Here is a 55910-nt window from a genome sequence, read left to right as displayed (position 1 = left end):
GGCGGGCGATCCGGGCGTGGTCTTCCAGGGCGGGCCCGTCGCGCTCGACTCGGCGCTCGGGGTGGCCGTCATCCCCGGCGAGGAGGGTCCGCTCGGGTGGCGCCGGGTGCACGGCGCCATAGGGCTGGTGGACCTGGAGGCGCCGCCGGAGCTGCTCGCCTCGGCGCTGGGCTCGCTGCGCATCTTCGCCGGGTACTCGGGCTGGGGCCCGGGCCAGCTGGAGGACGAGCTCGGCACCGGCGCCTGGTACGTGGTGGAGTCGGAGCCCGGTGACGTGTCCTTCCCCGACCCCGAACGGCTCTGGCGGGCGGTGCTGCGCCGCCAGCGCAGCGAACTCGCGATGGTCGCCACCTATCCGGACGACCCGTCGCTCAACTGACCCGTGCGGGGATCGGTACCCTGGCTTTATGAGCACTCTTGAGCCCGAGCGCGGGACTGGTACGGGGACCCTCGTAGAACCGACGCCACAGGTGTCCCACGGCGACGGCGACCACGAGCGCTTCGCCCACTACGTCCAGAAGGACAAGATCATGGCGAGCGCGCTCGACGGCACCCCCGTCGTCGCGCTCTGCGGCAAGGTCTGGGTGCCGGGCCGGGACCCGAAGAAGTACCCGGTCTGCCCCATGTGCAAGGAGATCTACGAGTCCATGGGCCCCGGTGGGGACAAGGACAAGGGCGGCAAGGACAAGTAGTCCGTCCCGCCGAGCAGGGCCGAGGCCCCCGGTCGCACGCGAGTGCGGTCGGGGGCCTTTGCCGTGCACCGGGCGGGGGCTAGGGTCGGCTCGACGAGCACTCTGCGGAACAGGTGTTGCGCACAGTGCAACGAGCTGTCGCGAAGGGTGCCGCCGCATGGACCTGATCCCCGTACCGCAGGTTGCCGACTTCGACGAGGGCGGGCGCCGCCACGCGTTCGGGCCCGAACCGGTCCTCGACGCCGGCCCCGGCACCGAGGGCGTGGCGCGGCTGCTGCGCCGGGAACTGGGCGCCGCCACCGGCTGGAGCCTGCCGGCCGCCGGGCCCGGCGGGGCCGCCGACCTGCGGCTGCGCCTGGACCCGGAGTTCGGGGAGCCGTCGCGGCCGGAGTCGTACGGGATCACCGTCGACGCCACGGGGGTCGAGCTGGTCGGCAGGAGCGCGGCCGGGCTGTTCCGGGGCTACCAGACGCTGCGGCAACTGCTGGGGCCGGACGTCTACCGCAAGGCGCCGCTGCCCGGGCGGGAGTGGAGCCTGCCGTACGTGGTGATCGCCGACAGCCCCCGCTTCGGGTGGCGCGGGCTGATGCTCGACGTGGCGCGGCACTTCATGCCCAAGGACGGCGTGCTGCGCTACATCGACCTGATCGCCGCCCACAAGCTCAACGTGCTGCACCTGCACCTGACGGACGACCAGGGCTGGCGGGTCGAGATCAAGCGCCACCCGCGACTGACCGAGGTCGGCGCCTGGCGGGCGCGCAGCCGGTGGGGGCACCGGGCCTCGCCGCTGTGGAACGAGACCCCGCACGGCGGCTTCTACACCCAGGACGACATCCGCGAGATCGTCGCGTACGCCGCCGAGCGGCACGTACGGGTGGTTCCGGAGATCGACCTTCCGGGGCATTCGCAGGCCGCGATCGCCGCGTACCCGGAGCTGGGCAACACCGACGTCGTGGACACCTCGGCGCTGGGGGTGTGGGACGACTGGGGCATCAACGAGAACGTGCTCGCGCCGACCGAGGCCGTGCTGCGCTTCTACGAGGGCGTTTTCGAGGAGCTGCTGGAGCTCTTTCCGGCGGAGGTCTCGCCCTTCGTGCACGTGGGCGGGGACGAGTGCCCCAAGGCGCAGTGGAAGGCCTCCGCGGTCGCGCAGGAGCGGATCCGCGAGCTGGGGGTGGACGGGGAGGACGGGCTGCAGTCCTGGTTCATCCGGCACTTCGACGGCTGGCTCGCCGAGCGGGGGCGGCGGCTGATCGGCTGGGACGAGATCCTGGAGGGCGGACTCGCGGACGGCGCGGCCGTGTCCTCGTGGCGCGGCTACGCGGGCGGGATCGCCGCCGCCGAGGCCGGGCACGACGTGGTGATGTGCCCCGAGCAGCAGGTGTACCTGGACCACCGTCAGGCGGCGGGCGGGGATGAGCCGATGCCGATCGGATACGTCCGCTCATTGGAGGACGTGTACCGGTTTGAGCCGGTACCGCCGAAGATGAGCGAGGCGGCCGCGGCCCGGGTGTTGGGCGCGCAGGCCAACGTGTGGACCGAGGTGGCGGAGGACCGGGCGCGGGTCGACTACCAGACGTTCCCCCGGCTCGCGGCCTTCGCGGAGGTCGTGTGGTCCTGGCAGCCGGCCCCGGAGGAGCGGGACTTCGCCCGGTTCGAGCGCCGGATGGAGTCGGCGCACTACGCGCGACTGGACGCGCTCGGCGTCGACTACCGGCCGCCGGGGGGCCCGTTGCCGTGGCAGCGGCGTCCGGGGGTGCTCGGGCGTCCGATCGAGGGGGAGCCCCCGATCGCGTGACGATCGTGTGACGTCGGGCGGGGCGGACGGCGGTGCCGCGGTGGGCGCACCGCCCCTGCCTGGAATCGGAACTCTGTCTTGTTTTCCTCCTATACGGGGAAAAACGGCCCGTCCGGGAGGAAGCCCGGAAACGGCCGTGAGGAAGCCCGGAGGTGGCCCGTGACGGCCCGACCGCCCGACGACCCCCGCCCCGGCCCACCCTCGCGCGGAGCGGCCCGGAAGATGTGCCAGAGTTGCCACGTCCCGGCGGTGAGCACGTACCGTACGGCGGACAGGCGTGAGCGCCGGGACCGGGACATCGGGAAGGGGCAGCTGGGTTGACCACGCACGCACCGCAAGCACCGCACGCGTCGGATGCGCCTCATGGCGCGCAGGGCCAGCATTCGGCGCAGGCCCCGCACGCGGCGCAGTCCGTGACGTTGCCGACCTCGCTCGACGAGGCCGTGGCGGCGCTCACCGCCATGCCCGCCGCCGTGCCCGTCGCCGGCGGCACCGACCTCATGGCCGCCGTCAACGCCGGGCAACTGCGGCCCGCCGCGCTGGTCGGCCTGGGCCGGATCAACGAGATCCGCGGCTGGCAGTACCAGGACGGCCACGCACTCCTCGGCGCCGGACTCACCCACGCGCGCATGGGACGGCCCGACTTCGCGGCCCTGATCCCCGCGCTGGCGGCCGCCGCACGCGCCGCCGGACCGCCGCAGATCCGCAACGCGGGCACCCTCGGCGGGAACATCGCCACGGCCGCGCCCACGGGCGACGCACTGCCCGTGCTGGCCGCGCTGGAGGCCGTGCTCCTCGTCGCCGGGCCGCTCGGTCAGCGCGAGATCCCGGTCTCGCACCTGCTGGCGGGCCGCGAGATGCTCCGGCCCGGAGAACTGATCGGCTTCGTACGGGTGCCGCTGCTGCACGCGCCGCAGGTGTTCCTCAAGGCCACGGGTCGTACGGGGCCGGGCCGCGCGGTGGCGTCCGTGGGACTCGTACTGGATCCCGCGCGCAGGGGGGTGCGGTGCGCCATCGGAGCGGTGGCCCCGATGCCGCTGCGTCCGCTGGAGGCCGAGCAGTGGGTGGCCTCGCTGATCGACTGGGACGGGGACCGGAGCCTGGCCCCCGAGGCGCTGGAGGCCTTCGGCGAGTACGTCGGCGCCGCCTGCGTGCCCGACCAGGGCGACCCGGTGGCTCCCGGTGTGCTGCACCTGCGGCGCACGGTGGCCGTGCTGGCACGGAGGGCCCTGGGGAGGGCGCTGACCTCATGAGCGGGAACGAGAACGAGAACGTGACCCAGGGGAACGCCGGAAACGGCGCGAACGGCGCAAACGGCGCGAACGGCACGGCGGGCTGGGGCTGGGAACCCGTCCCGCAGGGCGGCGAGTACGACTCGGACGCCACGGCCTTCGTGAAACTGCCGCAGGACATGCTGGACGCGCTCGGCACGGGGGAGCCCCTCGCGGCGCCCGGGCACGGGTACGTGCCGCCGCCGATGATCGTGCCGCTGGGCTCGGCCACCACGGACCCGAGCGCCACCGGCACCTGGACGATCCCGGTGCAGTGGCCCGAGGCGGGGGGCTCCGCCCCGGGCGACCCGGGTCCCGCTCCCGCGCCCACGCCCGCCCCGGTGGGCGGGCCGATCCCGGCGTCGATCCCGATCCCGGCCGCGGTGGCGGCGGCGTTCGCCGAAGCCGAGCCGGAGCAGGCGCAGGCGCAGCCGCCGGTGCACGACCCCGGGGCGACGGCGGAGTGGCGGTTCCAGGACGAGGCCTCGACGGGGCAGTGGGCGGTGCCGGCGTACTCGGAGTACGCGGAGTACGGGGAGTACGGCGGGACGCCGGAGGCACCCGGAACCGCCGGACTCTCCGGAGCCCCCGGACTTTCCGATCAGCAGGGTGACTTCCGGCCGTCGGCGGAGCCGAGCGCGCCGGCCGCCGACTGGAGCCAGGCCCCCGCGACGCTGCCGGGCGGCGCCCCGGCGCCGTGGGCGTACCCGACGCAGGACACGGGCGCGCTGCCCGGCACGCTCCCGGGCACCGACGCGGCCGCGGCCGCGTCGGCCGCCGCTGCCGCCGCCACCGCGGCGACCTCCGGACGGCTGCTCGGCGGCCCCGGCGTGGGCACCGCGCCGCGCGGCCCGAGGGTGCTGGGCGGCCCGGGCGTGGGCACCCCGCTCCCGGAGGACGAGCCGGCGCACCCGACCCCGCACGACATCGACGCCGCCCACGGCGCGGCGCAGGCCCCGGCCGAGGGGGCGCGGGCGTCGGAGCACGCGGAGTTCGGGGGGCACGCCGGGTTCGGCGGGCCCGGCGGGCACGCGGGGTTCGACGGGCACGCGGAGTACGGCGGGCACGCGGAGCAGGCGGTCCACGCGGAGCACGGGGACGGTGCGGAGTACGCGGACGGCACGGACGGAGCCGGGCACACCGGGCACGCGGGTCACTCGGAGCACGTGGGTCACACCGGCCACATCGACCTCACCGGCCATGCGGAAGCCGCCGGGCACGCGGGTCAGCCCGGGCAGGCCCAGTACACCGGCCAGACCGGGCACGGCAGCCACACCGCACACACCGCACACACCGGACACACCGGGCACGCCGAGTTCGCGCCGTCCGGAGGCACCGACGGACGCGGCTTCGACGCCTTCGGGAACGGGCCGGCCCCGGCTGAGCCCGAGCCGGTACCGGTCGGCGCCCCGGCCGCCGCACCCGCGGCGGACCCCGCCGACGCCGGCCCGCACGCTCACGCGGAGGGGTCCCGGCCCGAGGCCGCCGAGCCCGCTGCCGAGGCCGACGAAGCCGGCCCGGTCGACCCCGCCCAGGCCCCGACGGACGCCGCCGCCGTGCCCGCGCCGGACGGGGACGCCGCCGACAGTGCCCTGTCACCCCCGGCCGAGGACCCCACCGCAGGTGTCCCGGCCGAGGGGCCGACGTACGAAGAAGAGAATGAACACCCCCAGGCCTCCTACGTCCTGCGCGTGAACGGCGCCGATCGTCCCGTCACCGGAGCCTGGATCGGCGAATCCCTGCTCTACGTGCTGCGCGAGCGCCTCGGCCTCGCCGGGGCCAAGGACGGCTGCTCGCAGGGCGAATGCGGGGCATGCGCCGTGCAGGTCGACGGCCGGCTCGTCGCCTCGTGCCTGGTCCCTGCGGCGACGGCCGCCGGCAGCGAGGTCCGTACCGTCGAAGGTCTCGCGACGGACGGGGAACTCTCGGACGTGCAGCAGGCGTTGTGCAGGTCGGGCGCGGTGCAGTGCGGGTTCTGCGTGCCCGGCATGGCGATGACCATCCACGACCTGCTGGAGGGCAACCACGCTCCCAGCGAGCTGGAGACCCGTCAGGCGCTCTGCGGCAACCTCTGCCGCTGCTCCGGCTACTCGGGGGTCGTCGACGCCGTGCGCGAGGTCGTGGCCGAGCGCGAGGCGGCTGCGGCGGCCACGGCGGCCGCCGAGTCGGCGGCTTCGCCGGAGCCGCTCATTCCGCACCAGGCAGCGCCCGGCGAGGGCGGCATCCACCACGGAGGCACGGCGTGAGCGGGCAGGACGCGGCGACGGCGACGACGACGCTGAACACGATGGTGACCGCCCTGGCGGCGCCCACCGACCCCGCCGACCGGCAGGTCGCCCGCGGAATCGGTGCCTCCGTGCCCTCCGCCGACACCCGGGCCAAGACCGAGGGCACCTTCCCCTACGCCGCCGACCTGTGGGCCGAGGGCCTCCTGTGGGCCGCCGTGCTCCGCTCCCCGCACGCCCACGCCCGGATCCTCTCCATCGACACCACGGCCGCCGCCGCCATGCCCGGCGTCCGCGCCGTCGTCACCCACGCCGACCTCCCCGGCGCCACCACGCACGGCCGCCGCATCGCCGACCGGCCCGTCTTCGCGCACGACGTGGTCCGCCACCACGGCGAGCCCATCGCCGCCGTCGCCGCCGACCACCCCGACACCGCGCGCCTCGCCGCCGCCGCCATCGCCGTCGAGTACGAGCTCCTCGACGCGGTCACCGACCCGGAGCAGTCCTTCGGCGCCGCCCCGCTGCACCCCGACGGCAACCTCATCCGGCACATCCCGCTCCGCTACGGAGACCCGGAGGTCACCGGCGAGGTCGTCGTCGAGGGCCTCTACCGGATCGGCCGCCAGGACCCCGCCCCCATCGGCGCCGAGGCCGGGCTGGCCGTGCCGCGCCCCGACGGCGGCGTCGAGCTGTACACCGCCTCCACCGACCCGCACACCGACCGCGACCTGGCCGCCGCCTGCTTCGGCCTCGAACCGGACCGGGTGCGCGTCGTCGTCACCGGCGTGCCGGGCGCGACGGCCGACCGCGAGGACGCCGCCTTCCAGCTCCCGCTCGGCCTCCTGGCCCTGCGCACGGGCTGCCCGGTCAAGCTGGCCGCGACCCGCGAGGAGTCCTTCCTCGGCCACACCCACCGCCACCCGACCCTGCTGCGCTACCGCCACCACGCGGACGCGGAGGGGCGGTTGGTCAAGGTCGAGGCGCAGATCCTGATGGACGGCGGAGCGTACGCCGACTCGTCCTCCGAATCCCTGGCAGCGGCGGTGGCGTTCGCCTGTGGCCCGTACGTCGTCCCGCACGCCTTCGTCGAGGGCTGGGCGGTCCGTACGAACAACCCGCCCTCCGGTCACGTCCGGGGCGAGGGCGCGATGCAGGTCTGCGCCGCGTACGAAGGCCAGATGGACAAACTCGCCGCGGCCCTCGGCATCGACGGCGCGGAACTGCGCATGCGCAACGTCCTCGCCACGGGCGACCTCCTCCCGACCGGCCAGACGGTCACCTGCCCGGCCCCCGTCGCCGAACTCCTCCGCGCGGTGCGCGACTTCGAGCTCCCCTCCCTCCCGAAGGACACCCCGGAGGACGAGTGGCTGCTGCCGGGCGGCCCGGAGGGCGCGGGCGAGCCGGGCGCGGTGCGGCGGGGCGTCGGCTACGGGGTCGGCATGGTGCACATGCTCGGCGCCGAGGGCACCGACGAGGTTTCCACCGCCACGGTGAAGGTGGTGAACGGTGCGGCGACGGTCATCTGCGCGGCCGTCGACACCGGCCAGGGCTTCGCGACCCTCGCCCGCCAGATCGTCCAGGAGGTCCTGGGCGTCGACGAGGTGACCACGGCCCCCGTCGACACGGACCAGCCGCCGGCCGGCCCGGCGGCGCACGGCCGCCACACGTGGGTGTCGGGTGGCGCCGTCGAACGCGCCGCGAAGATGGTCCGCACGCAACTCCTCCAGCCGATGGCCCACAAACTCGGCATGTCCACGGAACTCCTGCAGATCGCGGATGGCCGGATCACGTCGTACGACGGCGCCTTCTCGATGACGGTCGCGGAGGCCATGGAAGGCAAGGAACTCTGGGCGACGGCCCAGTGCCGCCCCCACCCCACGGAGCCCCTGGACGCCGACGGCCAGGGCGACGCCTTCGTCGGCCTCGCCTTCTGCGCGATCCGCGCGGTGGTGGACGTGGACATCGAACTCGGCTCGGTCCGCGTCGTGGAACTCGCCGTGGCCCAGGACGTGGGCCGCATCCTCAACCCCCGCCAGTTGGAAGCCCGTATCGAAGCGGGAGTCACGCAGGGCGTGGGCGCGGCGCTGACGGAAAACCTCCGCACGGTCTCGGGCCTGGTCCGCCACCCCGACCTGACGGGCTACGCCCTGCCGACGGCGCTGGACGCGCCGGTGGTCCGCATCGTCAAACTGGTCGAGGAGCGTGACGTGGTGGCCCCGTTCGGCGCGAAGGCGGCGAGCGCGGTCCCTGTGGTGACGGCCCCGGCGGCGGTAGCCTCGGCAGTACGCGCGGCCACGGGCCGCCCGGTGAACAGGCTCCCGATCCGGCCATCGGCGGCGGTCGCAGTGCCCAACTCGTGACCGTGTGACCCGCATTGCACGTGCAACCCGGACTTGGGGCTGTCGGTACCGATGGCTAGAGTGATCGGTCAGAGTGATTCCGCGCGCGTGTGAATACGAGTGAACGCGAGTGAACGCGCGCGAACGGGGACGGGGAGCGGCGCTGACGAGCGCCGCGACCACGGGGAGACGGGGAGTCGGGGAGACCAACGTGGCAGAGGACAACGGGCTGGATCTGTTCGGCGTGGGCGTTGCGGCGAGCCTGGCGGGCAACATCGCCGCGCAGGCCGCCGCCCAGGGCGCGGCGGCGGCGCTGCGGATCCAGTACGACGACCTGAAGAATTACCAGAAGCTGGTGAACGACCTTCTGACGAAGCTCGACGGGTCCTCGGCACAGCACGGGAGGCTGGCCGACGGCAAGCTGCCGGCGGCAGCCCTGGGCGACTTCACCGAGGCCAAGAAGCTCTACAGCTCCTACAACACCGTCCACACGGAGCTGGAGAAGCTGTCGAAGGGGCTGGCCGTGCTGATCGAGGCCATGGGCATCGCCGTACAGTCCGCGGGCAAGGGCATTGCCGAGGCGGACGAGGAGACCAAGCGGCGCATGGCGGTCCTGGCCAAGCAGGCCCATGATCAGTACGTCCGCGAACGTGACCCGTACGCGGACAAGACGGCCGTAGGAGCACCGGCCACGCCGAACAGTCCGCAGCCGAACGGGACGAAGAAGGGCGGCGTTCTCGGATGACGAATTATGAGGTCTACACGCATGCACAGCTGCATGCGATGGTGGCTGCGATCCACCCGGAAGGCGTGACCGCGCTGGGGACGCTACTCACCGATGCCGCCACGACGATCGAGGAGATCGGGAACAAGCTCAAGGACCACAAGGTCAACGGCTGGGAGGGCGAAGCGGCCGAGGCCTACCGGAACTGGGTGAGTCAGGCGGGGAGTGCCACGCTGGTGCTGGCTGAGTTCAGTGCCGCAGGCGGCCAGGCCATGACGGAGACGGCCCAGGTCATGCGCGAGGTCAAGGGGGCCGACGGTAAGGAGGGGAACATGCCTCCTTACAGCGCAGGTACCGAGGCGAGCCTCAAGGAAAACCTCGAGCTCTCCCGCAAGTACCACAACGATCCGGATGCGGTGCAGCTCGGCCAGGACGCGTGGCGGAGGTTGAACGGAGACCACGCGCGGGCCGTCGACGCGATGAACAAGCTGGCTGGGGCGTACGACCACTCCACCGTGCAGATGAACAAGGCTCAGGCGACGGCCCCGACGTTTCCTCCGCCGCCGGATGTGTTGGTGCCGGTCGGTTATGGCGGCGATCAGGATATGGCGAGGTCCGGGGGAGGGTCCGGTGGGGGATCCGGCTCGGCCGGATACTCGTACGGGCCGTCAAACTCAGGTACTGGGACGTCTTCGAACGAGCCCGGGTGGGTTCCCGGGCACCCACCGCAGCCGGACAGCCAGGTCCCGTCCGTGCCCGTGCCGGAAATCCCTGACCACAAAGTGGACGTGGGCCTCGACTCCCTCGGCACGCTCCCGGACCGGACTGTGCCGCCGGTGACGACCACGCCCGGTGGGCCGCTGCCCACCGGGCCGGGCCCCATCGGTCCCGCTCCCGGCCCCTTCGTTCCGCCCGTGAGTCTCCCCCCGGTCGGCGGCCTGAAGGGAACCGGCCCGGGCACAGGGCCGGGACTCGGCCCGTACCCGCGCCTGACGGGTCCCAACAGTCAGGTTGGCAGGGCCGGTGGTATGCCCCCGCGTGACGCCGGCATCATGGGCGGTCGTCCAGTGACGTCCAACGGTCCCGGCTCGGGTATCCCGAGAGGGACGGTCATCGGCGAAGGAGCTCAGGCCGGCCGCGGCATGGGCGGTCCGATGGGTGGCGGTGCTCACGGTGGTGGCGCGGGCGGAGTTTCGGCGGGCCGTCGACTGGCTTCCGAGCCGGGAGGCATCGTTGGTGGGCGCCAGTCCGCGGCGGGTCGTCCGATCGCGGGCGGTAAGCCGTTCACCCAGGGCGGCTCGGGCTTGGTGCGGAATGGCGCTGTCGGCGCGGGTACGCACACTCCGGGTAAGCGACGGGACGACCAGGGGGGCGAACGCCCCGACTACCTGGTCGAAGACGAAGAGACCTGGCAGGGCAACCGTCGTGTTGCTCCGCCGGTGATCGACTGAGCGGAACGGACATTGCACGGGATGCGCATGCGTAAGGCGACCTCGGCCCTGGTGGGCCTTCTGCTGGCCGGGGTCGCCGCGACTCCGGCCCACGCGGAGACCATTCGATCGCAGCAATGGCATCTCGACGCCATGAAGGCCGACGAGATCTGGAAGATCAGCACTGGTAAGGGGATCACCGTCGCGGTGATCGATACCGGTGTCAATCAGATCCCGGAACTTGAAGGCCAGGTTCTCCCGGGCAAGACATTCGCTGTTGACGGTGCCGAGGTCGGCAGGGACAACGACTACTACGGCCACGGCACCACCATGGCTGGAGTGATCGCCGGTACCGGGAAGCATCCGAGCGGTGATGGCGCGTACGGCCTTGCACCTGGAGTCAAGATCCTCCCGATCCGCGTGCCCGACACGCTTGAAGATGCGGATACCCCGGCGATGGTCGCGGCCATTCGATATGCAGCGGACTCGGACGCCAAGGTCATCAACATTTCCATGGGGCGTCCAAGCAAGCCAGAGCAGGACGAGGGGCGGGCCGCCGCCGTGAAGTATGCGCTCTCGAAAGGAAAGTTGCTCTTTGCCGCCGTCGGCAACTACGGGGATTCGACCAACGAGCTCGCCTACCCAGCCGGGACTCCCGGAGTAGTGGGTGTCGGAGCTGTGGACGCCAAGGGCGAGCCGACCAAGGAGTCGATGCACGGCCCCCAAGTGGATGTGGCTGCGCCGGGCATTGACATCGTTACCTCCTGCAAGGGCAAGACGGGGCTCTGTAAGAGCCACGGCACTAGTGACGCCTCCGCCCTCGCCTCCGCCTCCGCCGCCCTCCTCTGGTCCGCCCACCCCGACTGGACCAACAACCAGGTCCTCCGCGTCCTGCTGAACAACGCCGGCAAGCCCGTCGACGGCAGCCAGCGCAACGACTACATCGGCTACGGCATCGTCCGGCCCCGCGTAGCCCTGCAGAACCCCGGCGACCCCGGCCCGGCCGACGTCTACCCCCTGCCCGACCTGGCGGCAGCGACCTCCGGATCCAAGACCCCCTCCGGCTCGCCGGACGCCAAGGCCCCCAGCTCGACCGCGTCCGCCCCCGCCGCCCAGGCGGACGAGAAGAAGGACGGCAGTCTCCTTCCTTGGATCGGCCTCGGTCTGGGAGCCTGCCTGCTCATCGGCGGTGCCGTCACCGCGGTCGTCGTACGCCGGAACCGCTGAGTCCGACCGCCCCTCCCCCCACACAGGAGTTCACGCGATGTCGTTCGACGAGGAATGGTCGGCGGCGCGCGCCACGGCCGCGGCCAATGTCTCCATGCGGTTGAACCACGTGCCGATGGACCCCGGCGGCAGTGGCGGTGGTGGCGACCTGGAGCTCAACCAGGACCACATCGGCGCGATCGGTTCCGAGGCCTTCAAGCTGCACAGTCGGCTCCAGACCGACGGCAAGCATGCCGCGACCGCCACCACGGAGGCGGCGGGTGCGCTCACGAAGGAGAACTTCGCGAGTGGGGCGGCGCTGGCGAAGGTCAACAGCACCTGGGAGAGCCAGGTGAAGACACTTGTCGCCGCCTGCGCGAACATCTCCAACGGTCTGAACTACTCGCTCAAGTCCCACGCCCGGGACGAGCAGCAGCTCCAGGCCGACTTCACCGCATCCGCCATCGACAAATACCTCAAGTAGGCGGAGTCCGCATGCTGACGTACGAGAACGTGATGAACGCGCCCGTCGAGAAGCTGCAGACGGCGGTCACCGACTGGAAGGCCATGGTCGGCAAGCTGGACGAGATGGCCGAGGCCGCTCGCAACGGCATGAAGGCGAAGTCCGACAAGGCGGAGTGGAGCGGGGTCACGGCCGGGGTCGGCCGGGCGTTCGTCGACAAGACGGCCAAGGAGTTGGAAGACGCCGCCAAGGAGGCCAAGGGCATCCATACGGCCCTGACCGAGGGCCTCGCCGTCTTCAAGCAGTCCAGGGAACAGCTGAAGAAGATCGCCACAGAGGACGCCCCGGCGGCGGGTTTCCAGGTCGACGCCACGGGACGGGTCACGGCCATCCTGCCGGCGACCGAAGGGGAACGGAACGCGGCCCGGCACGACCCGGACTACCAGCGGTCCTTGAGCGAGAACCGCGGCCTGTGGCAGCAGAAGATCGACGCGATCATCGACAACTGCGACGACGTCGACCAGTCGCTGGCCCGCATGCTCGGCGCCAACGTCACCGACGGGCACGACTTCAGCGGCCCGAAGTACGCCACCCTCGACGCCGAACAGGCCGGCCGCGCCGCCGATCTCGCGAAGAAGGGCCGCGAGATCAGCCACGACGAGCTCGTGGAGCTCAACGAACTGCTGGCGGACAACGCCAAGGTGCCGGAGTTCTCGAAGAACTTCTACGAGACCCTCGGCCCCAAGGGAGCGCTCGAGTTCTTCGGGTACCTGTCGACCGACACCTACGACTACTCCAAGCTCGACGAGCAGCGCCTGAAGGACGTCCAGGAGCTCCAGAAGAACCTGGGCCTCAACCTGGCCACCGCCACCAACTCCAAGAACGATCCGCATCTGCCTGACAGCTACGCCCAGGAGCTGCGCAAGCTGGGCACCCAGCACATTCCGCTCGGGAAGTACGACCAGAATCCGCCGTACGGTTACCAGTTGCTCGGCGGCATCATGCGCTACGGGAACTACGACCCCAAGTTCCTGGTCCCCATCGCCGAGCACGCCACGCAGATCCACGCCAAGGACCCGGACTTCTTCAACTCGACGCGGCACATCAACGGGTACGGCAAGAACCTGTTCAACCCGTCGGGGGTCAACGGCGCGGGCTACGACCCGGTGGTCAGCTTCCTGGAGGCGATGGGTCACAGTCCGGACGCGGCGAAAGAGTTCTTCGACCCGGACCGTACGCCGCACGCGTACAACCAGGACGGCACGGATAAGTCGGGCGCGGCCGATCTTGGCAAGGGCGCGGACAAGAAGCCGGTCACGAGCTACCTCGACTTCTTCGGAAACGAGAAGTACGACTACACCATCGACATGGAGGGCACGAACTTCGACGACCTGAAAAAGGTCCAGCAGTACATGCCGGACGCGCTGGGGCATGCTCTGGAGGCGGCGACGCTCGGCCACGCGTGGGACGACCCGTCACCGCAATTGGTGCGGGACGACACGTCAGCGAGCATCATGAAGGAAGTCGTCACCAAGTACGGCGGAGACGCGGGCCTGCTCAAGGCTCACGAGTCGCTCGCGGACAGCGTCGGGAACATGACCGCCGGATACATCGACGACGTCAACCGCGCCCTGACCGAGAACGACCCCCACACCCCGTTCGAGGCGAAGAATTCGACCGGTCACATGACCCTGGAGCGGGATGAGGCCCGCAAGCTCCTCAGCGCTCTGGGTCAGCACCCCGACGCCTACGCCACCGTGTCCACCGCCGAGCGCGTCTACTCGACGTCCGTCCTGGAGTCACAGGTCGGTCCCGATGGGCACATCGACAAGGGGGCCGCCCGGGAGACCGTTCGGGTGGGCGCGGAAGTCCAGGGGATGCTCGACAAATCCCGCGCGGACCAGGTGCAGGAAAACCACGTGGCGAAGGACGAGGAGTACAACAAGGCGCTGGAGAAGCGCAGCGCCTGGATCGAGTTCGGCACCGGAGCGGCGATCGCGGCGGGAGTGGCCTTCCTCCCGGCGACGGCCGCCGTGGGGGCTGCCGCCATTCTCGTGCCCCTGGCCGTGGACACCGGCAGTGGAGCGCTGGAGCAGATGGCGGGCCAGGTGGTGGGCGACTGGTCGGAGGCGGAACAGAAGCGGCACGAGGACGACTCCAAGAAGGAGCTCCGCGAGCAGAAGAACGAGATCTATCGGGCCGGTGAGGAGACGATGCAGGCGCCCTCCAGGCGCTTCATCAATCAGCACGACCTGCGTGTCACCGACTCCGGGTTCGCCGAGGACCTACGCCAGGCCGCTCTGATCGGCTACGGCACGGGCGCCGACCGAGAGGACCAGCAGGGCCATGATCCGGAGTGAGAGGACCGGCCGGGTGCGGCGCGGAGCAGTGGCGGCCGGTTCGGCGGCGGCTCTGATGCTCACCGCGTGCGGGGGCGGAGGCGCGGACGGCGGCGAGGAGGAGTCCGAGCCGGGTGTCGTCGCGGGCCGGGTCTGCCACGGGCTGTTCGCCGGAGACGAGGGCAAGGCGCTCAGGACGACGCTCGGTGCGGAGACGTTCGCGCAGTCGGCGGACGACGAAAGCGCAGGTGACGCGGCGCGGAGGCTGGCCGCGGAACCCATGGACGACGGTGCTTGGCGCGAGCAGCGGATCTGCTCCGTCCACAAGGGCCCGCAGGCGGGCATCGCCGACCTGACCGTGACGGTCGAGCGGGTACGGCCAGCGGTAGCGGACGCCACCCACAGCGGCCCCGGGGTCGCACGGTACGTGGTGGGACACGGTGCCTGGGCCGATGTGAACAAGGCCGTCGTGTACGTCGACTGTCTCAGTCCGAAGGTGGCCGGCGCCGATGGCACGTCCCCGGCGGTGCTGGCCGTCAGCGCGTGGAACCGCACCTTCCCCCAAGGAGATGTCGTCAAGTACCAGGAGGCCAACCTGGTTCTCGCCCACGCCGGTGCCGTCGCGCTGGCCAAGGAGTTGAGCTGCAAGGACAACGGCGGACTGACCGACAAACCGACCATGCAACAGGCTCCCGCGGGCTAGCCGCAGGCCCACGGCAAAGACGTGACCGGATTTCGAACAAGCGTTACAGTGCCTGGTGATCGCCGGTGCCCCGCCACCGCGGTCGTCGTACGCCGTAGCCGCTGACACTTCCCCACCCCCCACGACCTGACACACAGGAGTTCACGCGATGTCGTTCGACGAGGAATGGTCGGCGGCGCGCGCCACGGCCGCGGCCAATGTCTCCATGCGGTTGAACCACGTGCCGATGGACCCCGGCGGCAGTGGCGGTGGTGGCGACCTGGAGCTCAACCAGGACCACATCGGCGCGATCGGTTCCGAGGCCTTCAAGCTGCACAGTCGGCTCCAGACCGACGGCAAGCATGCCGCGACCGCCACCACGGAGGCGGCGGGTGCGCTCACGAAGGAGAACTTCGCGAGTGGGGCGGCGCTGGCGAAGGTCAACAGCACCTGGGAGAGCCAGGTGAAGACCCTCGTCGCCGCCTGCGCGAACATCTCCAACGGTCTGAACTACTCGCTCAAGTCCCACGCCCAGGACGAGCAGCAGCTCCAGGCCGACTTCACCGCATCCGCCATCGACAAGTACCTGAAGTAGGCCTTCCCCATGCTGACGTACGAGAACGTGATGCACGCCCCGCTGGACAAGCTCCAGACGGCGGCCACCGACTGGAAGGCCATGGCCGACAAGCTGGACGAGATGGCCGAGGCCGCTCGCAACGGCATGAAGGCGAAGGCAGACAAGGCGGAGTGGAGCGGGGTCACGGCCGGGGTCGGCCGGGCGTTCGTCGACAAGACGGCCAAGGAGTTCGAGGACGCGGCCAAGGAGGCCAGAGGCGTCCAGCAGCTCCTCAGCGACGGTCACACCACCATCAAGACGGCTCGGGACGCCTTGAAGAAGGCCGTCGAGGAGGAGGCACCCGCCGCCGGGTTCCGCGTGGACGGTGCCGGCAAGGTCACGGCCATCCCGATGGACCCCAAGACCGAGTACGCGGCGCGGCACGACCCGGACTACGCGGAGTTCAAGCGCAAGGAGGAGGAGAACCGGAAGGCCTGGCAGGCGAAGGTGGACCGGCTCGTCGAGGACGTCGCGGACGCCGACGACTCCCTCACCCGTGCGCTGCGCGCCAACGTCTCGGACGACCACGACTTCAGCGGGCCGAAGTACACCACCCTGGACGGCGAACAGGCCGACCGAGCCGCCGACCTGATGAAGAAGCTCAGCAAGGAGCCGGGCGGGGTGGCCCGCAATCCCGAGGCGCTGCGCGAGCTGGAGGACCTGCTCGACGACAACCGCAACGACCCGGAGTTCGCGCCGGACTTCTACCGCAAGCTCGGCCCCGAGGGCACTCTCGAGGCGTACGCGAAGCTGTCGATCGACGCGTCGACGCTGGGCGAGGCCGGCAAGGACCGGCTGGCGATGGTCGGCAACATCCAGAACGACATGGGCGCGATGCTGGGGCTCGCCACGCAGAAGGACTCGCCGAACCACCTGGATGCGGCCTGGACGAACGACCTGATGAAGGCGGGCCGCAAGGAGATCCAGGTCACCGGCGATCTGACCAGCAAGATCTACGGTTACCAGGCGCTGGGCGCGCTGCTCCACGAGGGCAAGTACGACAAGGAGTTCCTGACCTCGGTCGGCCGGGACATGGTCGCGTTCGACCGGGAGCACGCGAAGGACTGGGAGCACGGGGCCCCGTACGACCCGAAGGTCGTGCTCAGCCAGGCCAAGGACGGCAGCCGGGGCTTCTACCCGCTGACGGGCCTGATGGACGCGATGTCCCACAACCCGGACGCGGCGACGGCCTTCTTCAACGAGCCGGTCCGCCAGGACAGCAACGGCGACGGCATCGTGACGACGGCCGACAAGGCCGTGGACGGGCAGCACGGCAAGGCGCGGGGCATGGTCGACTACATGCTCGACAAGGAGTCGTGGGCGGACGCCTTCGACCGCACGCCGAGCCACCCCTACGGCGAAGCCGGCCCGGCCCAGGACGCGCTGGGCTCCGCCCTGGAAGCGGCGGTCAGCGGGCGCGCGGCGGGCGACGAGGACGCGAAGCCGGTGCCGCACACCAAGGAGATGGCTTCGATCATGGAGCGCGTCGTCGAGAAGGTGGGCGACGACCCGTCCCTGGTGGCGCAGGACCCGGACGACGAGGACAAGAAGCCCCGGCTGGGCCCCCTGGCGGGGCACTTCGGCAACATGGCGGCGGAGTACATCCCGGACCTCCAGGCGTCCGCCGAGAACGGCGGCAACCAGATCAAGGTCAGCGGCACCATGGCCGAATTCGACGAGGCGACGGTGTCTCGCTTCCTAGGGGCGGTCGCTCAGGATCCCGGGGCCTACGGTGCGATCACCAACGCCAACCAGGCGTTCACGGCGGTGCTGGTCAACGATGTCGTCCAGCACCACGGCCAGTACACCCAGCTGTCCGAGGCGGTGGAACTCGCCGTGCAGCCCGGTGGGCAGATCGCGGGCATGATGACGGAGGCCCGTGCCCAGGGCATGCACGGCGAGACCGCCCACGCGAACGAGGAGTACGTGAAGGGCGTCGAGGACGGGGCCAAGTGGATCAACCGCGGTATCTCGGCCGCCGGCGGCAAGTACCTGGAAATGGTGCCCTTGGCCGGTGACATCGTGGAGTGGGTCCAGGAGGACGTCACCGAGTACTTCGTCGACGGGGCGAAGGAAGAGGGCAAGGAGAAGACCGCGGAGACCGAAAAGGCGGTGGCCGAGATGTACTCGAAGGCGGACCGCGGTGTCAGCAAGTCGGCCGAGGAAGCGGTCCGCAGCGCTGCCATCGGCTCGGGTCTGTCCCAGCGGGACATCGACACGCTCGCCGGTGCGGCCTCCAAGGAGTCCTCGGTCGCCCACACGGTCGGTCGCGGCCTGGTGGACAGCTCGAAGGGTGGTTCCTGATGGGCATGGCGAGTTCGTTGCGAGCCGTCGCCGTCGTGGCGGCGGCCGGTGCTTTGCTGGCGGGCTGCTCGGAAAAGAAGGAGAAGGCCACGGCTCCGGAGGCGCCGGCGAGGGTGTGCTGGGACGCGTTCGACGGCAAGACGGTCCTTCCCCTGCTGGGCAGTGGAAAGAAGGTGACGGAGGACACCCGGGACGCCTTCGCGCTGCCCGCCGATCTCAAGACGGTCACCTGCCGGGTCGGGGTGGACGGGGCAACGACGCTGACCGGACAGGTCAGCCGTAAGCCGCTGGGATCCGACGCGTTCTGGCAGGCCTTCGACCCCCTCCATCCCGCCAAGCTCGACTTCGGGCGCAAGGGCCTGGTGTGGGACTTCGGTGCGACGCTCCTCTACACCTGTCGCACCCCCACGGAGTCCTTCGAGCTGGAGTTGGAGCTCAGCCACAATCCGACGGACATGAAGAGCGCGGAGGTGAGGGCGCTGAACACACGGCTCATGAAGGACTTCCAGGAGTTCACCCGCAAGCAGCTGAACTGCGCCTCCTGACGACGACAACCACGGCCAACGGCGTAGCCGGCTTCGCAGGTTCGTGCCGGCCAGGTGGCGCTGAGGGCGCGCGCCACGCCGTGGCGACCGTGCCACTGATCCTCGGTGTCCCCTGGCGGGCTGCCGTGGGCCGCGTGGATGGGGGCCGCCCTGGCCGTCCGGTAGGGGCACACCGTGAAGTGCGGGCCGACGTTGTCGCAGAGGCAGTGAGGCAACCTCACGACCTCACTGCCTGCGGAGCCGTGCGCCAAAATGCGCCCATTTGCGGGAATTGTTAGTTTGGAATAGCGAGGACAGGTCCACTGATCCAGGCCTGTCCGACGGGCCGCGTGATCGACCCCGCGCTCGCACCTGACAGCACTGCAACCCGAATGGGGCAACGTGACGTGCCGTCGACATGGGTGCGGATCGAGCTGACCAGTGCCCCAACCGAGTCAATCCGTGAAAGGGAAACCGAATGCGCATTCGACGAATCTTCGCCGCCGTCATCGCCGCGGCAGCCCTCGCCGGACTCGGCCTCTCAGGCGTCGCCACCGCCGCCGCCACCGCACGGGGTGCCCCATCCGTCGTCACCCCTTCCGAGTGCAAGCAGGGCGGAGGAACGGCCGATCTGACGGCCAACGTCTGCAAGGGCGGTATGTACGACGGGGAGCAGGTCGACTGAAGCCCGCAACGCGCTCGCTGTCCGAGACGCAAGGCCAAGAGGGCGGCACCCCCTCCAGGGGTACCGCCCTCTTGGTCCGCCTGGTCGGGCGGTCTTTCGTCGAAGCCGTGACCGGAATCGAACCGGCGTAACTCGCTTTGCAGGCGAGTCCCTCAACCACTCGGGCACACGGCTGTGTGGTGGTGATGGACATGACCGTATGGGGGTCCGCGGCGGTCGGGAAGGGTTTCCGGTGGGGTGCAATGTGACTGCCATACGGCGTTCACAGTCCGGGGAGGCCCAGGGCCCGAGACGGAGGTCGGGATCCGTCTAATTGACAGGGTCGAAAAGTGGGCACGCACCTTACTCTGGGGCGATGAGTGCCCTTGAACGCCCCGTGCCCCGGATATCCCCGCCCGCCCCGGCCCCGTCGCCGGGCGGGGTTCTCGGGCCCGCGTACCGGACGCTCAGTGTCGGGATCATCTCCGTCGTCTTCCTGATCGCCTTCGAGGCCACCGCCGTCGGGACGGCCATGCCCGTCGCCGCGCGAGAGCTGGACGGGATCGGGCTGTACGCCTTCGGGTTCTCCGCCTACTTCACCACCAGCCTCTTCGGGATGGTCCTGTCCGGGCAGTGGGCCGACCGGCAGGGGCCGCTGCGGCCGCTGACCGTCGGGATCGGGGCCTTCGCCGCCGGGCTGGTGTGTTCCGGGACGGCCCAGGTCATGGGCGTGTTCGTGCTCGGGCGGGCCGTGCAGGGCTTCGGGGGCGGGCTGGTCATCGTCGCGCTGTACGTGGTGGTGAGCAGGGCGTACGAGGAACGGCTGCGGCCCGCGATCATGGCGGCCTTCGCCGCGAGTTGGGTGGTGCCGTCGATCGTCGGTCCGCTGGCGTCCGGGACCGTCACCGAGCACCTCGGGTGGCGGTGGGTGTTCCTCGGGATACCGGTCCTGGTGGTGGTGCCGCTGTGCGTGGCGCTGCCGGCGATCCGGCGGACCGCCTCCGGGCCCGTGGGCGGGGAGCCCGTGGCCTTCGACCGGCGGCGGATCCGGCTGGCACTGGGGATTTCGGTGGGCGCGGGGTTGTTGCAGTACGCCGCCCAGGACCTGGAGTGGTGGTCCCTGGTGCCGGGTGCGGTCGGCGCGGCCCTGCTCGTGCCCGCCGTGCTGGGGCTGCTGCCGCGCGGGACGTACCGGGCGCGGCGCGGGCTGCCGTCGGTGGTGCTGCTGCGCGGGGTGGCGGCGGGGTCGTTCATCGCGGCGGAGAGCTTCGTACCGCTGATGCTGGTGACCCAGCGCGGCCTGAGCCCGACCATGGCCGGGTTCTCGCTCGCGTTGGGCGGGGTGACCTGGGCGGGCGGCTCGTGGGTGCAGTCGAAGGGCCGGATGGCTCCGTACCGGGAGCGGCTGATGGTGGCCGGGATGGTGATGGTCGCGCTGGCCATCGCCACGGCGCCGGCCGTGCTGATCGCGTCCGTTCCGGTGTGGACGGTGGCGGTGTCCTGGGCGGTCGGCTGCCTGGGCATGGGGCTGGTGATCGGCTCCACGAGCGTGCTGCTGCTGAAGCTGTCGGCGCCGCAGGAGGCCGGGGCGAATTCGGCGGCCCTGCAGATCTCCGACGCGCTGGCCAACGTGGTGCTGCTGGCGGCCGGCGGCGCTGCCTTCGCCGCGCTGGGCGGGGGAGCGGTGGGCGCCGGCCACGATCCGGCCGCGGGCGCCGGCGCCGCGCACCCGGCGGCGTTCCTGGTGGTGTTCCTGCCGATGGCGTGCGTGGCGCTGGTGGGGGCGTGGGTCTCGACCCGGCTGGACGGGGACGGGGAGAAGGCGGCCGTTCCCGCCTAGGTCGCCGCTTGCCGTGGCCGGAAAGGATTGCCGTGGAGGGCGGCGCGGCCCGGTGAGCGTTCCCGGTCACGGCAGCGGGAAAGACCGTGGCACCGAGTGGTACCGCGCGGTACCGTTGATGTCATGGCCGGTCTCAACGTCAGATTCACCGAAGAAGAGCTGGACGCCCTGCGCGAGCGCGCCGAGGCGGAGGGGCGCAGTATGCAGTCCTTCGCGCACGACGCCGTCATGGCGGCCGTGAACGAGCACTCCCGGCTGTTCGACGAGGCGGCGGAACACGTCCTGAAGGCGAGTGCCGAGCTCAACCGGCGGCTCGCCTGATGCCGATGCGCTACGTCACGCTCCCCGAGCTGCTGAATCTCGCGGAGCGTCTCGGGGCGGACGAGGTGCGGGACTACGGTCTGCTCGACTCGGCCCTCGCCCGCCCGCAGGCGAGCGTGTTCGGTCAGGACGCCTACCCGGACGTCTGGCAGAAGGCGGCGGCGCTGATGGAGTCGCTCGCCCGGAACCACGGGCTCGTGGACGGGAACAAGCGCATCGCCTGGTACGCGACCTGGGTCTTCCTGCACGTGAACGGCCATCCGCTCGATCCCGCGTTCGACGTCGACGAGGCGGAGCGGTTCGTCCTGGACGTCTGCCAAGGCGCGCTCGACGTCCCCAAGATCGCGGCGCAGCTGCCGCGGTTCGCCCGCTGAGTCGTGCCGGGCGTCGCCGTGCCCCGGTGGGGCACCGCCGAGCAGCGGGGCCTGCGGGCCGCGGCCGGGCGGCCGTGCCCGGCCGCCCGTTGAGACGCCGGTGTGACCCTCACCGCACCCGCCGAGGTCACGGGCCTGTCCCTCCGCGAGGGGCGGTCCCGGCCCGGTAGGGTGGCCCGGTTGTCCTACGTACGACTGTTGAAATGCCGAGAGCGACGAACCGGGGACCGTGACTACTACCGCCTCCCACCACCTCTCACCCGCCTTCCCCGGCCGTGCGCCGTGGGGTACCGCCAGCAAGCTGCGTGCCTGGCAGGAGGGTGCCCTGACCCGGTACATCGAGACGCAGCCGCGTGACTTCCTCGCGGTCGCGACCCCCGGCGCAGGCAAGACCACCTTCGCGCTGACCCTCGCCTCGTGGCTGCTGCACCACCACGTCGTGCAGCAGGTCACCGTGGTCGCGCCGACCGAGCACCTGAAGAAGCAGTGGGCGGAGGCGGCGGCCCGGATAGGCATCCGGCTGGACCCCGAGTACTCGGCGGGACCGCTCAGCAAGGACTACCACGGCGTCGCCGTCACCTACGCCGGTGTCGGCGTGCGGCCGATGCTGCACCGCAACCGGTGCGAGCAGCGCAAGACCCTCGTGATCCTCGACGAGATCCACCACGCAGGCGACTCGAAGTCCTGGGGCGAGGCCTGCCTGGAGGCCTTCGACCCGGCGACCCGGCGGCTCGCGCTGACCGGTACGCCCTTCCGCTCCGACACCAACCCCATTCCGTTCGTGACCTACGAAGAGGGCAACGACGGGATCCGGCGGTCTTCCGCCGACTACACCTACGGCTACGGCAACGCGCTCGGCGACGGCGTCGTCCGGCCCGTGATCTTCCTGTCCTACAGCGGCAACATGCGCTGGCGCACCAAGGCCGGAGACGAGATCGCCGCCCGGCTCGGCGAGCCGATGACCAAGGACGCCATCTCCCAGGCCTGGCGCACGGCCCTCGACCCGCGCGGCGACTGGATGCCGAACGTGCTGCGCGCCGCCGACCAGCGCCTGACGGAGGTCAGGAAGGGCATCCCGGACGCGGGCGGCCTCGTCATCGCCTCCGACCAGGACTCGGCGCGCGCCTACGCCAAGCTGATCCGCGAGATCACCGGCACGAAGGCGACCCTCGTCCTCTCCGACGACACCGGAGCCTCGAAGAACATCGACACCTTCAGCGGGAACACCGACCGCTGGATGGTCGCGGTCCGCATGGTGTCCGAGGGCGTCGACGTACCGCGCCTCGCGGTGGGCGTGTACGCGACGACGATCTCGACCCCGCTGTTCTTCGCGCAGGCGGTCGGCCGCTTCGTGCGATCGCGCAGGCGCGGCGAGACCGCATCCGTGTTCCTTCCGACCATTCCTTATCTCCTCGGTTTCGCCAATGAGATGGAAGTCGAGCGCGACCACGTCCTCGACAAGCCCAAGAAGCAGGGCGAGGAGGATCCGTACGCCGAGTCCGAGAAGGAGATGGACGAGGCGAACAAGCAGGAGGACGAGGACACCGGCGAGGACGAGCAGATGTCCTTCGAGGCGCTGGAGTCCGACGCGGTCTTCGACCGGGTGCTGTACGACGGCGCCGAATTCGGCATGCAGGCGCACCCGGGCAGCGAGGAGGAGCAGGACTACCTCGGCATCCCCGGGCTGCTGGAGCCGGACCAGGTCCAGATGTTGCTCCAGAAGCGGCAGTCGCGGCAGATCGCGCACAGCCGCCGCAAGCCGGACACCGAGGCGGACCTGCTGGAGCTGCCCGCCGACCGGCGGCCGGTGGTCTCGCACAAGGAGCTGCTGGAGCTGCGCAAATCGCTGAACACGATGGTCGGCGCGTACGTCCACCAGAGCGGCAAGCCGCACGGCGTGATCCACACCGAGCTGCGCCGGGTCTGCGGCGGGCCGCCGAGCGCGGAGGCGACGGCGGGGCAGATCAGGGAGCGGATCAAGAAGGTGCAGGAGTGGGCCACCCGGATGCGGTGAGCGCCGCCGCGGGCCGGGTGGGGTGAGCGGGCCGCGGCCTCGGATGAGGCTGCCGCGGCCGCTGCCGCAGCGGGTGCGTCGGGCGCGCCGAGCACGCGCCGGACGTCACGGAGCGTGATGGCTTTCGGTGCGGAGCATCGCACGGACGGCGGCCGCTGCGAGCCCCCGGGCCGCCTGTGCGGTCCTACAGGAGAGGTTCGGCGAGCGAGCGGCGAAACGGTCCGGCGGGCCTTCAGGAACCGGCATAAACGGGTTGTAGGCGCCCGGATTCTGGACGAGGCCTTCCGCTGAGCGGACCTGCTCGCTAATGTCCCCGCATCAACGCACCGTGGCAGCGCCGCCGCGGGAGCGCAGCCGGTGCAATGGCCGCTACCGGCGGCCTCTCCGTGCGTCGCCGCGGGACCGGCGACGTGCGTCACCCGAGAGTCACCGCCGCTCACCGAAAGAGGGAGAGGCGTCGTGACCGCGGAAACCTCCCAGACTCTCGACAGAGGGCTCAGAGTCCTCAAACTGCTCGCCGACACCGACCACGGTCTGACTGTCACCGAGCTCTCCAACCGCCTCGGTGTCAACCGCACCGTGGTCTACCGACTCCTCGCCACGCTCGAACAGCACGCCCTGGTCCGCCGTGACCTCGGCGGCCGGGCCCGTGTCGGGCTCGGGGTGCTGCGGCTGGGGCGGCAGGTGCACCCGTTGGTGCGCGAAGCCGCGCTGCCCGCGCTGCGCTCCCTCGCCGAGGACATCGGGGCCACCGCGCACCTGACCCTCGTCGACGGGTCCGAGGCGCTCGCCGTGGCCGTCGTGGAGCCGACCTGGACGGACTACCACGTGGCCTACCGGGCCGGCTTCCGCCACCCGCTGGACCGCGGGGCCGCGGGTCGGGCCATCCTGGCCGCCCGTCAGGGCTCCCTGATCGAACCGGGGTACACGCTGACCCACGGGGAGCTCGAAGCGGGCGCCAGTGGCGCCGCCGCGCCGCTGGTGGGCATCACCGGGCTGGAGGGCAGCGTGGGCGTCGTCATGCTCGCCGACGCGGTGCCGGAGCGGGTCGGGCCGCGGGTGGTCGACGCGGCGCGGGAAGTCGCCGACGCCCTTCGCTAGGCCGCGGGCCCGGCAGGTTCGCGTGCGGCCCGTCCGCTGCCGGGTGCGACGCCGTTGCCGGGGGCGCTGCCCCCGGACCCCCGCGCCTCAAACGCCGGCGGGGCCGGATTTCCCCGGAGGCACGGGTTCGCCTCCGGCGGCGCCGGATTTCCCCCGGCGGGATGTGCCCCTGGCCGGGCCGGCGGGGCCGGCCGATAGATTGGGCGGGTGCTCTCTCGTCTCATGCGTCTGTCGCGTCCCGCCGCACTGGCCGTCTGTGCCGTGCCCGTGGTCGGCCTGTTCGCCGTCGCGGCCCTCGCGCCCCTGCCGTTCGTGATCGCCCAGCCCGGGCTCACGGCCGACGTGCTGGGCGAGCGGGACGGCAAGTCCGTCATCTCCGTCTCCGGCGCTCCCACCCGGGACACCAAGGGGCAGCTGCGGATGACGACCATCCAGGCCACCGGGCCCTCCACCACGGTGAACCTGCCCGATCTCGTCGGCGACTGGTTCGACCCCACCCGGGCGGTCATGCCCAGGGAGGTCGTCTACTCCTCGGGCGGAAGCGACAAGGAGATCGAAGAGCACAATCTGGAGGAAATGGCCAAGTCGCAGTCGGCCGCTTCCGACGCCGCCCTCGGCTACCTCCACAAGAACCCCCAGGACGTGAAGGTCGACCTCAACCTCGCCGACGTCGGCGGCCCCAGCGCCGGTCTCCTCTTCTCCCTCGGCATCGTCGACAAGCTCGACGGCGACGGCAGCGGTGGCGACCTCACCGGCGGGCGCACCATCGCCGGTACGGGCACCATCACCCCGGACGGGAAGGTCGGAGCCGTCGGAGGCGTGGCGCTGAAGACCCAGGCCGCGCGGCGCGACGGGGCGACCGTGTTCCTCGTACCGAAGGCCGAGTGCTCGGACGCGCTCTCCGAACTCCCCGAGGGGCTTCGGCTGGTCCCCGTCACCTCGCTGACGGATGCGGTGAACTCTCTTCGCGCGTTGAACCGGGGAGAGGACTCCGTTCCGTCCTGCTGAGCGCGTCCCCGCGCTCCATCGCGCGCCACGCCGGGAAGACCAGCGGGGCCAGCGTCGTCAGCAGGTAGACACCGCCGAACACCAGCAGCGCGTGCGCCACCCCGAAACCGTCGACCAGCAGACCGGCGGCGAGTCCGCCCACCGGCATGGCCAGCTCGCAGCCCGCGGTGGTCACCCCGGAGACGCGGCTGCGCAGCCGTTCCGGCACCTGCTCGTACATGACCGTGGACAGGATCGGGTTGAGCATGCCCGCGCCCAGCCCGGCCAGGGCCATCGTCACCGCGAGCGGGAGCGTGGTGTCGGTGACCGCGGCCACCGCGTAGCGGGTGCCCCCGGAGGCGAGGAAGGCGGCCGCGAAGACGATCCTGCGGGGGAAGCGTTCGCCCCACACCCCGTACAGCAGGGCGCCCAGCAGGGCGCAGCCGCCGAAGAGGGCGACCAGCAGGCCCATGGAGGTGGCCCCGCCGAGGGCGTCGCGCGCGTGCACGGGCAGCAGCACGGAGGACCAGCCCTGGTCCAGGCCGTTGGTCGTCATCACCATCAGGGTGATGCCCAGCAGCAGCCGGGAACGCGTCAGGAAGGTCCACCCCTCGACGAGTTCGGCCCGGTAGACCGCGAACGACACCTTCTCGCCGCCGCGTTGGGGCTCGGCGGCGGGCACCCCGCGCAGGAGGGCGAAGACCAGCAGCGCCGACGCCCCGAAGGTCACCGCGTCCAGCAGCAGTACGGTCTCGGCGCCGAAGGCCGCGATCAGTACGCCGGCCAGCGCGGCCCCGATCATCCGAGCCCCGCGCGAGACGGCGTCGTACAGGCTCGCCGCCCGGGCGACGGTGGTGCCGGCGTGCTCGGCGAGGTTGGGCAGGAGGACGCTGCGGGCGGTGAGACCGGGGGTGTGCACGAGGCCGCCGAGGGCCATCAGCGCGCACAGCATCCAGAACTCCAGCACGCCCGCGTGGTGCAGGAGCGGGATCGCGCCGACCGCCAGCCCGCAGATCACGTCGGAGGCGACGGAGACCCGGCGGCGGCCGAGCCGGTCGATGACCGGTCCGCCGACCAGGGCCGCCACGATGATGGGCAGGGTCGCGCAGAAGGCGACGACACCGGCCCGGCCGGCGCTGCCCGTGGTCTGGAGCACGAACCACGGGACGCCGATCAGGGTGAGCGAACTTCCGGCTATGGAGATCGTGTTGGCGGCCAGGACCGCTGTGAACGGCCGCCTGCTCATGCCGCGTGCGCGTGTCGGAGGCGGTTGTGGATGTGGGCCGGCCGCAGCAGCCGGATCCCGGCGGCGATCAGCGCCTCGCCGAGCCGGTCGCGCAGGGCGGGGGCGGTGTGCACCCCGGCGGCGAGGTGCCAGGCGGCGGCTTCGGCGGCGAGTTCGGCGGTGCGGGCGGCGTGGTCGGCGGTGTGGGTGAAGGCGTGCACGGCAGTACTCCTTCTGGGAACGGTGGGTGTGGCGGTGTGGCCGGGGGGTGCGGCTACTTGCCGCTGCGGCGGGGGAACGCGTGCGAGTGGACGCGGACCGTCTCCATGCCCTCGACGGGGGGCAGGTCCCGGTAGCTGTTGACCAGGTCGTGCATCCGGTGGATCAGCTCGAGGGCCTGCTCCGGCGTCAGGCGCAGGGTGTAGTCGCTGACCTCCGAGGAACGCTGCCATTCCTTGGACCAGTTGGTGGCGTCCCCGAGCCAGGTGCTCAGCTCCTGCGTGTGGATCGTCGCGATCTCGTGCAGGAAGGTGTCCGCGGCGCCGCGGGTTTCCGGGTCGCCGTCGTACATGAGCGACTCGTCGAACCGGGTGCCGTCGTGCGCCGCCCGCCACCAGCGCTCGCGGCCCTTGCCGTGCTCGGGTGCGTCCTCGACGAACCCGTGCGCGGCGAGCTGGCGCAGGTGGTAGCTGGTGGCTCCGCTGGATTCGCCGAGCCGCTCGGCCAGTTGGGAAGCGGTGGCCGGTCCGTCCTGGCGCAAGGCGGCGAGCATGCGCATGCGCAGGGGGTGGGCGAGGCCGCGCAGGGAGCGGGCGTCGAGCGTACGGACGTTGGGCTGGGGGGACTGGTCCGGCTGGTCCGGCTCGGCGGGCAGGTCGGGCAGGTTCGGCTCGGGCTTCTCGGGCATGGCATGACAGTAGAGTTGCAAAGACTCCTATGCAAGGGTTTCTTTGCAACGTCTTCTTTGGAACTCCTCCTTCCGGAGGTGCGGATCAGCGGTCGTCGTCCTCCGCCGCCTGCTCGACCAGCGGGATGATCCGCAGCGGCACCGGGTTCTCCATCACGATCGCCGTCGAAGCCCGGACGATCCCCTCGAAGCCGACGACCCGGTCGATCACCCGTTGCAGATCGGCGTTGGACCGGGCCACGAGCCGGCACAGCATGTCCCCCTGCCCCGTGGTCGTGTGCAGCTCCAGTACCTCGGGCACCCCGGCCAGATGGGCCCGTACGTCGGAACCCTGGCCCTGCTTGATCTCCAGGGTGGCGAAGGCCGTCACCGGATACCCCAGCGCCGCCGGATCGACCTGCGGGCCGAAGCCGCGGATGACCCCGTTCGACTGGAGCCGGTCGAGCCGGGCCTGCACCGTCCCGCGGGCCACCCCCAGCCGGCGCGAGGCCTCCAGCACCCCGATCCGCGGCTCGCGGGCGAGCAGGACGATGAGACGGCCGTCGAGATCGTCGATGCCCATGGGTGGCCTCCGCAGGTGGTCATAGTGCACAGATCTTTCAGTCAGTCTGCTCCTGAGCTGGTCAATCTGTACAGCAGAAATGGAAACTATTGCGCAGCTTGTGGATCGGCGGGACTCTGCGCTCATGACTGAGACCCTGGACACCACCCCCCACACCGCGCGTGAGGCAGACCCCTTCCCGGTGAAGGGCATGGACGCGGTCGTCTTCGCCGTCGGCAACGCCAAGCAGGCCGCGCACTTCTACTCGACCGCCTTCGGCATGAAGCTCGTGGCGTACTCCGGACCGGAGAACGGCGTGCGCGAGACGGCCAGCTACGTCCTGACCAACGGCGGCGCGCGCTTCGTCCTGACGTCGGTCATCAAGGCGACGACGGACCACGGCCGCTTCCTCGAAGAGCACGTCGCGGCCCACGGCGACGGCGTGATCGACCTCGCCATCGAGGTCCCGGACGTGCGCGCGGCGTACGCGTACGCCGTCGAGCACGGCGCGCGCGGCCTGGACGAGCCGTACGAGGTCAAGGACGAGCACGGCACCGTGACGATGGCCGCCATCGCCACCTACGGCCAGACCCGCCACACCCTCGTGCAGCGCGACGGCTACACCGGCGTCTACCTGCCCGGCTTCGTCGCCGTCGACCCGATGGTCGAGCCCCCGGCCAAGCGCACCTTCCAGGCCATCGACCACTGCGTGGGCAACGTCGAACTCGGCCGCATGAACGAGTGGGTCGCGTTCTACAACAAGGTCATGGGCTTCACGAACATGAAGGAGTTCGTGGGCGACGACATCGCGACCGAGTACTCGGCGCTGATGTCGAAGGTGGTCGCGGACGGCACCCTGAAGGTGAAGTTCCCGATCAACGAGCCGGCGATCGCGAAGAAGAAGTCGCAGATCGACGAGTACCTGGAGTTCTACGGCGGCGCGGGCGTCCAGCACATCGCCCTGGCCACCAACGACATCGTGGCGACCGTGCGGTCGATGCGGGCGGCGGGCGTGCAGTTCCTGGACACGCCGGACTCGTACTACGACACGCTCGGCGAGTGGGCGGGCGAGACGCGGGTTCCCGTGGAGATCCTGCGCGAGCTGAAGATCCTCGTCGACCGCGACGAGGACGGCTACCTGCTGCAGATCTTCACCAAGCCGGTCCAGGACCGGCCGACGGTCTTCTTCGAGATGATCGAGCGGCACGGGTCGATGGGCTTCGGCAAGGGCAACTTCAAGGCCCTGTTCGAGGCGATCGAGCGGGAGCAGGCGAAGCGGGGCAACCTGTAGGTTGCGCCGACCGGGCCCCCTGGCTGCCGCCGCCGATCGGCCGCCGGGGGGCCCGCCCCTGCGCGTGCCGCACCACTCCCGGGGCTCCGCTCCGGACCCCGCGCCACGCCGGCGAGGCTGATCGTGCCCGGCGCCGCTGCCGGAGGCTCCGCCCCCGGACCCCCGCGCCTCAAACGCCGACGGGGCTGGATTCGCCTCAAACGCCGGCGGGGCTGGGTTCGCCGCGCCTGGCGGACGGCAGCAGCGAGATCCAGCCCCGCCGGCGTTTGAGGCGCCGCCGGAGGCGAACAAGCCCCGCGCAGCGGTTCTGCCGCCGTGTGACACCCCTTGGGGTCGCGACCCCGCGAGGGGAGGGTCGCGGCCCCGTCAGGGGGCGGTGGGGGACGGCTTCGGCTTCGGCGCGGGCTTGGACGCCGGCTTCGCCACCGGCTTCGGCTTCGGGAGTTCCGGGGCCACCCACGGCTTCGTCGGCAGGATGTTCTCCGGACCGCCCGGCGGCGGCGCGGCGATCGCCGCCAGGGCCTCCTTCGCCAGCGGGGCCCGCAGCGGCGAGAAGCCCGGGTTCGTGCGCAGGGCCTCCTGCAAGTGGCGGCGGGTCGCGGCCTCGTCGCCGAGGCCGCGTTCGATCATCGCCCGGTGGTACGAGAACTCCGCGTTCCGCAGCCCCGTCTCCGTCGCCTTCGTCGCGTACTCCAGCGCCGCCGCGTCCTCGCCCGCCTTGTGCAGGGCCCACCCCAGCGCGTCCGCCACCTGCACGCTCTTGTGCCGCGACCACTCCTCCGAGAGCCGCCGCACCGCCGCCGACGGATCGCCGTGGTCCGCCTCGTACAGGCCCAGCACCACGTCGTCGTCGACCCCGTTCGTGCCGTCCCGGGCCGCCAGCCCGCCCAGCATGTCGTACGCCGCCCGCGCCTCGTCCCCGCGCCCCAGCGACTCCAGCAGTTCGCCCAGCTCCCGCGCCACTTGCGGCACCGGGGCCCGCCCCAGCGCCAGCCGGTAGTCGCGGACCGCCTCGCCGCCCCGCCCCAGCGCGCCCAGCGCCCGGGCCCGGCCGGCGAGCGCCTGGGCCTGCGCCGGGTCGGCCCGCAGGGCGCCCTCGTAGTGGTCAAGCGCCTGCTGGGTCTCGCCCCGCTCCCAGAACAGTTCCCCGAGCCGGAACAGCGCGTACGCCTTCTCCGCCGGGCTCTTCGCGTCACCGGCCGCCTGCTCCATCGCCAGCGCCGCGTCCTCGCGCCAGCCGCGGTCCCGGTACACCTGCGAGGCCCGTACGAACGCCACCAGACCCGGCCGCAGTTCCTGCAGCCGCTCCATCGCCTTCTGCGCGCCCTTGTAGTCGCCGAGCCCCGAGTACGCGTCCACCAGCACCGGGTACGCCGACCACTGTTTCGGCGCCTGCGCCCGTACGAGCTCGCCCCACTTCTTCGCCGTCCCGAAGTCCCGGCGGGCGTTGGCGAGGGTGCCCATGCCCGTCATCGCCTCGAAGTTGCCCTTCTCGGCCGGGCGGAGCTCCAGCGACCGCTTCAGCGACTTCTCCGCCTTCGGGTACCAGCCCGAATCGGCCGTGCGCCGCGCCTGCTCCAGGTAGGCGGCGCCGAGCACGGCCCACGAAGCCTCGTCGTCCGCGTGCTTCTCCAGCCACTTCTCCCGGTCCGCGACCAGAGCCGTCAGGTCCACCGCGGCCACGGGCGCGCCCATGCCGACCGCCGACGCGGCCCGTTCGCTCGGCCCCGGCGGGCGGGCGTCGTCAGCGGCCTTGGTCGGCCTGATCAGCAGGGCCCCGGCGATCAGGACCACCGCGACCGCGGCCGGCACGAGCGTCTTGCGACCGGTGAAGGTCACGGGCGGCGCAGGCTGCTGGGCTTCCTCGACGATGTCCATACGCTCCATGGAGTCACTGTGCGTCAATATGAAGAGTTCGCCGCGGTGTCCGAAGGGCGTCGCGGCCGTGTTCACACCGATGGCCCCGACTGCCACTCTGGTCACATGGATGACGATGTGGACAACGGATCGGCCCGTCTGCGCGCGAGCCTGCTGGAGGGACTCCCCGCCGAGGCGGTGATCACCGACCCGGGGGTGACCGCCTCCTACGCCACCGACATGGCGAGCTTCTGCGCCGCCGGCACCCCCGCCGTCGTCGTCCTGCCCAGGACCGTGGAACAGGTCCGGCACGTGATGCGCACGGCCACCGCGCTACGGATCCCCGTCGTCCCGCAGGGCGCCCGTACGGGCCTGTCGGGCGGAGCCAACGCCTCCGACGGATGCATCGTGCTCTCGCTCGTCAAGATGGACCGCATCCTGGAGATCAACACCGTCGACCGCACCGCCGTCGTCGAACCCGGCGTCGTCAACGCCGTCCTCTCCCGCGCCGTCGCCGCACAGGGCCTGTACTACCCTCCCGACCCCTCCAGCTGGGAGCAGTGCACCATCGGCGGCAACATCGGCACCGCCGCCGGGGGCCTGTGCTGCGTCAAGTACGGGGTCACCGCCGAGTACGTGATCGGCCTCGACGTGGTCCTGGCCGACGGGCGGCTGCTGCGCACCGGCCGGAGCACCGCCAAGGGAGTCGCCGGCTACGACCTCACCCGGCTCTTCGTGGGCTCCGAGGGCAGCCTCGGCATCGTCGTCCGGGCCGTCCTCGCGCTGCGCCCCGCCCCGCCCCGGCAGCTCGTGCTGGCCGCCGAGTTCCCCTCCGTCGCCGCCGCCTGCGAAGCCGTCTGCGCCGTCATGGAGGCCGGCCTGACCCCCTCGCTGCTGGAGCTGATGGACCGTACGACCGTCCGCGCCGTCAACGCGCTCGGGAAGATGGGCCTGCCCGAGGCCACCGAAGCGCTGCTGCTGGCCGCCTTCGACACCCCGCACGCCCCCGAGGACCTCGCCGCGGTGGGGGAGTTGTGCACGGCCGCCGGGGCCACCGCCGTCGTGCCCGCCGAGGACGAGGCGGAGTCCGAACTGCTGCTCCAGGCCCGCCGGATGGCCTTTCCGGGACTGGAGGCCCTGAAGCCCGCGACGATGATCGACGACGTGTGCGTGCCGCGCTCGCGGCTCGGCGAGATGCTCGACGGGACGGCCGCCATCGCCCGCGCGCACGACCTGCTCATCGGGGTCTGCGCGCACGCGGGCGACGGCAACACCCACCCGATCGTCTGCTTCGACCCCGCCGACGAGGACGAGACGCGGCGGGCCCGCGAGTCCTTCGGGGAGATCATGGCCCTCGGTCTCTCGCTCGGCGGCACCATCACCGGCGAGCACGGCGTGGGAGTGCTGAAGAAGGAATGGCTGGCCCGTGAACTGGGGCCGGTGGGGCTGGAGATGCAGCAGGCGGTCAAGGCCGCCTTCGACCCGCAGGGCCTGCTCAACCCCGGCAAGCTCTTCTGACCGCACCACGCCTCACGCGTCCCCGTCGCCCGACTCGTCCGAGGGCCACGGATCGCGCAGCCACAGCTCGTCGGCCGGGGTCGGGGCGAGCAGCTCGGCCAGGGCGTCGTCCAGGCCCAGCCGCTCCGCCTCGGTACCCGGCGGGACGACGCGCAGGGTGCGCTCCAGCCACGCCGACACGGACGCGGCCGGGGCCTCCAGGAGGGCGTCGCCGTCGGGCGAGCTGAGCGCCATGCAGAGCACGGCCTTCTCGTCGACCTTGGTGGGCCAGATCCGTACGTCTCCCTGCCCGCACGGCCGGAACACCCCCTCGACCAGCAGCTCACGGGCGAAGGTCCAGTTCACGGGGGTGTTGGAGCCGGTGTGGAAGGTGATGTGCACGGCGTACGGGTCGTCCGTGAGGTAGAGCAGCCGTGCGGGGACGGGGACGCTGCGCTCGGGGGACAGGACCAGCTTGAGTTCCAGCTCGCGCTCGATGACGGGGTGGTGGTGCATGACGGCCTCGCTTCGGGGTGTCGCGGTGAGACCGGGATCTGGCCCCACATCCGGAGAGAGCGCCGATGTGCCGGGCTATGACGCGACTTCGCGAGATTGGCCGAATTCTGTCGGCTGACCGAAAGTCGCCGTACGAAACATTCGCCCGAAGGTTTGGATTCTCCCGTTACCACCCCTACCGCACAGGGGTTCTTGGCTATGGTCCTCCCTTGCGCAAGCCTCAAGCCACGATCGGAGTTGGGGACATTGACGGCCTCCCCTGGTGACGGAGAGCACGTGGCCCCCGAGGGCTACTACCCGGATCCGTCCATCCCCGGGTACGTCCGCTACTGGAACGGCCTGTCCTGGGTGCCGGGTACGAGTCGCCCCGCGGCGGCGGTCCCGGCCGCGGCGGTCCCGGCCGCGCGCTCCGAGGAGACGGGGCCGGTGTTCCTCGACGAACCGGCGGTGTGGCAGGCCGATCCGCTCCACCAGGCGGGCTTCGGCGGCCCGCGCGACCGCCGCGTCTCCTGGGGGGCCCAGGAACCCCGGCCGGGCGTCTCCCTGGCCCGCCCCCCGGCCGAACCCCACCGGGGGACCACCGACTCGTCCCCGCACCCCCCGGCCCCCCAACTCCCGTCCCACCGCGCCGGGGAGGGCGCGGCCCCCGGCCTCGGGGGCCGGGTGGACACGGAGCCGGCGTCCCGCCGCGGCCGGGAAGGTACGGGGTCGTCCCCGCAGCCCCCGGGATTCGATCCCGGGCGTCCGGCGGACGCGGAAGCCCCGCTCCGCCGGGGCGGCCCGGAGCCGCGGGGCACGGGATTCGTCCCCGCGCCCCCGGCGGGCTCGGAGCCGGCGCCCCGCCGGGGCGGGCAGGCGCAGGGCTCGCCGTTCGACTTCGGGGGGCCCCTGGACGCCGAGGTACCGCCGAGCCGGGGCGGCCCGGAGCCGCGGGACAAGGGATTCGACTCCTGGGGCCCCGCGGGCGCCGACGTCCCGCCCCGCCGGGGACGGGAGGACGCCGGGGCGTCCCCGCAGGGCGCCGAACACGACCACGCCCTCCCCTCCGACCCCTGGAACCGCTCGGCGCCCGAGGAGGCGCCCCGACGCCCGCCCGGCCCCGACGGAACCCCTCCGGCCCCGGCCGCCCCGGCCCACGCGTGGCCCGAAGCCGCCGGGGCCTCCATGTCCGGCATGACGTCGTCCTGGCCCGAGGCGGAACCCCGCCGCGAGCCCGGACCGCCCCGCGCGGACGAGCCGTGGCCACCCCGTGCGGCCGGCACCCGCCCGGTGCTCCCGCAGCCCGCGGACTCCCCGCCCCGCGAGGCGACGAGACGCCCCGCGGAACCCGCCCCGCTCCGTGAGGACGAGGCCTGGTCGCCGCGCCCCGAGGGCACCCGCCCGGCGCGGCCACGGCCCACGGAAACCGACCCGTCCCGCGAGACAACGGCCCACCCCGAGCCGTGGCCGCCCCGCGAGGGGGCCGGGCACCCCGCGGAACCCGCCCCGTCCCGCCAGGCTCGGCCCCGCGCGGACGAGGCCTGGCCACCGCGCCCCGAGGGCACCCGCCCGGTGCTTCCGCGTCCCGCCGGCGACTCCGCGCCGCCCCGCGCGGCAGAGGCTGCGCCGCGGGCGGACACGGGCAGGGCCGTCTTCGAGCGGATGGCCGAGCACGCCGTCCGCCCCGCCGGACTCGGCCGGCGGTTCACCGCCCGCGTGCTGGACTCCCTCGTGTACGCCGCCGCCGCGTACGCCGCCGCCCGGCCCCTGATCCCCGGGGCCACCGCCCACCTCCAGGCGAAGGTGGACGCCGCCCGCGCGAGCGGCCGCCCCACCACCGTCTGGCTCCTCGACGCCACCATCACCGGCCAACTCGCCCTGGTCCTCGGGGCCGTCCTCCTCTTCGGGATCCTCTACGAGGTGCTGCCCACCGCCCGCTGGGGCCGCACCGCGGGCAAGCGGCTCCTCGGGGTCAGGGTGCTGGCCACCGCCACCCTGCGCCCGCCCCGCTTCGGCGCGGCCCTGCGCCGCTGGCTCGTGTACGCCTTCCTCGGCCTCCCCGGCAGCCTCGCCTGCCTCGCGAACCGCCCGCGCCGCCAGGCCTGGCACGACAAGGCGGCCAAGACCTACGTGTCCCGCTGAACCGGAGGGAGCGGACCCCATCGCCCGTCCCCCGCACGGCCCGTCCCCCGAACGGACGCGGTCCCGTTGCGGGGGTGGCGGAGCCGGGTTCGACTCGGGCCATGAGCACCGACCAGCCGCCGCCGGGCGAGCCGCCAGAGGACGACCCGTTCCTCAAGAAGCCCCAGGAACCGACGCCTCCGTCGGGTGGTTCGCCGTACGACTCGCCGCCCCCCGGAGGCGGCGGCTATCCGCCCCCGCCCACCGGAGGCCCCGGCGCGGGCGGGGGATACCCGCCCCCACCGCCCCCGTACGGCGGTGGCCCGTACGGCGGGAGCGGCGGCTACGGCATGCCCGACCCGCTCGCCGGCATGCCCCCGCTCGCCGACTTCGGGAAGCGGCTCGGCGCGCGCGTCATCGACGTGATCATCGTCGCCGTACCGCTGTTCCTCATCCAGCTGGCCATCGGCGACCGCAACCGCTACACCGTCGAGACGAACAAGGGCGAGGACGTCACGGAGATCGTCACCAAGTCCTACAGCGGCAGCGGCCTGTTGATGACCCTGATCTCGATCGTCGCCTACGTCGGCTACGACTGGTGGTTCACCAAGAAGAACGGCCAGACCGTCGGCAAGAAGGCGCTGGGCCTGCGCGTCGCGATGCTCAACGACGGCAGCGTCCCGCAGAACGGCCCGGCCCTGTCGCGCGCCGCGGTGCTCTGGCTGCCGACGCTGATCTGCTGCTTCTGCCTGTGGCCGCTCGCGCTGATCGTCTCGATCCTCGTCGACAAGCCGTACCGGCAGGGCCTGCACGACAAGGTCGGCAAGACCGTGGTGGTCCAGGTCACCACCTAGCCGCCGGGCGGCAGGCGCCGGCTCCGGCACAGCGGCACACAGGCACAGGCGCGCACCACGCTGCGGGCGGTCGTCCCTCCGGGGAGGCCGCCCGTTCCGCGTCGTACGGGTCAGTGGTGCACGGGCTGTTCGGCGACGCTCTCGGCGACGACGCCGGCCGGGGCGGCGCCCGTACCGGCCGCGTGGCGCCCGCGCCGACCGGGCGAGGGCACGGTGACGGCGACGAGCAGACCGAGGGCGAGGGCGGCCGCGGAGATGACCGCGACTCCGAGCCCCGTGCTCGTCTGCGAGAGCAGCAGCATGGCGATCGTCGACACGATGACGGTGGCGGACCCGTAGGCGAGCTGTGCGGCAGTCGGACGCGGCATGGCGATATCCGTCCTCAGGGAGGGGAGGGGGAGTCGGCTCAACTAAGGTCGCGCGTCAAGTGACTCTACGACGGGAGATGCCCGAGTGGAACGCCCGGTAAGCGTGACCTAACCCACGGTGCCGGAGCACGGGGGGCGCACGGGGGTCATTTTTCTCACCACATCCCCACCGCATCCCCCGTTCGCGGGGCCGGTCGGGCCCGGAAGACACCAAATGCCCGGCCGGGAAGCGACCTTCGCCCCGGATGGGAGCGGAACGTCCGGATAGCGGAACTCGCTGACCGCATAGTGCAGTTGTAAGGAACAAGTCAAGGTCTGTCTTTTCTCCCGCCCGTCCGGTCAAATGTCGTCACTTGAGACGCGCGCCGCGCGGAACCCCCCTGCTCCGATGGAGACGTTCCGACCGTCCATGCGGCCGCGGGAGGGGAACACATCAAGTGACCAGCAACTCCGCCCGGAAGCGCGCCCTGCGCGTCGTGGCCATCGGCGTCACCATGGCTGCTTGTGCGACGAGCGCCACCTTCTTCGCCGTCACCGCGGCTCAGGCCGTCGAGCACGCCCCGAACGTCTCGGCCGCCGAGCGCCAGGACCCGACGGCCCCGTCGAAGGTCGTCGAGCACGACCTCAAGGGCCCGTTCAGCGAGCAGCGTGCCGCGCAGCGCAAGGCCGCCCTGGACCAGGTCCTCACGGGCAAGAAGAACGTCGAGCAGCGCGGCGCCTCCAAGGTCGTCAAGCTCGACGACAAGAAGTACGTCGAGCTCGGCCGCGAGAAGACCGACAAGATCTTCACGATCCTCGTCGAGTTCGGCGACCAGGTCGACAACACCACCATGTTCGACCCGGACGGCCCCGGCCCCAAGCCGGCCGTCCCGAAGTACGGCGGCACCCCCGGTCCGCTGCACAACACGATCGCCCAGCCCGACCGTGCCAGCAACAACAGCACGGCCTGGCGCAAGGACTTCAGCCGCCAGTACTTCCAGGACCTGTACTTCGCGTCCGGTTCGGGCAAGGACTCGCTGAAGACCTACTACGAGAAGACCTCCTCGGGTCGCTACTCGGTCGACGGCGAGGTCGCCGACTGGGTCAAGGTCCCGTACAACGAGGCCCGTTACGGCTCGAACTACTGCGGCCAGAGCAACTGCGGCAACGTGTGGGACACCGTCCGCGACGGCGTCACCGCGTGGGTCGAGGCCCAGAAGAAGGCCGGCAAGACCGACGAGCAGATCAAGGCCCAGCTGGCGCAGTACGACCAGTGGGACCGCAACGACTACGACGGCGACGGCAACTTCAACGAGCCCGACGGCTACATCGACCACTTCCAGATCGTCCACGCGGGCGAGGACGAGTCGGCCGGCGGCGGTGTCCAGGGCAAGGACGCGCTGTGGGCGCACCGCTGGTACGCCTACGGCACCGACGCGGGCAAGACCGGCCCGGCCAACAACAAGGCCGGTGGCACCCAGATCGGCAACACGGGCATCTGGGTCGGCGACTACACGATGCAGCCGGAGAACGGCGGCCTCGGCGTCTTCGCGCACGAGTACGGCCACGACCTCGGCCTGCCCGACCTCTACGACACCTCCGGTGGCGGCGAGAACTCGGTCGGCTTCTGGTCCCTGATGTCGGCCGGCTCCTGGCTCGGCACCGGCAAGGACTCCATAGGCGACATGCCGGGCGACATGACCGCCTGGGACAAGCTCCAGCTGGGCTGGCTGAACTACGACAAGGCCAAGGCCGCGACGAAGTCCACCCACAAGCTGGGCGTTTCGGAGTTCAACACCAAGGACAAGCAGGCCCTGGTCGTCGAGCTGCCGAAGAAGCAGGTCAAGACCGAGGTCACCGCTCCCGCCGAGGGCGCCACCCAGTGGTGGAGCAACATGGGGGACGACCTCAAGAACACCCTCACCCGCTCGGTCGACCTGACGGGCAAGAAGTCCGCCGCCCTGTCCCTCAAGGGCTGGTGGGACATCGAGGCCGACTACGACTTCCTCTACACCGAGGTGTCCACGGACGGCGGCGCCACCTGGACCGCCCTCGCGGGTACCGCCGACGGCACGGCCATCCCGGCCGACGCCTCCGGCAGCCCGTCGCTGACCGGTGTCTCGGGCGCCTGGAAGAACCTCAACTTCCCGCTCGACGCCTACGCGGGCAAGAAGGTCGACCTGCGCTTCCGCTACCAGACGGACGGCGGCGCGGGCGGCAAGGGCTTCACCGCCGACGCCATGACCCTCACCGCGGACGGCGCCGCGCTGTTCACCGACGGCGCCGAGAACGGCGACAACGGCTGGACCGGCAAGGGCTTCTCCCGCATCGGCAACGGCTTCACCAAGGAGTACGACCAGTACTACCTGGCGGAGAACCGCCGTTACGTCTCGTACGACTCCACCCTCAAGGTGGGCCCGTACAACTTCGGCTTCGCCAACACCAAGCCGAACTGGGTCGAGCACTACGCCTACCAGGACGGCCTGCTGATCTGGCTCTGGGACACCTCCCAGAAGGACAACAACACCAGCCAGCACCCGGGCTCCGGTCTGATCCTCCCGATCGACGCCAACGCCAAGCCCATGAAGTGGGCCGACGGCACCCTGCTGCGCAACAAGATCCAGCCGTACGACGCGGCCTTCAGCGCCTACTCGACGGACGCGATCACGCTGCACAAGAACGGCGAGGAGCTCTTCCTCAAGCCGAAGCCCGCGCAGCTGGTCTTCGACGACCACAAGGGCAAGTACTGGTACGAGGAGAACCCGACCGGCTCGGTGAAGACCACTGACACCAACACCAAGATCAAGATCGTCAAGGAGACCTACGACGGTCAGGTCATGACGGTCGAGGTCGGCCCCGCCGCGAAGTGATTCGGTAAAGCCGCAGGTCAAAGCATGATCGGCCGTCGCCCTCTAGCGGGCGGCGGCCGATCGCGTTTAGATGCGCGGTACGAGTTTCTTATTGACGGGGGAGATGACAGCCGTGCCCGGTGGAGGTTTCGTCAGATTGCCAGGCGGCAGCGTCGTGGTCGCGCTCACACTGCCGAGGCCGTCCGGAGAGGGCGGAGACGTCCGTGTGCTCGTGCACGCCGCGAACCGGGCCCGCGCCCTGACCAGGCTGCGGAACCTCGGCATGCGGGCCGTGTACCTGAGGGGCAACGCGCACCCGCCGACCCCGGACGAGGTCACGGCCGTCCTGCACCACCCGGACGGCCTCCTGTGGCGCGGGGCCCCCGACCGGGCCCAGGAGCTCTGGCACCCCATCCGGGCCCTGCTGGGCACCTAGGAGGTCGTGAGCCGCTCCCCGCCCACGAGGTCCACCCCGGCCGCCCGGAGCTCCTCCAGCGCCCGCTCCGTGGTGTGGGGGGCGACGGCGGCCGTCAGGTCCAGCAGCACGCGGGTGGCGAAGCCGGCGCGGGCGGCGTCTACGGCGGTGGCCTTCACGCAGTGGTCGGTGGCGATGCCGACCACGTCCACCTCGGTGACCTGGCGGGCGCGCAGCCACTCGGCGAGCGTGTCCCCGTTCTCGTCGGCACCCTCGAACCCGCTGTACGCGGCCTCGTACGCACCCTTGTCGAACACGGCGGCCACGGCGCCCGACGCCACGGCGGGGGCGAAGTTCGGGTGGAAGCCGACGCCCTCGGTCCCGGCGACGCAGTGCACGGGCCAGGAGGTCTCGTAGTCCGGCTGCGCCGGGGGGTGCGCGAAGTGCGACCCGGGGTCGACGTGGTGGTCGCGGGTGGCGACGACGTGCCGGTAGGCGGGGGTGGCCTGGCCGATGTACTCGGTGACGGCGGCGGCCACGTCGGCGCCGCCGGCCACCGCGAGGCTGCCGCCTTCGCAGAAGTCGTTCTGTACGTCGACGACGATCAGTGCGCGGTGCATTGCGTTGCCCTTCGGCTCGGTGTGTCTGTGCGGCGGGGCCCTGCGGGGGCTCTTCCCCCACCCCGCCCCTTCCCGAAACTGGGGCTCGGCCCCAGACCCCGCCGGGGCTCCGCCCCGAACCCCGTGGGGGCTCCGCCCCCCTACCCCCGTGCCTCAATCGCCGGCGGGGCCGGATGTGCCGCTGCGCGGCAACCAGGCGTCCGGGCCCAGCGTTGCGCTCCGCGCACTTCCGGGCCCGTGCAGGCCGATACACCAGCCTCGCCGGCGTTTTGAGGCGCGGGGGGTCCGGGGCGGAGCCCCGGGAGGCGGCCCGCAGGGGCTACACGTACTCCGTGGGGAGCACGGCCTCGCCGCGGGAGAGCTGCGTGGCGGACAGGGGGAGACCGGCGCGAGCGGCCCGGTGCCGGTCCCGCGCGGCCTCCAGCGGCTCGCGGGCCACGACCTCGCCGGACTTGACCAGCTGGGTCAGCAGCTGGTGGTCGGCCAGGGCCGACGGGACCGGCCCGGTCCCCACGACCTCCGCCTCGGCGACACCCTCCGCGTCACGACGCCGCGCCGCCCACTTGCGGCCCCCGATGGACGTCTTGCCGCCCGTGGACCTCTTCGCCACCGGCGCCAGCGCCGCCTTCGGGTCCGCCGAGGCGGCCCGCGCGACCAGCTTGTAGACCATCGAGCACGTCGGGTGCCCGCTGCCCGTCACCAGCTGCGTGCCCACCCCGTACGCGTCCACCGGCGCGGCCGCCAGCGAGGCGATGGCGTACTCGTCCAGGTCCGAGGTGACCACGATCCTCGTCGAGGTCGCCCCCAGCTCGTCCAGCTGCTGCCGCACCCGGTGCGCCACCAGCAGCAGGTCGCCCGAGTCGATGCGGACCGCGCCCAGCTCCGTACCGGCCACGTCGACGGCCGTACGGACCGCCTCGGCCACGTCGTAGGTGTCCACCAGCAGGGTGGTCCCGCGGCCCAGCGAGGCGACCTGCGCCGTGAAGGCGTCCCGCTCGCTGTCGTGCACCAGCGTGAAGGCGTGCGCGCTCGTGCCCAGGGTCGGGATCCCGTACCGGAAGCCGGCCGCCAGGTCCGAGGTGGAGGCGAAGCCGCCCACGTACGCGGCCCGCGAGGCGGCGACAGCGGCCAGCTCGTGCGTGCGCCGCGCGCCCATCTCGATCAGCGGCCGGTCACCCGCCGCCGAGGACATCCGGGAGGCGGCCGCCGCGATCGCCGAGTCGTGGTTGAGGATCGACAGGATCACCGTCTCCAGCAGCACGCACTCGGCGAAGCTGCCCTCGACCCGCAGGATCGGCGAACCGGGGAAGTAGACCTCCCCCTCCGGATAGCCCCAGATGTCGCCCGAGAAGCGGTACGAGGCCAGCCAGTCCAGCGTCCGCATGTCGACGACGGCCCGCTCGCGCAGGAATTCCAGCACCGCGCCGTCGAAGCGGAAGTTCTCCACCGCGTCGAGCACCCGGCCGGTGCCTGCGACGACGCCGTAGCGCCGTCCCTCGGGCAGCCGCCGGGTGAATACCTCGAAGACCGAGCGGCGGTCGGCGGTGCCGTTCGCCAGGGCGGCCTGCAGCATCGTCAGCTCGTAATGGTCCGTGAAGAGCGCTGTCGACGGGACGTCCACCGGCAGGCCCAGGTCCGCAGGGTTCATGCCCCGGATGCTAGCGCACATTTCGTCAAAGTGACGAGATGTAGGACCCGTTTGTGCGACGACCCCGTTACGGTGGCAGCATGGGACGAGTGAGTGTTGCTCCCATTGAGATCGAACGCACCGAGTCGGCCGAAGAGACCTTCGCGGTCCCGGAACCCGACGTCCCCTGGGTGACCCTGGTGCACAACGACCCGGTCAACCTCATGAGCTACGTGGCGTACGTGTTCCAGGCGTACTTCGGCTATTCGAAGGACGTCGCGCACAAGCTGATGCTCGACGTCCATCACAAGGGGCGGGCGGTCGTGTCCAGCGGCACCCGCGAGGAAATGGAGCGCGACGTGCAGGCCATGCACGGCTACGGCCTGTGGGCGACCCTTTCGCAGGACCGCGTCTGATGGGCGGCGGAACCTTCGAGGCACTCAAGGGCGGCGGAGCCGCCATCGCACTGGACGAGATCGAGATCTCCATCCTGCGCTCCCTGGCCGTCCAGCTGCTGGAGCTCATCGGACCGGGCGAGCCCGAGCCGGCCGAGGACGCCGACCCGCTGGCCGCCCTCTTCGCAGAGGGCCCCTCCGAGCCCCCGTCCGACCCCGCGCTGGCCCGGCTCTTCCCCGACGCCTACGGCTCCCCGGACGGGAGCGGCGACGAGGGCGTCGACGCGGCCGAGCTGAAGGCCCGGTCGGCCGAGTTCCGCCGGTTCACCGAGAACGATCTGCGCAGCCGCAAGCGCGACGACGCCCTCTCCGTGGTGCGCAGCCTGGACGGTCTCACCCCGGCCGGTGACGGGGCGGCGGTGCTGGAACTGACCGGCGAGCTGCCGCTGCGCTGGCTCGGCGCCCTCAACGACCTGCGCCTGACCATCGCGTCCCGCCTCGACATCACGGAGGACGACGAGAGCGCGGCGCTCTTCCGGCTGCCGGACGACGATCCGCGCAAGCCGATGGTGATGGCGTACCTCTGGCTGGGCGGCCTCCAGGAGACCCTCATCGAGACCCTCTGACGGGGGCGGCGCCCCGGGAGCGCCCACGGGTCCTCCCGGGACTCTCAGGAGAGGCTCAAAACCTCGACCCGTTCGCTCAGCGGACGCTCAAATCCGGATAACGATCAGATCACCGCGCTGCGGTGATCTGATGCATTTCTGCCCCCTTGTCCCGGATTTCCGGTGTCCTGCATCACATTCCACCCCCTCGGCCGCCCGTAATGGCGTGATAAATCTTCACGACCGCCGGGACACCACCCCTGTTCCGCGGCCCGCTTGAACCGGCTGATCGCCGGCGTGCAACTCCATCCGTATCCGGGGGGATCGAGGACCCGATCCGCAGCCAATGAAGGCGCGGGTCGGCGTGGAGAAAGGCGCACCAAGACATGACCTCTGTGCAGGTCGAGCAGAACGACAGGACGCCCGGCGAGGGCGCACCGGCCGAGGGTGGCGAGGGATACCACCGCGCACTCGGCGCCCGCCAGATCCAGATGATCGCGATCGGCGGAGCCATCGGCACCGGCCTCTTCCTGGGAGCCGGCAAGGCCATCTCCAAGGCCGGACCGAGCCTGATCCTGGCCTACGCCATCGTCGGCGTGATCATCTTCTTCATCATGCGGGCCCTGGGCGAACTGCTCATGTACCGCCCGGTCGCGGGGTCCTTCTCCGACTACGCACGCGAGTTCCTCGGCCCCTTCTGGGGCTACGCCACCGGCTGGACGTACTGGCTGTTCTGGGTGGTCACCGGCATCACCGAGGTGACGGCCGCGGCCAAGTACATGGCCTACTGGACCGGCGACAGCTTCCCGCAGTGGGCGTGCGCGCTGATCTTCACGGTCGTCCTCTACGCGGCGAACCTCATCTCCGTGAAGCTCTTCGGCGAGCTCGAGTTCTGGTTCTCGATGGTCAAGGTCACCGCCATCGTCGGCATGATCCTCATCTGCGCGGGCATCCTCACGATCGGCTTCTCCGACGCCGCCGCCACCGCCTCCGTCTCCAACCTGTGGAACGACGGCGGGTTCTTCCCCAAGGGCATCGGCGGCACCCTGATGACCCTGCAGATCGTGGTCTTCGCCTTCCTCGCGGTCGAACTGGTCGGCGTCACCGCCGGCGAGTCCAAGGACCCCGAGAAGACCCTGCCCAAGGCCATCAACACCGTGCCGTGGCGCATCGCCGTCTTCTACGTCGGCGCCCTGATCATGATCCTGTCGGTCGTCCCGTGGCACGAGTTCCAGCCGGGCGTCAGCCCCTTCGTCGCCGCCTTCGAGAAGATGGGCCTCGGCATCGGCGCCGCCATCGTCAACTTCGTCGTGCTGACCGCCGCCCTCTCCTCCTGCAACTCGGGCATGTACTCCACCGGCCGCATGCTGCGCGACCTCGCGCTCAACGGCCAGGGCCCCAAGGTCTTCACCAAGCTGACGAAGAACGGCACCCCGCTCATCGGCACCACCTTCTCGGCCTCGCTGATGCTCGTCGGCGTCTGGATCAACTACGTCGCCCCCGGCAAGGCCTTCGACTACGTCGTCTCCTTCGCCACCATCTCCGGCATGTGGGCCTGGATCGTGATCCTGGTCTGCCAGATCCGCTACCGCGCCAAGGCCGACCGCGGCGAGCTGCCCGCCTCCCCCTTCAAGACCCCCGGCTCCCCGTACACGAGCTACGTCTCCCTCGCCTTCATCGCCATGGTCGTCGTCATGATGGGCATGGACAAGGACTCCCGGGTCTCGCTGTACTGCGCCCCGCTGTGGGGCCTGATCCTGGGCCTGTCCTACCTGGCCCTCAAGGCCCGCAACCCGCGCGCCGACGCCTTCACCAAGGCCTCGTAGCAGCACCCTGTCCACCATTCGGGCCCTTCCGTACCACACCTCGGTACGGAAGGGCCCGTCTGCTTATCCTGTCGCTCATGCTGACCCTCACCCAGGCCCTGTACGACCGGATCGTCGAGCACGCCCGCCAGGACCACCCCGACGAGGCGTGCGGCGTCGTGGCCGGCCCGGCGGGCACCGGCCGCCCCGAGCGGTTCATCCCGATGCTCAACGCCGCCCGGTCGCCCACGTTCTACGAGTTCGACTCGAAGGACCTGCTGAAGCTCTACCGCGAGCTGGACGACCGCGACGAGGAGCCGGTGATCGTCTACCACTCGCACACCGCGACCGAGGCCTACCCCTCGCGCACCGACGTCACCTACGCGAACGAGCCCGGCGCGCACTACGTCCTCGTCTCCACGGCGGACGAGGACGGCCTCGGCGAGTTCCAGTTCCGCTCGTACCGGATCGTCGACGGCGTGATCACGGAGGAAGAAGTGCAGGTCGTGGCGGCCTACTGACCACCATGTGAGCAGTGCGCGTCCACGATGCGGGATCACACTCCAAACGGGGGACCGGGAATCGTTAACATGACCGCATGGTTTCCCACGACGTGAGCATCGAGACGCCCGGCAGGCTGCTGCTCGTGGCGCGGCTGCACGTCGACCTGTGCCGCCTCGCCAGCGCCATCTGTCCTGCCGCCTGAGCACCGGGCCCCTTCCGCGCGGGGGCCGCACGAACGCGCGCCCACACACTTCCTCGCCCCTTTTCACGACACTGGAGCCTGCCATGGCCATCGAGGTCCGCATCCCGACCATCCTCCGCACCTACACCGACGGCGAGAAGGCCGTGACCGGTGAAGGCGCCACCCTCGCCGACCTCTTCGCCGACCTGGAGACCCGCCACAAGGGCATCGAGGAGCGCATCGTCGACGGCGGCCAGCTGCGCCGCTTCGTGAACGTCTACCTCAACGACGAGGACGTCCGCTTCCTCGAGGGCATCTCCACCGCGCTCAAGGACGGCGACAACGTCACCATCCTCCCGGCCGTGGCCGGCGGCGCTGTCTGATGCGTTACGACTCCCCGCTGGCCGCGGTGGGCAACACGCCCCTGGTCCGGCTGCCCCGGCTGTCGCCGTCCGAGGACGTCCGCATCTGGGCCAAGCTGGAGGACCGCAACCCGACCGGCTCGATCAAGGACCGCCCCGCGCTCCACATGGTCGAGCAGGCCGAGAAGTCCGGCCGCCTGTACCCCGGCTGCACCATCCTGGAACCGACCTCGGGCAACACCGGCATCTCCCTGGCGATGGCGGCCAAGCTCAAGGGCTACCGCATCGTCTGCGTGATGCCGGAGAACACCTCCCAGGAACGCCGGGACCTGCTGGCCATGTGGGGAGCCGAGATCATCTCTTCGCCCGCGGCGGGCGGCTCGAACACCGCGGTGCGGGTCGCCAAGGAACTGGCGGCCGAGCACCCGGACTGGGTGATGCTCTACCAGTACGGCAACCCGGACAACGCGGGCGCGCACTACGCGACCACGGGCCCGGAGATCCTCGCCGACCTGCCCTCGATCACCCACTTCGTGGCGGGCCTGGGCACGACCGGCACCCTGATGGGCGTCGGCCGCTACCTGCGGGAGCACGTCGAGGGCGTGAAGATCGTCGCGGCGGAACCCCGCTACGACGACCTCGTCTACGGCCTGCGCAACCTCGACGAGGGCTTCGTACCGGAGCTCTACGATGCGTCGGTGCTCACCACCCGCTTCTCCGTGGGCTCCGCCGACGCGGTCACCCGCACCCGCGAACTCCTCCAGCTGGAGGGCATCTTCGCGGGCGTCTCGACCGGCGCCGCCCTGCACGCGGCGATCGGCGTGGGCCGCAAGGCGGTCGCCGCCGGCGAATCGGCGGACATCGTCTTCGTCGTGGCCGACGGCGGCTGGAAGTACCTGTCGACGGGCGTGTACACGGCGGCGACGACGGAGGAAGCCATCGAAGTCCTCCAGGGCCAACTCTGGGCATAACCGCCCAACCCCCCTCACCGGTGCTCGGCCCCGGCCCCCGCGGTGCACCCCCGGGGCCCGGGGCCGATCCGCGTCCGCGGCCGTGCCAGGGCCGGGTCCGCGGGTGCGGCGCCGCTACCGGGGCTCCGCCCCGGACCCCGCGCCTCAATCGCCGGCGGGGCTTCATTCGCCTCCGGCGGCGCCTCAATCGCCGCAGCGGGGCTGAAATTGCCCTGCGGGCAATCCAGCCGCCCTCGGCGGACGGCAGGGGCCGAATCCGGCTCATCCGGCAGGACCTGGAGGACGGCAGGGGCCAAATCCAGCCCCTCCGGCGTTTGAGGAGCGGGGTCTGGGGCGGAGCCCCAGGGCTTGGGGCGTGCCGATATGCAGCCCGGCCGGCGAGTGAGGCGCGGGGGACCGGGGCCGCGCCCCGGGGGCCGGCGGCGCGGGGTCAGGTCAGGTGCTCCGCCAGGATCGCGGCGTGGCTCACCGCGGGGTCCTGGACGGCGGTCAGCAGCGTCAGCGGCCCCTCATCCGCGAGCCGCCGCAGGCGCGCCAGCTCCGCCACCGCCCCCGGCTCCGCCAACTCCGCTTCGTACCGCCGCCTGAACCCCTCCACCGAGCCACCCCCGTGGAACCACTTCCGCAGCTCCGCCGACGGCGTCACCGCCTTCGGCCACTCGTCCACGTCCGCCGCCTCCTTCGACAGCCCCCGCGGCCACAGCCGGTCCACGAGCACCCGCACGCCGTCCGCCCCCGGCTCCGGGGTCTCGTACACCCGCCGCAACCTGATCACCCGTTCCCGCGTCACCGGCCGTCTCCCAGCCCCTTGATCTCGTCCCAGATCGCCGGATCCAGCACGCCCACCCGCTCGGCGAACTCCCACACCGACACCTCCGCCGGCCGGTCCGCCTCCAGGAAGCTCGCCCGCCCCTGCGCCCGCAGCGTCCCCGGGGGCAACGGGATCACCCCGGCCCGCCGGTCGTCGTACTTCCCGGTGATCCACGCGACCCGCGCACGATGGCCCCGTACCGACTCCGCCGCCAGGACCAGACACGTACGGCCGTCCACCAGCCTCCACAGCTCGCCCGAACGCGGCTGCGGCGCCGGGCCCGACCCGTGCGCCGGGGCAGACCGGCGGGGGCCGCCCGGCCGGCGGCGCCCGGCGACCAGCACCACCAGCGCGACGGCCACGACCGCGGCCACCGCGGGCCACCAGGACGTGTCCATGGTTAGACCGTAGCCGCGCCACCCGCACCCGGCACGGCAACGGCACGGCAACCCCATGGCAACGCCCGTGCCCCGCGTCGCTCCCCCGGGTGACAGCGCAGGTGATTCCCCCCACAACGGCCCGCCGCGGAGGAGCGACCGGCCGATTCGCGCCTTACGCTCGACCCACGCACGGCCCGCATTCCGTCCACGGACCGTCCTCGGAGGTTCACGCTCCATGAAGCTCACCGTCGTCGGCTGTTCGGGGTCGTTCCCGTCCGCGGAATCGGCCTGTTCGAGCTACCTCGTAGAGGCCGACGGCTTCCGGCTGCTCCTCGACATGGGCAACGGCGCCCTCGGCGAGCTCCAGCGCCACATCGGTCTCTACGACCTCGACGCGATCTTCCTGAGCCATCTGCACGCCGACCACTGCATCGACATGTGCGCGTACTTCGTCGCCCGCTTCTACCGGCACGAGGGCGGCCGCTGCGGCACCATCCCCGTCTACGGCCCCGAGGGCACCGAGAAGCGCCTGACGACGGCGTACGACGACGTTCCCGACGAGCGCTCGATGAGCGAGGTCTTCGACTTCCGCACCCTGAAGCCCGGCACCTTCGAGATCGGCCCGTTCCAGGTCCGCACCGAGCGGGTGAGCCACCCCGTGGAGGCGTACGGGATCCGCGTCGAGCACGGCGGCCGCTCGCTGACGTACTCCGGGGACACCGGCGCCTGCCCCGAGCTGGCCCGGCTCGCCGAGGGCACCGACCTCTTCCTCTGCGAGGCCTCCTTCACGCACGGCAAGGAGGACATCCCGGACCTGCACCTCAACGGCCGGGAGGCCGGCGAGTACGCGCACGCCGGCGGTGTCGGACGGCTCGTCCTCACCCACATCCCGCCGTGGACGGACCCCGAGCAGAACATGGCCGACGCCCGCGCGGCCTTCGACGGCCGGGTCGACCTGGCGTACGCCGGCGCGGTGTACGAGGTCTGAGCCGCGGTTTCCCCCCGCGTACGACGAAGCCCCCGCCCTCCCTTCCGGGAGAGCGGGGGCTTCGTCGTACGGGCGGCGGAGCCTACTTGGCCTCGGCCTTCGCCAGCTCGGCGAGCTCCTCGTCCGACTCGCGGCCGGGGGTGGGGAGGTTCCACTTGGTGATCGCGAAGCGGAAGACGAAGTAGTACACCGCCGCGAAGCAGAGGCCGACGAGGGCCAGGCCCCACGGGTTGTCGGCGATGCCCAGGTTCAGCAGGAAGTCGACCGCACCGGCGGAGAAGCCGAATCCGTCGCGCATGCCGAGGGCCCAGGTCAGCGCCATGGAGACACCGGTGAGGACCGCGTGGATCGCGTAGAGCACCGGGGCGATGAACATGAAGGTGAACTCGATCGGCTCGGTCACACCGGTCACGAAGGCGGTGAGCGCGAGGGAGAACATCATGCCGCCGACGACCTTGCGGCGCTCGGGGCGGGCGCAGTGGACGATCGCGAGGCAGGCCGCCGGGAGGGCGAACATCATGATCGGGAAGAAGCCGGTCATGAACTGTCCGGCGGTCGGGTCACCCGCGAGGAAGCGGCCGATGTCACCGTGGACGGCACCGGTCGGGGTGTCGAAGGAGCCGGCCTGGAACCACGGGAAGGAGTTCAGGAGGTGGTGCATGCCGATCGGGATCAGCGCACGGTTGGCGACGCCGAAGAGACCCGCGCCGACCGCGCCCGAGCCGGTCAGCCAGGTGCCGAAGCCGTGCAGGGCGGAGCCGAGGACCGGCCAGATGAGACCGAAGACGATACCGGTGACCAGACCCGCGAAGGCGGAGAGGATCGGGACCAGGCGGCGGCCGCCGAAGAAGCCCGCCCAGTCCGGCAGCTTGGTCCGGTAGAACTTCTGGTACAGCAGGGCGGTGATGATGCCCATCACGACGCCGCCGAGCACACCGGCGTTGACCGGGGCGTCCACCTCGACGATCTTGCCGGCGACGACCTTCGCGACCTTCGGCAGGTTGCTGTCGGTGAAGGTGGCGAGCACCTTCTGGAAGACCAGGTAACCGGTGACGGCGGCCAAGGCGGTGGAGCCGTCCGACTTCTTCGCGAAGCCGATCGCGATGCCGACGGCGAACAGCAGCGCCATGTTGTCGAGGATCGCGCCGCCACCGGCGGCCATGTAGCCGGCGATCTTGTTGACGAACGTCGGGAAGGTGTCCTTCCCGAGCATGTCGTCCGCGCCCAGGCGGAGCAGGAGCGCGCCGGCAGGCAGCACGGCAACGGGGAGCATGAGGCTCCGGCCGATGCGCTGCATGACGGCCATCACGCCAGCGCCCTTCTTCTTTTCCGCAGCCGTCGCTGTGGACATGTGCTTCCTCCATTGGGCAAGGCGTCGCCCGGGGCAAAGAAGGGGGATGGCGACGTCTTTGAAAGGTGGTCCCGGGGCCGGTCTCCGGCCCGCGTGGTCTACACCAATCCGTGGTGTAGACCAGTTGTAGCACGGTGAGGGATAGATAAGGAACCTTCGATTTCCTGTGGTCTACACCACACTCGGCGTGTCGTCGCCCCACGCCCGGCCGGCCGGTCCTCCGGACATGACGAAGGCCCCCGGAACCGATGGTCCGAGGGCCTCCAACGCGGGCCGAAGGGCCCGCTCACCACGGCAAGGCGACTACGCCTTGGTGTTGTCCGCCTGCATCGCCGCGATCTCCTCGTCCGACTCCCGACCCGGCGTCGGAATGTCGAACTTCGTGATCGCGAAACGGAAGATCGCGTAGTAGACGACCGCGAAGCACAGGCCGATCGGGATGATCAGCCACGGCTTCGTCGCCAACCCCCAGTTGATGACGTAGTCGATCAGGCCCGCCGAGAAGCTGAACCCGTCGTGCACGCCCAGCGCCCACGTCACCGCCATCGACACACCCGTCAGCAGCGCGTGGATCGCGTACAGCGCCGGCGCCACGAACAGGAACGAGTACTCCAGCGGCTCCGTGATGCCCGTGACGAACGAGGTCAGGCCCACCGACAGCATCAGACCGCCGATCTCCTTGCGCCGCAGCGGCTTCGCGCAGTGCGCGATCGCGAGGGCCGCCGCCGGGAGGGCGAACATCATGATCGGGAAGAAGCCCGAGAGGAACATGCCCGCATTCGGGTCGCCGTTCAGGAACATGTTGATGTCGCCGTGCACGGTCTTCCCCTCCGGCGTGGTGTAGCTGCCGAACTGGAACCACACCGGCACGTTCAGGAACTGGTGCAGACCGATCACCAGCAGCGCGCGGTTCGCGACGCCGAAGATGCCCGCACCCCAGTAGTCGAGGCCCACCAGCCAGTCCGAGAAGCTCTCCAGCGCGTCACCGACCGGCGGCCAGACCCACAGGCAGATCACGGCGAAGCCGATCGCCACGAAGGACATGATGATCGGGACGAGCCGCCGGCCGTTGAAGAAGCCGAGCCAGTCCACCAGCTTCACCCGGTGGTACCGCTGCCAGAACCAGGCCGCGAGCAGGCCCATGATGATGCCGCCGAAGACCCCCGGGTTCTGGTACGTGTACGCGACGAACGTGTCGTTCGCCCCCAGGCAGCCGCCGCCGATGTCCTTGGTCCCCGTCGGGCAGGGCTTCTGGAACGCGTGCAGCACCCCGCGGTAGACGAGGAAGCCGGTCACCGCCGCCAACGCGGTCGAACCGTCCGCCTTCTTGGCCATGCCGATCGCGACGCCGATGCAGAAGAGGAGGGGGAGGCCGAGGTCCGGGTCGAGCAGGGCGCCGCCCGCACCGGCCATGATCTTGGCGATGTCGTCCCAGCCCAGCCCCTTGGAACCGAAGACGTCCGGCTGCCCCAGCCGGTTGAGGATGCCCGCCGCGGGCAGCACGGCGATCGGGAGCTGGAGGCTCCGCCCCATCTTCTGCAGCCCCTGGAACAGCCCGTTCCACCACTTCGTCTCCGGCTTCGCCTGTGGCGCTCCTGCGGCGCTGCTCGCGCTCATCCGCGTCCTCCCTGACCGGCCCGTTTTGGCTGTCGCGGCACGTGCGGCACACTGGTGTAGACCAGTTGTGGGCAGGTTGCTGCTGCTGATCGTCATGATTCGTCAGGCAGTGGACGCGCGCTCGCGAAGATGGGCCAACCGTGCGTTACGGTGACGAAACGGACCGCATCGGTGCCGCCGAGACTCGTTCTTCGTACGACTCAGGGAGAAACACATGGCCACCAAGGCTGAGAAGATCGTCGCCGGGCTCGGCGGTATCGAGAACATCGAAGAGGTCGAAGGCTGCATCACGCGCCTGCGCACCGAGGTCGTCAACCCCGACCTCGTCGACGAAGCCGCCCTCAAGGCCGCCGGCGCCCACGGCGTCGTGAAGATGGGCACCGCCATCCAGGTCGTCATCGGCACCGACGCCGACCCGATCGCCGCGGACATCGAAGACATGATGTGACCCGTGCCGTGAGCCGGGCGCACTGAAGCCCCTCCGAAGTTCCCCCGAAGACCCCGTACGGATGCCGCCCGCACCCCAACGGGGTCTTCGCCGTTCCCCCGCAGCGACTAGGCTCAACGCCATGTCTCGCATCGACGGCCGTACGCCCGAACAGCTCCGCCCGGTCACCATCGAACGCGGATGGAGCAAGCACGCCGAGGGCTCCGTCCTCATCTCCTTCGGAGACACCAAGGTCTTCTGCACCGCCTCCTTCACCGAAGGCGTCCCGCGCTGGCGCAAGGGCAGCGGCGAAGGCTGGGTCACCTCCGAGTACTCGATGCTGCCCCGCTCCACCAACACCCGCGGCGACCGCGAATCCGTACGCGGCAAGATCGGCGGCCGCACCCACGAGATCTCCCGCCTCATCGGCCGCTCGCTGCGCGCCGTCATCGACTACAAGGCCCTCGGCGAGAACACCATCGTCCTGGACTGCGACGTCCTCCAGGCCGACGGCGGCACCCGCACCGCCGCCATCACCGGCGCCTACGTCGCCCTCGCCGACGCCATCGCCTGGGGCCAGAAGAAGAAGCTCGTCAAGGCCGGCCGCAAGCCGCTCACCGACACCGTCGCCGCCGTCAGCGTCGGCATCGTCGACGGCGTTCCCCTCCTCGACCTCTGCTACGAGGAGGACGTGCGCGCCGAGACCGACATGAACGTGGTCTGCACCGGCGACGGCCGCTTCGTCGAGGTCCAGGGCACGGCCGAGGGCGAGCCCTTCGACCGCAAGGAACTCAACGCCCTCCTGGACCTGGCCGCCGGCGGCTGCGCGGACCTCCAGGCCCTCCAGCTGAGCGCGCTGGAGCCGGACCTGTAGGGGCCGGAACTGTAGGCGCCCGCACCGGCGTCTGGCAGGGTACGGGCGCACGGTGTCGAAGCCGGGCGCCCGTCCACGTATCCACACCCCTGGGGGGACCGGAAACAATGAAGCTCCGCAAGCTCCGCAAGCACCGCATAGCCGCCGTGACGCTGGCAGCAGCCCTCACCATCCCCGCCCTCACCTCCTGTGACGCGATCTCCACGGCGATGGACTGCGCGAACACCGCGGTCGCCATCACGGACGGCGCGAACGACCTCCAGCAGGCCGTCTCCAACGCGGGCAACAGCCCGCAGGACGCCCAGAACGCGCTGAACCAGATCGAGACGAACCTGAAGAAGATCGGCGACCAGACGGACAACGCCGACCTGAGCAAGGCCATCAACTCGATGAACACGGCCGTCAAGAACGTCCGCACCGCCATCGAGCAGGGCAACGCGACCCCGGACATCACGCCGGTCGCCGACGCGGCCTCCGAACTCTCGAAGGTCTGCACCCCGGGCTGACGCCGAGGAAGGCGCCACGGGCCGCCCGGAATAATGGCGGGCATGACCTCCACGCCTTCGCGCCTGATCCTGGCCACCCGCAACGCGGGCAAGGTCACCGAACTGCACGCCATCCTGTCCGACGCCGGCCTGCCGCACGAGCTGGTCGGCGCGGACGCGTACCCGGAGATCCCGGACGTCAAGGAAACCGGCATCACCTTCGCCGAGAACGCCCTCCTCAAGGCCCACGCCCTGGCCCAGGCCACCGGCCTCCCGGCGATCGCCGACGACTCCGGCCTGTGCGTGGACGTCCTGAACGGCGCTCCGGGCATCCTCTCCGCCCGCTGGGCGGGCCGGCACGGCGACGACAAGGCCAACCTCGACCTCCTCCTCGCCCAGCTCGGCGACATCGCCGACGAACACCGCGGCGCCCACTTCGCCTGCGCGGCGGCCCTCGCCCTCCCGGACGGCACGGAACGCGTGGTCGAAGGCCGCCTCCTGGGCACCCTCCGCCACACCCCGGCCGGCACGGGCGGCTTCGGCTACGACCCGATCCTCCAGCCGCTGGGCGAGTCGCGGACGTGCGCGGAGCTGACGGCGGAGGAGAAGAACGCGATCTCCCACCGGGGGCAGGCGTTCAGGGCGCTGGTGCCGTTCGTGCGGGCGCTGTTGGGCTGACACCCCGCCAATGCGCCGAAGGCCCCGTACGCAAGATCTGCGTACGGGGCCTTCGGTGTGAGGTGCGGTTGGGGGGACTCGAACCCCCACGGGTATTAACCCATTTGGACCTAAACCAAACGTGACTGCCAATTCCACCACAACCGCGACATCTGGCCCAATTCGGACATTGCGCCCGACTGGGTTGGCTTCAGTCTACGGGGCCGCGGGGGTGGGCGGCAGGCTTGGGGCGACGATTCCGGCACCACGTGTCCGTCAGGGAGTGACAGTTGGGGCACAGGTAGCGGAGGTTCTCCCGGCGGTTGTCGCGCCAGTCGCCGTTGATGTGGTCGATCTGGAGCGTGATCGGGCGCCCCAACCATTCCCCGGTGTTACCGCAGCTTCCGCATGCGTATGGGATGCCGATCTCCTGCAGCGCGCGATGCAGTCGGGTGCGGTTGGTTCGGGGTGCTCCTTCGGGAAGTTTGACGAGAGTGTCGGCCACACCGGTCCGGGAGGGGGCGGTGTTCGTGGTCGCCCATGTGCGCCGCTTGAAGTGGCTGACATCGAGTCCGAGCTGAGCGATGCGCCGCCGGAGGCGACGGTGGTTCACGTCGTTGACGGGGAGGTCGAGGGCGCGCATGAGGTCGGCATGGCTCGTCGCTGCCGGGATCGCTGCGCGCACGGCTTCCTCGGGGATGGTCATTCGCGAGTTCCGGAAGTGGGCGGTGTTGATGCCGCGCTCGCGCAGCATCCTCCCGAGCGCGGCGCGTGAGCGGCCGTCGTCCGGCATGCCCAGGGCGCGGGCCGTGCTGCGGATGCTGGTGGCCGAGGCCGCCGCAAGGGCGAGTTCTTCTGTGGTGAACGGTGTTTCCATGCCGGTCCGGCGCATGCCGGGGAAGTGGCTGATGTCGATGCCTGCCGCCGTGATCCGGCG

At 71.2% G+C, this 55910-nt stretch carries 54 protein-coding genes and 2 tRNA genes (2 of these 56 cut by a window edge); 40 read left to right on the top strand and 16 right to left on the bottom strand.

Annotation, left to right across the window (positions count from 1 at the left end; translation table 11 throughout):
- From ACFYZL_RS14320 to ACFYZL_RS14245, 16 genes are all read left to right on the top strand, one after another.
- A protein-coding gene (locus tag ACFYZL_RS14320; protein ID WP_384583754.1) for a YqgE/AlgH family protein crosses the window boundary here: on the top strand, positions 1-379 show its 3' portion. Its footprint begins 182 nt before the window's first position; only the last 379 of its 561 coding nucleotides appear in the window; the start codon falls outside the window, past its left edge; the stop codon is at positions 377-379.
- Between the two features lie 28 nt (positions 380-407).
- A complete protein-coding gene (locus ACFYZL_RS14315) occupies positions 408-692 on the top strand; it encodes a DUF3039 domain-containing protein (RefSeq protein ID WP_030010729.1) in 285 nt (94 codons plus the stop codon).
- 157 nt (positions 693-849) lie between these two features.
- Positions 850-2490, top strand: a complete 1641-nt coding sequence (locus tag ACFYZL_RS14310) for a beta-N-acetylhexosaminidase (RefSeq protein ID WP_388678990.1) — start codon at positions 850-852, stop codon at positions 2488-2490.
- Between the two features lie 317 nt (positions 2491-2807).
- On the top strand, positions 2808-3743 hold the full coding sequence (locus ACFYZL_RS14305) for an FAD binding domain-containing protein (protein ID WP_384583762.1): 936 nt from the start codon (positions 2808-2810) through the stop codon (positions 3741-3743).
- Positions 3740-6007 (top strand): 2Fe-2S iron-sulfur cluster-binding protein, encoded by a 2268-nt coding sequence (locus ACFYZL_RS14300; protein ID WP_388678987.1) that lies wholly within the window; start codon positions 3740-3742, stop codon positions 6005-6007. Before ACFYZL_RS14305 ends, ACFYZL_RS14300 begins: the two co-directional genes overlap by 4 nt.
- Positions 6008-6048: 41 nt before the next feature.
- On the top strand, positions 6049-8346 hold the full coding sequence (locus ACFYZL_RS14295) for a xanthine dehydrogenase family protein molybdopterin-binding subunit (protein WP_388679074.1): 2298 nt from the start codon (positions 6049-6051) through the stop codon (positions 8344-8346).
- 190 nt (positions 8347-8536) lie between these two features.
- Positions 8537-9070 carry a hypothetical protein gene (locus tag ACFYZL_RS14290; protein ID WP_388678984.1) on the top strand — a complete coding sequence of 178 codons (534 nt, stop codon included), beginning with the start codon at positions 8537-8539 and terminating at the stop codon, positions 9068-9070.
- Positions 9067-10500: a WXG100 family type VII secretion target gene (locus ACFYZL_RS14285; RefSeq protein WP_388678981.1), complete on the top strand. Its 1434-nt coding sequence runs from the start codon at positions 9067-9069 to the stop codon at positions 10498-10500. Before ACFYZL_RS14290 ends, ACFYZL_RS14285 begins: the two co-directional genes overlap by 4 nt.
- Before the next feature lie 21 nt (positions 10501-10521).
- Positions 10522-11706 (top strand): type VII secretion-associated serine protease mycosin, encoded by a 1185-nt coding sequence (mycP, locus tag ACFYZL_RS14280; RefSeq protein ID WP_388678978.1) that lies wholly within the window; start codon positions 10522-10524, stop codon positions 11704-11706.
- A gap of 37 nt (positions 11707-11743) precedes the next feature.
- Positions 11744-12169, top strand: coding sequence for a hypothetical protein (locus ACFYZL_RS14275; protein ID WP_388678975.1), 426 nt, complete (start codon positions 11744-11746; stop codon positions 12167-12169).
- A gap of 11 nt (positions 12170-12180) precedes the next feature.
- Positions 12181-14508 (top strand): hypothetical protein, encoded by a 2328-nt coding sequence (locus ACFYZL_RS14270; RefSeq protein ID WP_388678972.1) that lies wholly within the window; start codon positions 12181-12183, stop codon positions 14506-14508.
- Complete coding sequence (locus ACFYZL_RS14265) at positions 14495-15190, top strand: hypothetical protein (RefSeq protein WP_388678969.1); 696 nt, start codon at positions 14495-14497, stop codon at positions 15188-15190. Before ACFYZL_RS14270 ends, ACFYZL_RS14265 begins: the two co-directional genes overlap by 14 nt.
- A 148-nt stretch (positions 15191-15338) precedes the next feature.
- Positions 15339-15764 carry a hypothetical protein gene (locus ACFYZL_RS14260; protein WP_384583777.1) on the top strand — a complete coding sequence of 142 codons (426 nt, stop codon included), beginning with the start codon at positions 15339-15341 and terminating at the stop codon, positions 15762-15764.
- A 9-nt stretch (positions 15765-15773) separates the two neighbouring features.
- On the top strand, positions 15774-18089 hold the full coding sequence (locus tag ACFYZL_RS14255; protein ID WP_388678966.1) for a hypothetical protein: 2316 nt from the start codon (positions 15774-15776) through the stop codon (positions 18087-18089).
- The gene (locus tag ACFYZL_RS14250; RefSeq protein ID WP_388678963.1) at positions 18089-18634 is read left to right on the top strand and encodes a hypothetical protein; all 546 of its coding nucleotides are present in this window, start codon (positions 18089-18091) and stop codon (positions 18632-18634) included. Before ACFYZL_RS14255 ends, ACFYZL_RS14250 begins: the two co-directional genes overlap by 1 nt.
- Positions 18635-19091: 457 nt before the next feature.
- Positions 19092-19298, top strand: a complete 207-nt coding sequence (locus tag ACFYZL_RS14245) for a hypothetical protein (protein ID WP_388678960.1) — start codon at positions 19092-19094, stop codon at positions 19296-19298.
- 102 nt (positions 19299-19400) lie between these two features.
- Here ACFYZL_RS14245 and ACFYZL_RS14240 read toward each other — a convergent pair.
- Positions 19401-19472, bottom strand: a tRNA-Cys gene (locus ACFYZL_RS14240).
- A gap of 181 nt (positions 19473-19653) precedes the next feature.
- Here ACFYZL_RS14240 and ACFYZL_RS14235 point away from each other — a divergent pair.
- The 6 genes from ACFYZL_RS14235 (at position 19654) to ACFYZL_RS14210 (ending at position 25935) form a co-directional block, all read left to right on the top strand.
- A complete protein-coding gene (locus tag ACFYZL_RS14235; RefSeq protein ID WP_384756441.1) occupies positions 19654-21117 on the top strand; it encodes an MFS transporter in 1464 nt (487 codons plus the stop codon).
- A 123-nt stretch (positions 21118-21240) separates the two neighbouring features.
- Complete coding sequence (locus tag ACFYZL_RS14230) at positions 21241-21438, top strand: Arc family DNA-binding protein (RefSeq protein ID WP_384756438.1); 198 nt, start codon at positions 21241-21243, stop codon at positions 21436-21438.
- Between the two features lie 5 nt (positions 21439-21443).
- Positions 21444-21812: a type II toxin-antitoxin system death-on-curing family toxin gene (locus ACFYZL_RS14225; RefSeq protein ID WP_384756436.1), complete on the top strand. Its 369-nt coding sequence runs from the start codon at positions 21444-21446 to the stop codon at positions 21810-21812.
- Positions 21813-22041: 229 nt separating this feature from the next.
- Positions 22042-23826, top strand: a complete 1785-nt coding sequence (locus ACFYZL_RS14220; RefSeq protein WP_384756433.1) for a DEAD/DEAH box helicase — start codon at positions 22042-22044, stop codon at positions 23824-23826.
- A gap of 459 nt (positions 23827-24285) precedes the next feature.
- The gene (locus ACFYZL_RS14215) at positions 24286-24927 is read left to right on the top strand and encodes an IclR family transcriptional regulator (RefSeq protein WP_376658555.1); all 642 of its coding nucleotides are present in this window, start codon (positions 24286-24288) and stop codon (positions 24925-24927) included.
- A 222-nt stretch (positions 24928-25149) separates the two neighbouring features.
- On the top strand, positions 25150-25935 hold the full coding sequence (locus ACFYZL_RS14210; protein WP_384758720.1) for a PDZ domain-containing protein: 786 nt from the start codon (positions 25150-25152) through the stop codon (positions 25933-25935).
- On the opposite strand, the gene ACFYZL_RS14205 is transcribed toward ACFYZL_RS14210, so the two are convergent.
- The 4 genes from ACFYZL_RS14205 to ACFYZL_RS14190 form a co-directional block, all read right to left on the bottom strand.
- Positions 25862-27160 (bottom strand): MFS transporter, encoded by a 1299-nt coding sequence (locus ACFYZL_RS14205; RefSeq protein ID WP_388678954.1) that lies wholly within the window; start codon positions 27158-27160, stop codon positions 25862-25864. The genes ACFYZL_RS14210 and ACFYZL_RS14205 overlap by 74 nt on opposite strands.
- A complete protein-coding gene (locus tag ACFYZL_RS14200; RefSeq protein ID WP_384758714.1) occupies positions 27157-27360 on the bottom strand; it encodes a hypothetical protein in 204 nt (67 codons plus the stop codon). The genes ACFYZL_RS14205 and ACFYZL_RS14200 overlap by 4 nt, the downstream gene beginning before the upstream one ends.
- A gap of 53 nt (positions 27361-27413) precedes the next feature.
- The gene (locus ACFYZL_RS14195; protein WP_388678950.1) at positions 27414-28046 is read right to left on the bottom strand and encodes an ArsR/SmtB family transcription factor; all 633 of its coding nucleotides are present in this window, start codon (positions 28044-28046) and stop codon (positions 27414-27416) included.
- Between the two features lie 85 nt (positions 28047-28131).
- Positions 28132-28608: an Lrp/AsnC family transcriptional regulator gene (locus ACFYZL_RS14190; protein ID WP_384758709.1), complete on the bottom strand. Its 477-nt coding sequence runs from the start codon at positions 28606-28608 to the stop codon at positions 28132-28134.
- Between the two features lie 124 nt (positions 28609-28732).
- Here ACFYZL_RS14190 and hppD point away from each other — a divergent pair, with 124 nt between their 5' ends.
- Entirely contained in the window at positions 28733-29878 is a 1146-nt protein-coding gene (gene hppD / locus ACFYZL_RS14185) for a 4-hydroxyphenylpyruvate dioxygenase (RefSeq protein ID WP_384758707.1), read from the top strand.
- Between the two features lie 366 nt (positions 29879-30244).
- Here hppD and ACFYZL_RS14180 read toward each other — a convergent pair whose 3' ends face one another.
- Positions 30245-31765, bottom strand: coding sequence for a tetratricopeptide repeat protein (locus ACFYZL_RS14180; protein ID WP_384758892.1), 1521 nt, complete (start codon positions 31763-31765; stop codon positions 30245-30247).
- 96 nt (positions 31766-31861) lie between these two features.
- Between ACFYZL_RS14180 and ACFYZL_RS14175 the strand changes: the two genes are divergently transcribed.
- The gene (locus ACFYZL_RS14175; protein ID WP_384758888.1) at positions 31862-33253 is read left to right on the top strand and encodes an FAD-binding oxidoreductase; all 1392 of its coding nucleotides are present in this window, start codon (positions 31862-31864) and stop codon (positions 33251-33253) included.
- Between the two features lie 12 nt (positions 33254-33265).
- Here ACFYZL_RS14175 and ACFYZL_RS14170 read toward each other — a convergent pair whose 3' ends face one another.
- On the bottom strand, positions 33266-33748 hold the full coding sequence (locus ACFYZL_RS14170; RefSeq protein WP_384758885.1) for an SsgA family sporulation/cell division regulator: 483 nt from the start codon (positions 33746-33748) through the stop codon (positions 33266-33268).
- A 276-nt stretch (positions 33749-34024) separates the two neighbouring features.
- Between ACFYZL_RS14170 and ACFYZL_RS14165 the strand changes: the two genes are divergently transcribed.
- Both ACFYZL_RS14165 and ACFYZL_RS14160 read left to right on the top strand, forming a co-directional pair.
- Positions 34025-35869, top strand: coding sequence for an RDD family protein (locus ACFYZL_RS14165; protein ID WP_388678943.1), 1845 nt, complete (start codon positions 34025-34027; stop codon positions 35867-35869).
- A gap of 101 nt (positions 35870-35970) precedes the next feature.
- Positions 35971-36702, top strand: a complete 732-nt coding sequence (locus ACFYZL_RS14160; RefSeq protein ID WP_384758265.1) for an RDD family protein — start codon at positions 35971-35973, stop codon at positions 36700-36702.
- A 110-nt stretch (positions 36703-36812) separates the two neighbouring features.
- Here ACFYZL_RS14160 and ACFYZL_RS14155 read toward each other — a convergent pair whose 3' ends face one another.
- Entirely contained in the window at positions 36813-37070 is a 258-nt protein-coding gene (locus tag ACFYZL_RS14155) for a hypothetical protein (protein ID WP_384758268.1), read from the bottom strand.
- Positions 37071-37564: 494 nt separating this feature from the next.
- Between ACFYZL_RS14155 and ACFYZL_RS14150 the strand changes: the two genes are divergently transcribed.
- Together ACFYZL_RS14150 and ACFYZL_RS14145 are read left to right on the top strand one after the other, a co-directional pair.
- Entirely contained in the window at positions 37565-39919 is a 2355-nt protein-coding gene (locus ACFYZL_RS14150) for an immune inhibitor A domain-containing protein (protein WP_384733753.1), read from the top strand.
- A gap of 70 nt (positions 39920-39989) precedes the next feature.
- A complete protein-coding gene (locus ACFYZL_RS14145; RefSeq protein WP_384758271.1) occupies positions 39990-40334 on the top strand; it encodes a hypothetical protein in 345 nt (114 codons plus the stop codon).
- Here ACFYZL_RS14145 and ACFYZL_RS14140 read toward each other — a convergent pair.
- On the bottom strand, positions 40331-40933 hold the full coding sequence (locus tag ACFYZL_RS14140; protein WP_384758274.1) for an isochorismatase family protein: 603 nt from the start codon (positions 40931-40933) through the stop codon (positions 40331-40333). The genes ACFYZL_RS14145 and ACFYZL_RS14140 overlap by 4 nt on opposite strands.
- 319 nt (positions 40934-41252) lie before the next feature.
- A complete protein-coding gene (locus ACFYZL_RS14135) occupies positions 41253-42581 on the bottom strand; it encodes a nicotinate phosphoribosyltransferase (RefSeq protein ID WP_388678937.1) in 1329 nt (442 codons plus the stop codon).
- An 80-nt stretch (positions 42582-42661) separates the two neighbouring features.
- On the opposite strand from ACFYZL_RS14135, the gene clpS reads away from it, so the two are divergent.
- The 7 genes from clpS (at position 42662) to ACFYZL_RS14100 (ending at position 47383) form a co-directional block, all read left to right on the top strand.
- Positions 42662-42976, top strand: coding sequence for an ATP-dependent Clp protease adapter ClpS (clpS, locus tag ACFYZL_RS14130; protein ID WP_376658539.1), 315 nt, complete (start codon positions 42662-42664; stop codon positions 42974-42976).
- A complete protein-coding gene (locus ACFYZL_RS14125; protein WP_388678934.1) occupies positions 42976-43581 on the top strand; it encodes a DUF2017 domain-containing protein in 606 nt (201 codons plus the stop codon). The genes clpS and ACFYZL_RS14125 overlap by 1 nt, the downstream gene beginning before the upstream one ends.
- Before the next feature lie 365 nt (positions 43582-43946).
- Positions 43947-45386, top strand: coding sequence for an amino acid permease (locus ACFYZL_RS14120; RefSeq protein ID WP_384758287.1), 1440 nt, complete (start codon positions 43947-43949; stop codon positions 45384-45386).
- 77 nt (positions 45387-45463) lie between these two features.
- Positions 45464-45886: a Mov34/MPN/PAD-1 family protein gene (locus tag ACFYZL_RS14115; RefSeq protein WP_384758290.1), complete on the top strand. Its 423-nt coding sequence runs from the start codon at positions 45464-45466 to the stop codon at positions 45884-45886.
- A gap of 77 nt (positions 45887-45963) precedes the next feature.
- Positions 45964-46071, top strand: a complete 108-nt coding sequence (locus ACFYZL_RS14110) for a putative leader peptide (protein ID WP_311736929.1) — start codon at positions 45964-45966, stop codon at positions 46069-46071.
- A gap of 83 nt (positions 46072-46154) precedes the next feature.
- On the top strand, positions 46155-46433 hold the full coding sequence (locus ACFYZL_RS14105; protein WP_384758293.1) for a MoaD/ThiS family protein: 279 nt from the start codon (positions 46155-46157) through the stop codon (positions 46431-46433).
- A complete protein-coding gene (locus ACFYZL_RS14100; protein WP_376658534.1) occupies positions 46433-47383 on the top strand; it encodes a PLP-dependent cysteine synthase family protein in 951 nt (316 codons plus the stop codon). Before ACFYZL_RS14105 ends, ACFYZL_RS14100 begins: the two co-directional genes overlap by 1 nt.
- A gap of 430 nt (positions 47384-47813) precedes the next feature.
- On the opposite strand, the gene ACFYZL_RS14095 is transcribed toward ACFYZL_RS14100, so the two are convergent.
- Positions 47814-48173 (bottom strand): DUF488 domain-containing protein, encoded by a 360-nt coding sequence (locus tag ACFYZL_RS14095; protein ID WP_388678929.1) that lies wholly within the window; start codon positions 48171-48173, stop codon positions 47814-47816.
- The gene (locus ACFYZL_RS14090; RefSeq protein ID WP_384754543.1) at positions 48170-48592 is read right to left on the bottom strand and encodes a hypothetical protein; all 423 of its coding nucleotides are present in this window, start codon (positions 48590-48592) and stop codon (positions 48170-48172) included. Before ACFYZL_RS14090 ends, ACFYZL_RS14095 begins: the two co-directional genes overlap by 4 nt.
- A 217-nt stretch (positions 48593-48809) precedes the next feature.
- Between ACFYZL_RS14090 and ACFYZL_RS14085 the strand changes: the two genes are divergently transcribed.
- Entirely contained in the window at positions 48810-49562 is a 753-nt protein-coding gene (locus ACFYZL_RS14085) for an MBL fold metallo-hydrolase (protein ID WP_384754546.1), read from the top strand.
- An 82-nt stretch (positions 49563-49644) separates the two neighbouring features.
- On the opposite strand, the gene ACFYZL_RS14080 is transcribed toward ACFYZL_RS14085, so the two are convergent.
- Together ACFYZL_RS14080 and ACFYZL_RS14075 are read right to left on the bottom strand one after the other, a co-directional pair.
- Positions 49645-50913 (bottom strand): PTS transporter subunit EIIC, encoded by a 1269-nt coding sequence (locus ACFYZL_RS14080; protein ID WP_384754548.1) that lies wholly within the window; start codon positions 50911-50913, stop codon positions 49645-49647.
- Positions 50914-51216: 303 nt separating this feature from the next.
- Positions 51217-52530, bottom strand: a complete 1314-nt coding sequence (locus ACFYZL_RS14075) for a PTS transporter subunit EIIC (protein WP_384754551.1) — start codon at positions 52528-52530, stop codon at positions 51217-51219.
- 214 nt (positions 52531-52744) lie between these two features.
- On the opposite strand from ACFYZL_RS14075, the gene ACFYZL_RS14070 reads away from it, so the two are divergent.
- The 4 genes from ACFYZL_RS14070 (at position 52745) to rdgB (ending at position 54994) form a co-directional block, all read left to right on the top strand.
- Entirely contained in the window at positions 52745-52978 is a 234-nt protein-coding gene (locus ACFYZL_RS14070) for a glucose PTS transporter subunit EIIB (protein ID WP_008742596.1), read from the top strand.
- Positions 52979-53099: 121 nt separating this feature from the next.
- Positions 53100-53831 (top strand): ribonuclease PH, encoded by a 732-nt coding sequence (gene rph / locus ACFYZL_RS14065; protein ID WP_384754554.1) that lies wholly within the window; start codon positions 53100-53102, stop codon positions 53829-53831.
- A 107-nt stretch (positions 53832-53938) separates the two neighbouring features.
- Positions 53939-54337, top strand: coding sequence for a hypothetical protein (locus tag ACFYZL_RS14060; protein WP_384754557.1), 399 nt, complete (start codon positions 53939-53941; stop codon positions 54335-54337).
- A 42-nt stretch (positions 54338-54379) separates the two neighbouring features.
- Entirely contained in the window at positions 54380-54994 is a 615-nt protein-coding gene (gene rdgB / locus ACFYZL_RS14055; protein WP_388678921.1) for an RdgB/HAM1 family non-canonical purine NTP pyrophosphatase, read from the top strand.
- A gap of 63 nt (positions 54995-55057) precedes the next feature.
- Here rdgB and ACFYZL_RS14050 read toward each other — a convergent pair.
- Both ACFYZL_RS14050 and ACFYZL_RS14045 read right to left on the bottom strand, forming a co-directional pair.
- A tRNA-Leu gene (locus ACFYZL_RS14050) sits at positions 55058-55141 on the bottom strand.
- A gap of 43 nt (positions 55142-55184) precedes the next feature.
- Positions 55185-55910: the 3' portion of an HNH endonuclease signature motif containing protein gene (locus ACFYZL_RS14045; RefSeq protein WP_388678918.1), read on the bottom strand. It continues 291 nt past the right edge of the window; 726 of the gene's 1017 nt are visible here — the last part of the coding sequence; its start codon lies off the right edge, out of view; the stop codon is at positions 55185-55187.

This window comes from Streptomyces sp. NPDC001717 (assembly GCF_042892775.1).
Taxonomy (GTDB): Bacteria; Actinomycetota; Actinomycetes; order Streptomycetales; family Streptomycetaceae; genus Streptomyces.
This window is presented reverse-complemented; position numbering and strand designations above follow the sequence as displayed.

Coding starts and splice junctions, on each gene's coding strand:
- ACFYZL_RS14250 (WP_388678963.1), top strand. CDS start 18,089: ATGGGCATGGCGAGTTCGTTGCGAGCCGTCGCCGTCGTGGCGGCGGCC.
- ACFYZL_RS14110 (WP_311736929.1), top strand. CDS start 45,964: ATGGTTTCCCACGACGTGAGCATCGAGACGCCCGGCAGGCTGCTGCTC.
- ACFYZL_RS14090 (WP_384754543.1), bottom strand. CDS start 48,592: ATGGACACGTCCTGGTGGCCCGCGGTGGCCGCGGTCGTGGCCGTCGCG.
- ACFYZL_RS14115 (WP_384758290.1), top strand. CDS start 45,464: ATGCTGACCCTCACCCAGGCCCTGTACGACCGGATCGTCGAGCACGCC.
- ACFYZL_RS14080 (WP_384754548.1), bottom strand. CDS start 50,913: ATGTCCACAGCGACGGCTGCGGAAAAGAAGAAGGGCGCTGGCGTGATG.
- ACFYZL_RS14060 (WP_384754557.1), top strand. CDS start 53,939: ATGAAGCTCCGCAAGCTCCGCAAGCACCGCATAGCCGCCGTGACGCTG.
- mycP (WP_388678978.1), top strand. CDS start 10,522: ATGCGCATGCGTAAGGCGACCTCGGCCCTGGTGGGCCTTCTGCTGGCC.
- hppD (WP_384758707.1), top strand. CDS start 28,733: ATGACTGAGACCCTGGACACCACCCCCCACACCGCGCGTGAGGCAGAC.
- ACFYZL_RS14100 (WP_376658534.1), top strand. CDS start 46,433: ATGCGTTACGACTCCCCGCTGGCCGCGGTGGGCAACACGCCCCTGGTC.
- ACFYZL_RS14265 (WP_388678969.1), top strand. CDS start 14,495: ATGATCCGGAGTGAGAGGACCGGCCGGGTGCGGCGCGGAGCAGTGGCG.
- ACFYZL_RS14075 (WP_384754551.1), bottom strand. CDS start 52,530: ATGAGCGCGAGCAGCGCCGCAGGAGCGCCACAGGCGAAGCCGGAGACG.
- ACFYZL_RS14315 (WP_030010729.1), top strand. CDS start 408: ATGAGCACTCTTGAGCCCGAGCGCGGGACTGGTACGGGGACCCTCGTA.
- ACFYZL_RS14140 (WP_384758274.1), bottom strand. CDS start 40,933: ATGCACCGCGCACTGATCGTCGTCGACGTACAGAACGACTTCTGCGAA.
- ACFYZL_RS14180 (WP_384758892.1), bottom strand. CDS start 31,765: ATGGAGCGTATGGACATCGTCGAGGAAGCCCAGCAGCCTGCGCCGCCC.
- ACFYZL_RS14195 (WP_388678950.1), bottom strand. CDS start 28,046: ATGCCCGAGAAGCCCGAGCCGAACCTGCCCGACCTGCCCGCCGAGCCG.
- rph (WP_384754554.1), top strand. CDS start 53,100: ATGTCTCGCATCGACGGCCGTACGCCCGAACAGCTCCGCCCGGTCACC.
- ACFYZL_RS14310 (WP_388678990.1), top strand. CDS start 850: ATGGACCTGATCCCCGTACCGCAGGTTGCCGACTTCGACGAGGGCGGG.
- ACFYZL_RS14275 (WP_388678975.1), top strand. CDS start 11,744: ATGTCGTTCGACGAGGAATGGTCGGCGGCGCGCGCCACGGCCGCGGCC.
- clpS (WP_376658539.1), top strand. CDS start 42,662: ATGGGACGAGTGAGTGTTGCTCCCATTGAGATCGAACGCACCGAGTCG.
- ACFYZL_RS14235 (WP_384756441.1), top strand. CDS start 19,654: ATGAGTGCCCTTGAACGCCCCGTGCCCCGGATATCCCCGCCCGCCCCG.
- ACFYZL_RS14205 (WP_388678954.1), bottom strand. CDS start 27,160: ATGAGCAGGCGGCCGTTCACAGCGGTCCTGGCCGCCAACACGATCTCC.
- ACFYZL_RS14175 (WP_384758888.1), top strand. CDS start 31,862: ATGGATGACGATGTGGACAACGGATCGGCCCGTCTGCGCGCGAGCCTG.
- ACFYZL_RS14070 (WP_008742596.1), top strand. CDS start 52,745: ATGGCCACCAAGGCTGAGAAGATCGTCGCCGGGCTCGGCGGTATCGAG.
- ACFYZL_RS14160 (WP_384758265.1), top strand. CDS start 35,971: ATGAGCACCGACCAGCCGCCGCCGGGCGAGCCGCCAGAGGACGACCCG.
- ACFYZL_RS14155 (WP_384758268.1), bottom strand. CDS start 37,070: ATGCCGCGTCCGACTGCCGCACAGCTCGCCTACGGGTCCGCCACCGTC.
- ACFYZL_RS14270 (WP_388678972.1), top strand. CDS start 12,181: ATGCTGACGTACGAGAACGTGATGAACGCGCCCGTCGAGAAGCTGCAG.
- ACFYZL_RS14255 (WP_388678966.1), top strand. CDS start 15,774: ATGCTGACGTACGAGAACGTGATGCACGCCCCGCTGGACAAGCTCCAG.
- ACFYZL_RS14105 (WP_384758293.1), top strand. CDS start 46,155: ATGGCCATCGAGGTCCGCATCCCGACCATCCTCCGCACCTACACCGAC.
- ACFYZL_RS14085 (WP_384754546.1), top strand. CDS start 48,810: ATGAAGCTCACCGTCGTCGGCTGTTCGGGGTCGTTCCCGTCCGCGGAA.
- ACFYZL_RS14190 (WP_384758709.1), bottom strand. CDS start 28,608: ATGGGCATCGACGATCTCGACGGCCGTCTCATCGTCCTGCTCGCCCGC.
- ACFYZL_RS14225 (WP_384756436.1), top strand. CDS start 21,444: ATGCGCTACGTCACGCTCCCCGAGCTGCTGAATCTCGCGGAGCGTCTC.
- ACFYZL_RS14120 (WP_384758287.1), top strand. CDS start 43,947: ATGACCTCTGTGCAGGTCGAGCAGAACGACAGGACGCCCGGCGAGGGC.
- rdgB (WP_388678921.1), top strand. CDS start 54,380: ATGACCTCCACGCCTTCGCGCCTGATCCTGGCCACCCGCAACGCGGGC.
- ACFYZL_RS14210 (WP_384758720.1), top strand. CDS start 25,150: ATGCGTCTGTCGCGTCCCGCCGCACTGGCCGTCTGTGCCGTGCCCGTG.
- ACFYZL_RS14285 (WP_388678981.1), top strand. CDS start 9,067: ATGACGAATTATGAGGTCTACACGCATGCACAGCTGCATGCGATGGTG.
- ACFYZL_RS14170 (WP_384758885.1), bottom strand. CDS start 33,748: ATGCACCACCACCCCGTCATCGAGCGCGAGCTGGAACTCAAGCTGGTC.
- ACFYZL_RS14150 (WP_384733753.1), top strand. CDS start 37,565: ATGGCTGCTTGTGCGACGAGCGCCACCTTCTTCGCCGTCACCGCGGCT.
- ACFYZL_RS14145 (WP_384758271.1), top strand. CDS start 39,990: ATGCGCGGTACGAGTTTCTTATTGACGGGGGAGATGACAGCCGTGCCC.
- ACFYZL_RS14260 (WP_384583777.1), top strand. CDS start 15,339: ATGTCGTTCGACGAGGAATGGTCGGCGGCGCGCGCCACGGCCGCGGCC.
- ACFYZL_RS14300 (WP_388678987.1), top strand. CDS start 3,740: ATGAGCGGGAACGAGAACGAGAACGTGACCCAGGGGAACGCCGGAAAC.
- ACFYZL_RS14230 (WP_384756438.1), top strand. CDS start 21,241: ATGGCCGGTCTCAACGTCAGATTCACCGAAGAAGAGCTGGACGCCCTG.
- ACFYZL_RS14125 (WP_388678934.1), top strand. CDS start 42,976: ATGGGCGGCGGAACCTTCGAGGCACTCAAGGGCGGCGGAGCCGCCATC.
- ACFYZL_RS14245 (WP_388678960.1), top strand. CDS start 19,092: ATGCGCATTCGACGAATCTTCGCCGCCGTCATCGCCGCGGCAGCCCTC.
- ACFYZL_RS14295 (WP_388679074.1), top strand. CDS start 6,049: ATGGTGACCGCCCTGGCGGCGCCCACCGACCCCGCCGACCGGCAGGTC.
- ACFYZL_RS14135 (WP_388678937.1), bottom strand. CDS start 42,581: ATGAACCCTGCGGACCTGGGCCTGCCGGTGGACGTCCCGTCGACAGCG.